The sequence below is a fragment of the Jiangella aurantiaca genome (assembly GCF_004349105.1).
GTDB lineage: Bacteria > Actinomycetota > Actinomycetes > Jiangellales > Jiangellaceae > Jiangella > Jiangella aurantiaca.
The window spans coordinates 57672-99474 of the sequence record NZ_SMLB01000020.1 but is presented as its reverse complement, the minus strand read 5'-3'; the positions used below and the strand labels follow the sequence as shown (position 1 = coordinate 99474).

Annotated in this window: 46 protein-coding genes (1 of these 46 running past the window's edge); 25 read left to right on the top strand and 21 right to left on the bottom strand. The window is 73.0% G+C overall.

Annotated elements, in window-relative coordinates:
- A partial coding sequence (locus E1262_RS15970) for a winged helix DNA-binding domain-containing protein (protein ID WP_132104131.1) occupies positions 1-1007 on the bottom strand: 1007 nt, incomplete at its 3' end.
- Between the two features lie 193 nt (positions 1008-1200).
- Between E1262_RS15970 and E1262_RS31715 the strand changes: the two genes are divergently transcribed.
- Positions 1201-1335, top strand: a complete 135-nt coding sequence (locus tag E1262_RS31715) for a hypothetical protein (protein WP_275261766.1) — start codon at positions 1201-1203, stop codon at positions 1333-1335.
- A 3-nt stretch (positions 1336-1338) separates the two neighbouring features.
- Here the strand turns inward: E1262_RS31715 and E1262_RS15965 are convergent, their stop codons facing one another.
- The 5 genes from E1262_RS15965 to E1262_RS15945 form a co-directional block, all read right to left on the bottom strand.
- Positions 1339-2106: a maleylpyruvate isomerase N-terminal domain-containing protein gene (locus E1262_RS15965; RefSeq protein WP_132104130.1), complete on the bottom strand. Its 768-nt coding sequence runs from the start codon at positions 2104-2106 to the stop codon at positions 1339-1341.
- 31 nt (positions 2107-2137) lie between these two features.
- Complete coding sequence (dgoD, locus tag E1262_RS15960) at positions 2138-3283, bottom strand: galactonate dehydratase (RefSeq protein WP_132104129.1); 1146 nt, start codon at positions 3281-3283, stop codon at positions 2138-2140.
- Entirely contained in the window at positions 3280-3990 is a 711-nt protein-coding gene (locus tag E1262_RS15955) for a FadR/GntR family transcriptional regulator (RefSeq protein ID WP_132104128.1), read from the bottom strand. The genes dgoD and E1262_RS15955 overlap by 4 nt, the downstream gene beginning before the upstream one ends.
- Entirely contained in the window at positions 3987-4781 is a 795-nt protein-coding gene (locus E1262_RS15950; protein ID WP_132104127.1) for an SDR family NAD(P)-dependent oxidoreductase, read from the bottom strand. The genes E1262_RS15955 and E1262_RS15950 overlap by 4 nt, the downstream gene beginning before the upstream one ends.
- A gap of 164 nt (positions 4782-4945) precedes the next feature.
- Entirely contained in the window at positions 4946-5923 is a 978-nt protein-coding gene (locus E1262_RS15945) for a helix-turn-helix transcriptional regulator (RefSeq protein WP_132104126.1), read from the bottom strand.
- A gap of 63 nt (positions 5924-5986) precedes the next feature.
- Between E1262_RS15945 and E1262_RS15940 the strand changes: the two genes are divergently transcribed.
- The 3 genes from E1262_RS15940 to E1262_RS31340 all read left to right on the top strand — a co-directional run bounded on the left by E1262_RS15940 (position 5987) and on the right by E1262_RS31340 (position 8489).
- The gene (locus tag E1262_RS15940; RefSeq protein ID WP_132104125.1) at positions 5987-7129 is read left to right on the top strand and encodes an epoxide hydrolase family protein; all 1143 of its coding nucleotides are present in this window, start codon (positions 5987-5989) and stop codon (positions 7127-7129) included.
- Positions 7130-7183: 54 nt separating this feature from the next.
- The gene (locus E1262_RS15935; protein ID WP_132104124.1) at positions 7184-8125 is read left to right on the top strand and encodes a phosphatase PAP2 family protein; all 942 of its coding nucleotides are present in this window, start codon (positions 7184-7186) and stop codon (positions 8123-8125) included.
- 226 nt (positions 8126-8351) lie between these two features.
- Complete coding sequence (locus tag E1262_RS31340) at positions 8352-8489, top strand: hypothetical protein (RefSeq protein ID WP_238992952.1); 138 nt, start codon at positions 8352-8354, stop codon at positions 8487-8489.
- A 75-nt stretch (positions 8490-8564) separates the two neighbouring features.
- Here E1262_RS31340 and E1262_RS15925 read toward each other — a convergent pair whose 3' ends face one another.
- Positions 8565-9467, bottom strand: coding sequence for an RNA polymerase sigma-70 factor (locus E1262_RS15925; RefSeq protein ID WP_132104122.1), 903 nt, complete (start codon positions 9465-9467; stop codon positions 8565-8567).
- Entirely contained in the window at positions 9464-9898 is a 435-nt protein-coding gene (locus E1262_RS15920; protein WP_132104121.1) for a carboxymuconolactone decarboxylase family protein, read from the bottom strand. Before E1262_RS15920 ends, E1262_RS15925 begins: the two co-directional genes overlap by 4 nt.
- A 118-nt stretch (positions 9899-10016) precedes the next feature.
- Here E1262_RS15920 and E1262_RS15915 point away from each other — a divergent pair, with 118 nt between their 5' ends.
- The 7 genes from E1262_RS15915 (at position 10017) to E1262_RS15885 (ending at position 15817) form a co-directional block, all read left to right on the top strand.
- Entirely contained in the window at positions 10017-10535 is a 519-nt protein-coding gene (locus tag E1262_RS15915; RefSeq protein WP_162605935.1) for a DUF1990 family protein, read from the top strand.
- Between the two features lie 522 nt (positions 10536-11057).
- Entirely contained in the window at positions 11058-11714 is a 657-nt protein-coding gene (locus tag E1262_RS15910; RefSeq protein ID WP_132104119.1) for an acVLRF1 family peptidyl-tRNA hydrolase, read from the top strand.
- 114 nt (positions 11715-11828) lie between these two features.
- On the top strand, positions 11829-12452 hold the full coding sequence (locus E1262_RS15905; RefSeq protein WP_132104118.1) for a superoxide dismutase: 624 nt from the start codon (positions 11829-11831) through the stop codon (positions 12450-12452).
- Between the two features lie 278 nt (positions 12453-12730).
- Positions 12731-13177: a carboxymuconolactone decarboxylase family protein gene (locus tag E1262_RS15900; protein WP_132104117.1), complete on the top strand. Its 447-nt coding sequence runs from the start codon at positions 12731-12733 to the stop codon at positions 13175-13177.
- A complete protein-coding gene (gene sigJ, locus E1262_RS15895) occupies positions 13174-14043 on the top strand; it encodes an RNA polymerase sigma factor SigJ (RefSeq protein ID WP_203453918.1) in 870 nt (289 codons plus the stop codon). The genes E1262_RS15900 and sigJ overlap by 4 nt, the downstream gene beginning before the upstream one ends.
- The gene (locus E1262_RS15890) at positions 14040-14918 is read left to right on the top strand and encodes a proline dehydrogenase family protein (RefSeq protein ID WP_132104116.1); all 879 of its coding nucleotides are present in this window, start codon (positions 14040-14042) and stop codon (positions 14916-14918) included. The genes sigJ and E1262_RS15890 overlap by 4 nt, the downstream gene beginning before the upstream one ends.
- 116 nt (positions 14919-15034) lie before the next feature.
- Positions 15035-15817: a DUF899 family protein gene (locus tag E1262_RS15885; RefSeq protein ID WP_132104115.1), complete on the top strand. Its 783-nt coding sequence runs from the start codon at positions 15035-15037 to the stop codon at positions 15815-15817.
- A gap of 5 nt (positions 15818-15822) precedes the next feature.
- Here E1262_RS15885 and E1262_RS15880 read toward each other — a convergent pair whose 3' ends face one another.
- A complete protein-coding gene (locus E1262_RS15880; RefSeq protein ID WP_132104114.1) occupies positions 15823-16152 on the bottom strand; it encodes a hypothetical protein in 330 nt (109 codons plus the stop codon).
- 131 nt (positions 16153-16283) lie between these two features.
- Here E1262_RS15880 and E1262_RS15875 point away from each other — a divergent pair, with 131 nt between their 5' ends.
- The 3 genes from E1262_RS15875 to E1262_RS15865 all read left to right on the top strand — a co-directional run bounded on the left by E1262_RS15875 (position 16284) and on the right by E1262_RS15865 (position 20738).
- Positions 16284-18764: a phosphoketolase family protein gene (locus E1262_RS15875; RefSeq protein ID WP_132104113.1), complete on the top strand. Its 2481-nt coding sequence runs from the start codon at positions 16284-16286 to the stop codon at positions 18762-18764.
- A gap of 49 nt (positions 18765-18813) precedes the next feature.
- Positions 18814-19953, top strand: coding sequence for a winged helix DNA-binding domain-containing protein (locus E1262_RS15870; RefSeq protein ID WP_132104112.1), 1140 nt, complete (start codon positions 18814-18816; stop codon positions 19951-19953).
- 98 nt (positions 19954-20051) lie between these two features.
- Positions 20052-20738 (top strand): YceI family protein, encoded by a 687-nt coding sequence (locus E1262_RS15865; protein ID WP_132104111.1) that lies wholly within the window; start codon positions 20052-20054, stop codon positions 20736-20738.
- 66 nt (positions 20739-20804) lie between these two features.
- Here E1262_RS15865 and E1262_RS15860 read toward each other — a convergent pair whose 3' ends face one another.
- Positions 20805-21731 carry an LppM family (lipo)protein gene (locus tag E1262_RS15860; RefSeq protein ID WP_132104110.1) on the bottom strand — a complete coding sequence of 309 codons (927 nt, stop codon included), beginning with the start codon at positions 21729-21731 and terminating at the stop codon, positions 20805-20807.
- Between the two features lie 76 nt (positions 21732-21807).
- Between E1262_RS15860 and E1262_RS15855 the strand changes: the two genes are divergently transcribed.
- On the top strand, positions 21808-22695 hold the full coding sequence (locus tag E1262_RS15855; RefSeq protein WP_132104109.1) for an ABC transporter substrate-binding protein: 888 nt from the start codon (positions 21808-21810) through the stop codon (positions 22693-22695).
- 5 nt (positions 22696-22700) lie between these two features.
- On the opposite strand, the gene E1262_RS15850 is transcribed toward E1262_RS15855, so the two are convergent.
- Together E1262_RS15850 and E1262_RS15845 are read right to left on the bottom strand one after the other, a co-directional pair.
- Positions 22701-23153 (bottom strand): peroxiredoxin, encoded by a 453-nt coding sequence (locus tag E1262_RS15850; RefSeq protein WP_132104108.1) that lies wholly within the window; start codon positions 23151-23153, stop codon positions 22701-22703.
- Positions 23154-23177: 24 nt separating this feature from the next.
- Positions 23178-23726, bottom strand: coding sequence for a PH domain-containing protein (locus E1262_RS15845; protein WP_162605934.1), 549 nt, complete (start codon positions 23724-23726; stop codon positions 23178-23180).
- A gap of 93 nt (positions 23727-23819) precedes the next feature.
- Between E1262_RS15845 and E1262_RS15840 the strand changes: the two genes are divergently transcribed.
- The gene (locus E1262_RS15840) at positions 23820-24806 is read left to right on the top strand and encodes a hypothetical protein (RefSeq protein ID WP_132104106.1); all 987 of its coding nucleotides are present in this window, start codon (positions 23820-23822) and stop codon (positions 24804-24806) included.
- Positions 24807-24826: 20 nt separating this feature from the next.
- On the opposite strand, the gene E1262_RS15835 is transcribed toward E1262_RS15840, so the two are convergent.
- Positions 24827-25813 carry an aldo/keto reductase gene (locus tag E1262_RS15835; protein WP_132104105.1) on the bottom strand — a complete coding sequence of 329 codons (987 nt, stop codon included), beginning with the start codon at positions 25811-25813 and terminating at the stop codon, positions 24827-24829.
- Between the two features lie 83 nt (positions 25814-25896).
- Between E1262_RS15835 and E1262_RS15830 the strand changes: the two genes are divergently transcribed.
- Positions 25897-26385 carry a GNAT family N-acetyltransferase gene (locus tag E1262_RS15830; protein ID WP_132104104.1) on the top strand — a complete coding sequence of 163 codons (489 nt, stop codon included), beginning with the start codon at positions 25897-25899 and terminating at the stop codon, positions 26383-26385.
- Between the two features lie 16 nt (positions 26386-26401).
- Here E1262_RS15830 and E1262_RS30915 read toward each other — a convergent pair whose 3' ends face one another.
- Complete coding sequence (locus tag E1262_RS30915) at positions 26402-26557, bottom strand: DUF6131 family protein (protein ID WP_203453917.1); 156 nt, start codon at positions 26555-26557, stop codon at positions 26402-26404.
- An 85-nt stretch (positions 26558-26642) separates the two neighbouring features.
- Positions 26643-27554: a DNA polymerase beta superfamily protein gene (locus E1262_RS15825; RefSeq protein ID WP_162605933.1), complete on the bottom strand. Its 912-nt coding sequence runs from the start codon at positions 27552-27554 to the stop codon at positions 26643-26645.
- A gap of 114 nt (positions 27555-27668) precedes the next feature.
- On the opposite strand from E1262_RS15825, the gene E1262_RS15820 reads away from it, so the two are divergent.
- Positions 27669-28343 carry an O-methyltransferase gene (locus tag E1262_RS15820; RefSeq protein WP_132104102.1) on the top strand — a complete coding sequence of 225 codons (675 nt, stop codon included), beginning with the start codon at positions 27669-27671 and terminating at the stop codon, positions 28341-28343.
- A 146-nt stretch (positions 28344-28489) separates the two neighbouring features.
- Here E1262_RS15820 and E1262_RS15815 read toward each other — a convergent pair whose 3' ends face one another.
- On the bottom strand, positions 28490-29440 hold the full coding sequence (locus E1262_RS15815; RefSeq protein WP_203453916.1) for a helix-turn-helix transcriptional regulator: 951 nt from the start codon (positions 29438-29440) through the stop codon (positions 28490-28492).
- Positions 29441-29514: 74 nt separating this feature from the next.
- Between E1262_RS15815 and E1262_RS15810 the strand changes: the two genes are divergently transcribed.
- Genes E1262_RS15810 through E1262_RS15800 form a run of 3 tightly spaced genes read left to right on the top strand, consistent with a single transcriptional unit; the run spans position 29515 to position 31685 of the window.
- Positions 29515-30513, top strand: a complete 999-nt coding sequence (locus tag E1262_RS15810) for an ABC transporter ATP-binding protein (protein ID WP_132104139.1) — start codon at positions 29515-29517, stop codon at positions 30511-30513.
- Entirely contained in the window at positions 30510-31262 is a 753-nt protein-coding gene (locus E1262_RS15805; RefSeq protein ID WP_132104101.1) for an ABC transporter permease, read from the top strand. The genes E1262_RS15810 and E1262_RS15805 overlap by 4 nt, the downstream gene beginning before the upstream one ends.
- 9 nt (positions 31263-31271) lie before the next feature.
- Complete coding sequence (locus E1262_RS15800) at positions 31272-31685, top strand: DUF488 domain-containing protein (RefSeq protein WP_132104100.1); 414 nt, start codon at positions 31272-31274, stop codon at positions 31683-31685.
- Positions 31686-31802: 117 nt separating this feature from the next.
- Here E1262_RS15800 and E1262_RS15795 read toward each other — a convergent pair whose 3' ends face one another.
- Positions 31803-33173 carry an FAD-binding oxidoreductase gene (locus E1262_RS15795; RefSeq protein WP_132104099.1) on the bottom strand — a complete coding sequence of 457 codons (1371 nt, stop codon included), beginning with the start codon at positions 33171-33173 and terminating at the stop codon, positions 31803-31805.
- A 98-nt stretch (positions 33174-33271) separates the two neighbouring features.
- Here E1262_RS15795 and E1262_RS15790 point away from each other — a divergent pair, with 98 nt between their 5' ends.
- Both E1262_RS15790 and E1262_RS15785 read left to right on the top strand, forming a co-directional pair.
- Positions 33272-34156, top strand: a complete 885-nt coding sequence (locus E1262_RS15790; protein WP_132104098.1) for a LysR family transcriptional regulator — start codon at positions 33272-33274, stop codon at positions 34154-34156.
- Positions 34157-34414: 258 nt separating this feature from the next.
- Positions 34415-35851, top strand: coding sequence for a DUF222 domain-containing protein (locus E1262_RS15785; RefSeq protein WP_162605932.1), 1437 nt, complete (start codon positions 34415-34417; stop codon positions 35849-35851).
- Between the two features lie 111 nt (positions 35852-35962).
- Here the strand turns inward: E1262_RS15785 and E1262_RS15780 are convergent, their stop codons facing one another.
- Positions 35963-36625, bottom strand: a complete 663-nt coding sequence (locus E1262_RS15780; protein WP_162605931.1) for a DNA methyltransferase — start codon at positions 36623-36625, stop codon at positions 35963-35965.
- A 64-nt stretch (positions 36626-36689) separates the two neighbouring features.
- Between E1262_RS15780 and E1262_RS15775 the strand changes: the two genes are divergently transcribed.
- Together E1262_RS15775 and E1262_RS15770 are read left to right on the top strand one after the other, a co-directional pair.
- Complete coding sequence (locus E1262_RS15775) at positions 36690-37940, top strand: D-arabinono-1,4-lactone oxidase (RefSeq protein WP_238992950.1); 1251 nt, start codon at positions 36690-36692, stop codon at positions 37938-37940.
- Between the two features lie 138 nt (positions 37941-38078).
- Complete coding sequence (locus tag E1262_RS15770; RefSeq protein ID WP_162605930.1) at positions 38079-39914, top strand: beta-propeller domain-containing protein; 1836 nt, start codon at positions 38079-38081, stop codon at positions 39912-39914.
- Positions 39915-39978: 64 nt separating this feature from the next.
- Here E1262_RS15770 and E1262_RS15765 read toward each other — a convergent pair whose 3' ends face one another.
- The 3 genes from E1262_RS15765 to E1262_RS15755 form a co-directional block, all read right to left on the bottom strand.
- Positions 39979-40611: a DUF6624 domain-containing protein gene (locus E1262_RS15765; protein ID WP_132104093.1), complete on the bottom strand. Its 633-nt coding sequence runs from the start codon at positions 40609-40611 to the stop codon at positions 39979-39981.
- A gap of 81 nt (positions 40612-40692) precedes the next feature.
- On the bottom strand, positions 40693-41070 hold the full coding sequence (locus tag E1262_RS15760; protein ID WP_132104092.1) for an MFS transporter: 378 nt from the start codon (positions 41068-41070) through the stop codon (positions 40693-40695).
- 224 nt (positions 41071-41294) lie between these two features.
- Positions 41295-41803: the 3' portion of an HAD family hydrolase gene (locus tag E1262_RS15755; protein WP_203453915.1), read on the bottom strand. The gene runs 181 nt beyond the window's last position; only the last 509 of its 690 coding nucleotides appear in the window; its start codon lies off the right edge, out of view; the stop codon is at positions 41295-41297.

Below are 41803 nucleotides of genomic sequence, written 5' to 3'. Positions count from 1 at the left end.
CGCCCGCCCCACCACACCGTCGGCCCGATGTTGCCGTTGCGATCGAACAGCGCGTCGCGGTGCGGACCGAGGAACCAGTCGCGCCGCTGCCAGCCCATGGGCGTCGGGTCGAGGGCGGGCAGCAGCGTGGCCACCGGCGCGACGTCGCCCTCGGGCTCGGTGTCGTCGGCCAGGACGATGCCGGGCTCGCCGTCGAGGTCGACGTCAGCGGTGTCCAGCCCCGCCAGCACCGTGCGCGTGACGCCGAGCGTCCACCCCGTCCACCACTGCAGGTCGGCGACCGTGGCCGGGCCGAACACCCGCAGCCAGCGCCGGGCCAGCTCGGCCCTCGCCTCGGCCACGGGCACGTCGGGCAGGCCGTCGGGCCACAGTCCGCGCACGGACGCCCACCGGTGCTGCCGCGACAGCCACGTCCCCGCCGGCCGGCCGCGCACGATGCGGCCGTCGGCGCCCATGAGGGTGAGCACGCGGCTGGTGATGTTCTGCTTGACGTCCCACTTCTTGTCCGTGGTCGGGAGGACGGCGGTGCGCAGCCGCGGCTCGGCCTTGGCCAGCTCGTTCGCCAGCGCCTCGCCGCGTTCGTCCAACGCCTTCTCGGTGCTCGCCTCGACGTCGGCCAGCCAGGCCGCGACATCGCCCTCGAGCGGCGGGTCGGTGGGCAGCGTGCTGAGGTGCTGGACCAGCTGGCGGCGCAGGCGGTCGGCGATGGCCAGCCCGGCGGCGCTGTGCACGACCGGCACGAAGTCGGTGGGCGTGACGAACATGGTGCGCCGCATGGCGATCAGCTTGACGACCGAGCGGTCGTCGTACAGCGCGGCCGACACGTCGCCGAGCGTCGCCCCGGGCACCCTGACCAGCGCCGACACGTACACCGTCGCGGGATCGGTGGCGTGCAGGACGATCATGCCGCCGACCGCCGCGGCGACCGACCCGGCCGGGGTCTCGCGAGCGAGGTGGTGGCGGCGCAGCAGCCGGAGGCGGCGCTGTTCGGGGCTGATGCTGAGCACGGTCCGATCCTGGCACGGCGGTCCGACAACGTCGGAATTTCCAGGATTCGCTGGACCACGGATCGGGAACGATCTACGCGAATCGGTTGACAGTGCCTCTAGGGTATGAATCTGGAACGATTCTTCTCAGTCCGTGGACTTCTCGGGGGGCTCCGTGAGCCAGCACAAGGCAACGGAAGAACGGCGTTACCGCATGGAACTCGCGGTCGTCATTCTCATCGGCCTCGCCGTCGCCGTCGGCGCCGTTGTCGCGATCCTGAGTCTGGGCGGGTCGTCCGGCGACGACGTGCGACAGGAGTTCGGCGGTCTGCCCGCCGCCGTGGAGTAGGCGTCAGCTCCAGCGCACCCGCACCTGGTCGCGCCAGTCGCGCAGCACGCTCGGCCGGCCGGTCGCGGTGAGCTCGTCGCCGCGGTTCCACAGGCCGAGGTAGAGCTGCGCCGCGGTGCCGGACAGCTCCGCGTCGGCGGGTGTGCCGGCACCCGCCGTGGTCGTCAGCGACTCCGGTTCGACCCGCAGCAGCCAGGCGTCGCCGGTGTCCGTGGCCCGGACGGCGATGGTGTACGGCTCGCCGGTGCGCAGCTTCCCGCGGCCGCGGGTGATGAAGCCGGTGAGCAGCTCGTCGACGCCGTCGGCGGCCAACTCCGGCGCGACGGCGATCTCGGCCGCCGACGGGGCCCGGCCGAGGGCGGCAGCCAGCGCGTCGGCGCCGTGGATGGTCGTCTCGTGCGCCTGCCGCCTGGCCCAGAACCGCCGGGGTGGCGGCGCATCCTTCAGGAACACCATCGCCTCGGCGTCGTCGGGTGTGGCCGCGATGGTCGCCAGCAGCGCGTCGAGACCGTCGCCGAACCAGGCCAGCAGGTCCGGGGCCACTCGCGCCGCCGCCACCGAGGCGTCGGTGTCGTGGTCGCGCTCACCGCGCAAGTGCGCCGCGGCCCAGCGGTGCACCATGCCCTGGTGCGTGACCAGCGCGCGCACGTCCCACCCGGGACAGGTGGGCACCTGCGCGTCGAGCCCGGCCCGCGCGGCGGCGTCGAGCAGCGCCGCGCCGCTGTGCCGCAGCAGCGTCACATGGTCGTCGAGCCCCAGGCGGGTCGCCACGAGCGCATCGTAGACGCCGACACCGGCGACCTCACCACTCCGCGAAGCTGCCGTCGGCGTGCCGCCAGACCGGGGCGCGCCAGCGGTGCCCGACCTCGTCGGCGCGGCGGACCGCGGCCTCGTCGACCGCGATGCCCAGCCCGGGCGCCACCGGCCGCTCCACGTAGCCGTCGACGAACCGGAAGACCGTGGGATCGACCAGGTAGTCGAGCAGGTCGTTGCCCACGTTGTAGTGGATGCCCAGGCTCTGCTCCTGGATGAGGAAGTTCGGCGTCGCGAGCGCCACCTGCAGGCTCGCGGCCAGCGCGATCGGGCCGAGCGGGCAGTGCGGCGCCAGCGTCGCGCCGGTCACCTCGGCCTGGGCGGCGATGCGGCGGACCTCGGAGATGCCGCCGGCGTGGGAGATGTCCGGCTGCACGACGCTGACACCGGCGGCCAGCGGCTCGGCGAACTCGCGCCGGCCGAACAGCCGCTCGCCGGTCGCGATGGGGACCGAGCTGCACGCGACCACCGACGCCAGCTGAGCGCCGAGTTCCGGCAGCACCGGCTCCTCGACGAACAGCGGGTGCAGCGGCGCCATCAGCGGCAGCAGCCGGCGCGCGTTGGCCGGCGAGACGCGGCCGTGGAAGTCGACCGCGACGTCGCGGTCCGGGCCGAGCACCTCGCGCGCCGCGGCCAGCCGCCGCAGCACGTCGTCGGTCTCGGCGACGGTGGCGATCGGCCCGAGCGCCGCCGACCCGTTCATCTTCACCGCGGTGAACCCGTCGGCCACCTTCGCGGCGATGCCGTCGGCGACCTCGGCCGGCTCGTCGCCGCCCACCCACGTGTACATGCGGACGCGGTCGCGCACCGGGCCGCCGAGCAACGCGTGCACCGGCGCGCCGTACACCTGGCCGGCGATGTCCCACAGCGCCTGGTCCAGTCCGGCGACGGCGCTGGAGAGCACCGGCCCGCCGCGGTAGAACGTCGACTTCGTCATGACCTGCCAGTGGTCCTCGATCCGCAGCGGGTCCTGGCCGACCAGGTAATCTGCCAGCTCGTTGACCGCGGTGCGGACGGTGTCGGCGCGCCCCTCGACGACCGGCTCGCCCCAGCCGACGATCCCCTCGTCGGTGGCGACGCGGCAGAACAGCCAGCGCGGTGCGACGAGGAACGTCTCGATCGCGGTGATCTTCACTCGGACTCCTTCCCGGACGTGATCGCCCGGACGTCGCGGTCGGCCTGCGCCAGCAGGTCGCGGACGGCGCGCTCGGCGCCGCCGGCGTCCCCGGCGGCGACGGCGTCGAGAACGGCGCGGTGGGCGGGGACGCTCTCCGTCCACGGACCGCGGCCGTACACCAGCAGGTCGCGGGCGCGCAGGCCGGTCGCGATGACCTGCTCCATCTGCCACAGCAGCTCATTGTGCGCGGCGGCCAGCAGCGCCCGGTGGAACACCAGGTCCGCCTCGATGACGGCGTCGACGGAGGCGTCCGGATCGGCCATGATCGCGAGCGCGTCGCGCAACGTCGCGAGGTCGCCATCCGTCCGCCGGGCCGCCGCCAGCCGCGCGCCGGCCGGCTCGACGATGTCGCGCACCTCGGCGAGGTCGGACAGGAACGCGTCGTCAGCGCGGTTCTGCGCCTGCCACCGCAGCACATCGGCGTCGAGCAGGGCCCACTCCTCGCGCGGGCGGACGATGGTGCCGCGCTTCGGCCGGGCGTCGACCATGCCCTTGGCGGCCAGGACACGCAGCGCCTCGCGGACCACGGTGCGGCTGACGCCCAGTTCCCCCTCCAGCCGGACAGGGTCCAGCGGCTCGCCGGGCGAGACGTCGCCGCGGACGATCAGCTCGCCGAGGTGCGCGACCACGGCGCCGTGGATACCGCGGAAGGGCGAGCCGCTCACGCGGAGTCCGCCGTGATGCTCCAGCCGCCGTCGACGACAAGGTTGGCGCCGGTGATGTAGGACGCGTCGGCAGAGCCGAGGAACGCCACCGCGGCCGCCACCTCGTCGGGCCGGCCGAACCGGGCCAGGGTGGTGGCGCGGATGCTCCGCTCGCGGTCCGGCTCGCTGACGTCGTCCCAGGCCGCCGACATGATCGGGCCAGGCACGACGGCGTTGACGCGCACCTGCGGGCCGTAGTCGGCGGCCAGCTGCCGGCCCAGCGAGAGCAGCGCGCCCTTCGTGGCCGCGTATGCCGGCCGGCCGTGCAACCCGCGCATCGCGTGCACCGACGACGTGATGACGATCGACCCGCGGGTCTCGCGCACCAACCCGACGAGCGCGCGTACGGCGAGGAACGTGGCGGTGAGGTTGACGTCGAGCTGCCGGTGCCAGTCGGCGACGGCCAGCCGGTCGGCCGGCTCGATCACCGCGATGGCGGCGTTGGAGTGCAGCAGGTCCAGTCGGCCGGGCCCGTCGTCCAGCCACCCGGCGACGCGCGCCCAGCCGTCCTCGTCGGCGACGTCCAGCACGACGCTCTCGGCGCCGCCGCCGAATCCCGTCGACCGCGCCGCCTCGGCGGCCGCTCCGGCGGCCGCGGCGAGCTGCCCTTCGTTGACGTCGCCCAGCACGACGTGCGCCCCTTCGGCGGCCAGGCGCCGCGCCGTCGCCGCGCCGATGCCGGAACCGGCCCCGGTGACCAGCGCGACGCGGCCGCGGTAACGGGGCGCGAGGACGGTGTCGCTCTCACTCACGAGCGACACCCTAACCTCAAATCATCTTGTATGACTATTGGGCGCCGGGCGCCGCCCGCCTGGCGATCTCGGTCCCCCCGCTGATAGCCCCTCCCGAGTTGATCTTGGAGTAAAGCGGCCATCTATCGGACATTGCACCCAGTATTGGCCGCTCTACTCCAAGATCAACTTCTGGGTCGGCCGGCGACGGCGGCGGCCGCACGCTCGGCGAGCGCACGGACGGCGGCGGCCAGTGCGGCCGGGCGTTCGACGGTGAACGCACAGCCCAGCGCCACCAGGCGGTTCGCCAGCCACTCCATCGAGTCGTCGCGGCGCGCGTCCAGCCGGCACCGCGCGTCGTCCACCGCCACGACCTGCCCGGGCGCGTCGCCGAGGCGGCCGGCTACCGCGGTCACCGGGGCGTCGAACGACACCACCACGCGCAGCTCCGGCGTCCCCCAGTCGGTGCGCCGCCCGGCGACGTAGGCCGCGGCGTCGGCGGCCGGCAGCGCCCGCTCCTCGCGCACCCGCACCCCGGTCGGCTGCACCCGGGTGATCCGGTCCACCCGGTACGTCCGCCAGTCGGCGCGGTCGACGTCCCAGCCGACGAGATACCAGCGGCGGCCGGACGGGACCAGCCGCAGCGGCTCGGCCAGCCGCCCGGACTCCGCGGTGTCGCCGGCGGTGTAGCGGAACCGCACCCGCTCGCGCGTCGCGGCGGCGCCGGCGAGCGCCGTCAGCACCTCCGGGTCGACCGCCGGGCCGTCGCCGCCGATCGGCAACGTCGCCGCGCCGAGCGTCCGCACCCGGTGCCGCAGCCGGCTCGGCAGCACCTGCTCGAGCTTGCCCAGTGCCCGCACCGACGCCTCCTCGATGCCTGCGACCGCGGACCCGGCGGCCGCCCGCAGCCCCACCGCGATCGCTACTGCCTCCTCGTCGTCGAGCAGCAACGGCGGCAGTGCGGTGCCCGCGACCAGCCGGTAGCCACCGGCCGCCCCCAGCGTCGCCTCGACCGGATAGCCCAGGTCGCGCAGCCGGTCGACGTCGCGGCGGACGGTGCGCGGGCTGACGCCCAGCCGCCGCGCCAGCTCGCTGCCGGGCCACTCGCGCGGCGTCTGCAACAGGGACAGCAGGGCGAGGAGGCGGGCCGGCGTGTCGGTCATGAATCCCAGAATGCCGCAGAACTAGGACAAGAACAGACCTAGATGCCTCCTATCGTCAAGGACATGTTTCCTTTCCAGATCTCCATCCCCCAGTCCGACCTCGACGACCTGCACGATCGGCTGGCCCGTACGCGGTGGACGCCGCAACTGCCCGGCGACGGGTGGGACCGCGGCGTGCCCACCGACTGGCTGCGCGACCTCGCCGAGTACTGGCGCACCGGCTACGACTGGCGCGCCCGCGAGGCCCGGCTCAACACGTTCCCGCAGTTCATCGACGAGATCGATGGGCTGGGCCTGCACTATCTGCACGTGCGCTCGCCGGAACCGGACGCGCTGCCGCTGGTCCTGGCGCACGGCTGGCCGAACTCGTTCGTCGAGTTCGTCCGCACGATCCCGCTGCTCACCGACCCGCGGGCGCACGGCGGCGACCCGGCGCAGGCGTTCCACGTCGTCGTGCCGTCCATGCCCGGGTTCGGGTTCTCCGGTGCGCCGCATACGACGGGGTTCGGTGTCGGCTCCGTGGCCGGGCTGTTCTCCGAGCTGATGGCGCGCCTCGGCTACGACCGGTACGGGGCGCAGGGCGGCGACCTCGGCGCGTACGTCGCGCCGGAGCTGGCCCGGCGGCACCCGGACCGCGTCGTCGGCGTGCACATCGACGGCGGCTTCGGCTTCCCGACCGAAGACGACGTGCCCGGCATGACCGAGGCGGAGCGGGCCGAGTGGGATCTGATGCAGCAGTGGATGTCCGGCGGCGTAGACCACCACGCGCTGCTGCGGGTCGCGCCGCAGACGTTCGGGCACGGCTGGCACGACTCGCCGGTGGCGCTGCTGGCCTGGCACGCGCACAAGTTCCAGGAGTTCTCCATGTCCGGCCAGCCGCTCTTCGACGTCATCGACCGCGACCTGTTCCTCGACAACGTCAGCGTCTACTGGTTCACGAAGACCGCCGCGACGTCGTCGTGGCCGATGTATGAAGGACTGGCCGGCGGCGACGGCGGCGCCCGCTTCGAGTGGCCGAAGGGGCAGCGGGCGGTGCCCTCAGGCGTCTACGGCGGCGGGTCGGCGCTGATGCGGCGGCTGGCCGAGCGCGACAACACGATCGCGCATTGGCCCGAAGGCAACCCGGGCCGGCATCACTTCATCGCGATGGAGGAGCCGGCCGGGCACGCCGCGGACATCAGGGCGTTCTTCGCGAAGGTGCGGTGAGCCCTGGCGGGTCGGTCCGGCGGGATTCACAGGAAGTCTGACTACCCTCGGAGCATGCGCCCCTACCCGCCCCGGCCCGGAGGTGTCGTCCTCGGCCTGCTGATGTTCGTGGCCGGCACCCTGGGCACCTGGGCGATCTGGCGGTGGTTCGTCGACACCGCCGTGGGGCAGCGGATCGATCAGGTCGCGTTCCGCGGCTCCGGGATCGGCCGGTCCACGTTGTGGTCCGGCGCGGAGCGAGTGCTCGACGTCGTGTCGGTGCCGTTCGTCGTGGTGGTGCTCGGCGCCGTGGCGCTGATCGCGCTGCTGCGGCAACGGTGGCTGCTGGCGTTGCAGGTCATCGTGCTGGTCGGCGGCGCCAACCTCACCACCCAAGTGCTCAAGCGCGTCGTCCTCGACCGGCCGCGTCTGGCCGATGACACCGGGCCGCTGGGCAACTCGCTGCCCAGCGGGCACACCACGGTCGCGGCCAGCGTCGCGGCCGCACTGGTTCTGGTGGTGCCCCGGCGGGCCCGGCCGGCGGTCGCGATCGTCGGCGCCGGGCACACCGCCGTCACCGGCGTCTCGACCATGGTCGGCGGCTGGCACCGGCCGTCCGACGTCGTCGCCGCGGTCACGGTCGTGCTGGCCTGGGCCGGGCTGGCGACCGTGCTCACCTCGTTGAGCAGCCCCGAGCGGATGCCGTCGCCGCCGGTCGGCAACGCCCCGACGGCGGTCGTGACGGGTCTGTTCGTCGCGGCGGCCGGCGTCGCCGGCGCCATGGCCGCGTCGGCGCTGCTGCGCACCCGCGACATGCTGAACACCGCCGGCGCGGTCACCGAGCGGTCGGACCTGGCGACGGCGTACGTGGGCGCGGCGCTCGGCGTCGTGGCCGCGACGGCGCTCGCGTTCGCCGCGGTCCTGGTCGCGCATCAGATCGCCAGCCGCCCGCCGCAGGCTGCTCGTCCGGCCTCCGCCCGAGCCGTCTCGACGCGGGTCTCCGACACCGTGTCCTAGCCGTTCGGTGCTGTCACGGCAGCGTGCCGGACGACGGGGAACAGGTGTTCAACGCTGCCCGCCGAACTGATGGTCAAGAGTTGACATAGTCTTCCAAAGAGGGCTACACAACGGCTCTCCCGAGCGGCAGACTGACGGAATGACCTCTCGTACACCGGCCGCGAGGCCTGTTTTTCCTTCGAGTCCGTTCCGCCCCATCGCACCGCCCCCCGTCGAGAAGTTCTCCGTGAATGACCTGCTCACTCATGACCGTCACGGTCTTGGCCGCGTTGTCAGCGTGCCCGGCGACCACGAGGTACACGTCGATTTCGGCACCGCGGTACGCCGCATCGCTCTGCCGAACCCGAAGGTGACCCGGCTCTGAGCCGTCGCCATTCTGAAATAGCCGTAAAACACCACCTAAACGTCCCGGCATCCGGCCGCCCGGCATCGGGTTGTGTCAATATCCGCCATGCCGGTCGGCCGGGGCGGGACGTTCATCCCACGCGCGCCGCACACCGGTCAGCCGATCCGGGTTCCGGAACGCCAGCAGCCGCACGACCTGGCCGTCCTCGGTCTCGATGAGGCCCGCCACGTCGAGGCGCCCGTTCCGCCAGCCGACGACGCCCGGCTCGCCGTTGAGCTCCGCGTACTCCCACTGGTAGAGGGCCAGCTCGGCGCGGACCACCGCGCCCGTGAGCAGCCGTGCCACCTTGTCCCTGCCGACGATCGGGCGGCGGGCCGCACGCGTCTTCCCGTCGGTGTCGTTCACCATGACGACGTCGGGCGCCAGCACTTCCAGCAGCTCGGCCAGGTTCCCCTCGGCGGTGGCGCGCAGGAACCGCTCGGTGACGGCGCGCCGCTGCTCCGGGTCGGCGTCGAAGCGCGGCCGCCGCGCCTGGACGTGCTCGCGGGCCCGGTGCGCGACCTGCCGCACCGACGCCTCGCTGCGGTCCAGCGCCGTCGCGATCTCCGCGTGCGCGAACCCGAACACCTCACGCAGCACGAACACCGCCCGCTCGATCGGCGTGAGCGTCTCCAGGACCACCAGCATCGCCATCGAGACGTCCTCGGTCAGCTCGACGCGCCCGGCCGCGTCCGGACCGGTCGCCAGCGGCTCGGGCAGCCACGGCCCGACGTACGTCTCGCGCCGGGACCGCAGCGTGCGCAGCCGGTTCAGCGCCAGCCGGGTCGCGATGCGCACGAGGTACGCCTTCGGCTCGACGACGTCGGAGCGGTCGGCGGCGGACCAGCGCAGCCAGGTGTCCTGCACGACGTCCTCGGCGTCGGCGACGCTGCCGAGCAGCTCGTAGGCGACGGTGAACAGCAGCCCGCGATGCCGCTGGAACGGATCGTCGGTCATGGTGCCGGCACCTCGCAGCGGTCCTTGAACCCCTGGCCGGTCAGCCCGAGCGCGGCGTTGTTGCGGTTGCGCAGGTCCTCCAGCGCGACTGTCGCCGTCAGCTCGACCGGCTCGGCGTCGCGGAGGTCGACCCGCAGCTCGGCCACCATCTGGTCGGTCACCTCCGGCGGCGTGGCGGTCATGGCCCCGGGGTAGGCCATCACCCGGCGCTCCAGTGCAGAGTAGAGGTCGCTGTCGCGCCAGTGGGTCACCGCGCGCAGCTCGGCCGGGTCGACGCCGGCGTGGTGGCTCGCCCAGTAGCCGAAGTCGCCCCAGGGCTGGTGGGCGGCCGCGGCGACCGGATCCAGCATGACGCCATAGCGGCGGCGCAGGACGAACCGGACCAGGCGGTAGCCCAGGGTGGGCTTCGGTGCGAGCGAGATACGTGCCATGCCCACCAGACACGCACCGGCGCGCGATTGTGACATGCCTGGATCCCCTTCCCTCGTGGAACTCACCGCCCGCCTGGGACCTCGCGGTCGGCCTTGGCCTGTGGCAGAGTCGCCGGTGATGTCCTTCACCTATCCCGAGGTCGGCGCCACCGCCGACGGCGGGCCGCTGCCGCCCGGCTACCACCACGCCCGGGTCCGTGAGCGCGTCGGCCACGGCCGGGCCGCCTTCGCCGCCGTGGTCGAGGGCGTCGTCACGTTCGACCTGCATCGCAGCATCGGCCTGCGCGTCACGACGTCACAGCCGCGGGCAGCGGCGGGCGTCCGGGTGACCAGCACGCTGGGGCTCGGCCCCGTGCGGCTCCTGCGGATCCCGTGCAAGGTGGTCTGGGTGCTCGACGAGGACCGCCGGGGCGGATATGCCTACGGGACGCTGCCCGGTCACCCGGAGCGCGGCGAGGAGTCCTTCGTCGTCGAGCTCGACGACCACGACGACGTCTGGTTCACGGTGACGGCGTTCAGCCGCGCGGCCGCCTGGTACGCCCGCCTCGGCGGGCCGCTCACCCGCGCCGCGCAGGCGATCGCCACCCGCCGCTACGTCGCCGCGGCCCGTCGCATCGCCGAACGCGCACCTCGCTGACCTGCGACGTCGTGCGGTGGCGTGAACGCCTGCGGCCGTGATCGGCCCCGCCCCCGTTGATCTTGGAGTTGTTCGGCCATCTATCGGACATATCGCCCCGCAATGGCCGAACAACTCCAAGATCAACGGGGAAGGCTGTCGGTGGTTGGCGCTGCTCCGCTGAGCGTCCGGCGAGATGATCAGTCGGTGAACGTGACCTGGACCTCGACGATCGGTCCGCTATGGTGTAGGTATCGAAGTGAGATCGTGCCGGTCACCGGTGCTGTCTCGCCCTTCCGGCGGTCGACAACCGGACCGAAGGGTCCAGCGATGACGCCGGGCTGACGCCCGGGGTCCCAGACCAGTTCACATCACGGTCCATTCGACGAATGCCGTGGCATCCTGAACAGAGGCCGGGGCGAGCAAGCGCCGCCGAGCCTTCGGGCCCATGGCAGTGCTCGGGTACCGGTTGCGGCCCCGGCTCGCTGCGGAGGCCGGGGTCGCAACCTCCGCTCCCCTGGTCGGCAGGGCATCCTCGTGGGCATGCCCGATCGCGTGCTCACCATCCCTCCGGAACGGCTGGAATCCTGGCTGGCCGGCTTCGCCCGGCGGCACGGCGCCGCCACACACCGCGCCGGTCCCGACGCCGTCGTCGTCCAGGCCGCGGACGGAGCGGTCGCGAGCTGCGCTGTCCCGTTCCCGCCGCTGCGGCCCGACGGCGCCGAGCCGTACAGCGGCCTGCTCGCGCACGCGGCCCGCGACCGCCGGGTCGGCGTGCTCCTGGTCCGCCGCGGCGGCTACGCGGCCGGCGTCTTCCACGGCTCCGCGCTGGTGACGTCGAAGGTGGGCTCACGGCACGTGCAGGGCCGGACGGCCGCCGGCGGGCAGTCGCAGCAGCGGTTCGCCCGGCGGCGTGAGAAGCAGGCCCGCGAGGCGTTCGAGGCCGCCGCCGACGTCGCCGCGCGGGTGCTGCTGCCGCACGCGGCCGAGTTGGACGCCGTCGTCACCGGTGGCGACCGCGCCGCCGTCGACCACGTGCTCGCCGACCGCCGGCTGATGGCGCTGGCCGCGCTCCGCGACCGCTCCGCCGGCCTGCCACACCTGGCCGTGCCGGACCCGAAACGGGCCGTCCTCGAGGCGACGCCGGCCACATTCCGGGCGATCCGGATCACCGTCTCCGAGCCGGACATCGCACCGTGATCAGGGCGACACCGCCGAGTCCGGGCCGTCGCTGGTCGCGTCCGATGGGCAGGCGTAGGTTAGCCAGTGACAGGTCCCGGGCCTGACGATGTCGTCGAGAGGAAGCTCACAAGCATGGCTGTCTATTCTCTGCCGGATCTCCCCTACGACTACGGTGCGCTCGAGCCGCACATCGCCGGTCAGATCATGGAGCTCCACCACTCCAAGCATCACCAGACGTATGTCGCCGGCACGAACACCGCTCTCGAGCAGCTGGAGGAGGCGCGTGCCACCAACAAGCTCGACACGGTGAACCAGCTGCAGAAGAACCTGGCCTTCAACCTCGCCGGTCACGTCAACCACACCGTCTTCTGGAACAACATGTCGCCCGAGGGCGGCGACCGCCCCGACGGTGAGCTGGGCACCGCGGTCGACGAGTTCTTCGGCTCGTTCGACGGCTTCCGCGCGCACTACACCGCGGCGGCGCTCGGCATCCAGGGCTCGGGCTGGTCCATCCTGGCGTGGGAGAGCATCGGCCAGCGGCTGGTCATCGAACAGCTCTACGACCACCAGGGCAACCTCGCCGCCGGCACCGTCCCGCTGCTCATGCTCGACATGTGGGAGCACGCGTTCTACCTGCAGTACAAGAACGTGAAGCCCGACTACGTGGCGGCGTTCTGGAACATCGTCAACTGGCCGGACGTCGCCGCGCGGTTCGAGGCGGCCCGGACGAAGACTTCGGGGCTCATCACGCCCTGACCCGTTCTGCGAGAGGGCGCCGGCAGCCGGCCGGCGCCCTCGACCGACCGGAGGCCCGCGTGTTCAAACCGCCGCCGCTGCCCAGCCGGCGCGGCACCAGCGTGAGGATCGCCGTCGTCGCGCTGTGCCTCGGCTATGCGTCGGTGCTCGCGGGTCTCCTGCTCGGATTCTGAGCGCAGGCGCCGGTGTGCACGGCCTCACACCCGTTTCCGTCACGTCGCGCCCGTCCTTCTCCGTCGTCTCGGTGACGCGAACCACCGGCACCGAGAGGAACGACCATGACGCGACGCCTGAATGTCCCTGCCACGACGCCCGAGGGCTACCGGGCGGTGTACGGGCTGTCGGAGTACATCAAGGCCAACGTCGACCACACCCTCATGCGGCTGATCGAGCTGCGCGCCTCGATCATCAACGGCTGCTCCTTCTGCGTCGACATGCACAGCCGTGACGCCCTGGCCGACGGCGAGGACTCCCGCCGGCTGTTCGCCGTCGGCGCCTGGGAGGACGCGCCGTTCTTCGACGAGCGGGAGCGGGCGGCGCTGGCTCTCACCGACGCCGTCACGCGGCTGGCCGACGACGGCGGGGTGCCCGACGACGTCTGGGACGCCGCGGAGAAGCACTTCACCGAGCGGGAGCTGGCCGACGTGCTGCTGACGATCGCCACCATCAACGTCTGGAACCGGATCAACGTCCCGACGAGGACCCCGGCGCCGGCGACGGTGTGACCGACACGACCGCCGCCGAGGTCCAGCGGCACCGGCCGATGCTGCTCGGGCTGGCGTACCGCATGCTCGGCTCCACCGGCGACGCCGAGGACGTCGTGCAGGACGCCTACCTGCGCTGGCGCGAGGTCGATCGGTCCGCCGTCCGCGAGCCGCGCCGCTACCTGTCCCGGACGGTGACGCGGCTCGCGCTGGACCGGCTGCGCGAGCGAAGGGCGCGCGAACGATACGTGGGGCCGTGGCTGCCGGAACCGGTGGCCACGGCCGCCTGGCCGCTCGACCCGCTGGAGACGGTCGAGCAGCGCGACTCGGTGTCCACGGCCACGCTGTACCTGATGGAGCGGCTGGACCCGGTGGAGCGGGCGGTGTTCGTGCTGCGCAGCGCGTTCGACCTGCCGTACAGGGAGATCGCGGACATCCTCGGGCGTACGCCGGAGCACTGCCGCCAGCTGCACCGGCGCGCCGCCGCCCGGCTGGCCGGCGACCGCCGGTTCGCGCCGAGCCGCCGCGAACACGCCGTCCTGCTGGAACGGTTCCTCGTCGCCGCGCGCGAGGGCGACCTCGCCACGCTGCGCTCGCTACTGCACGACGACGTCGTCGCCTGGTCCGACGGCGGTGGCCGGGCCAGGGCGGCCCGCAACCCGGTACGCGGCGGCGACCGCGTGGCCCGGTTCTTCGCCGGCATCCACACCCGGCACCGCCCGGGCTACGAGCTGGTGGAGCTCAACGGCGCACCGGGTGCCGTCATCGCGCTGAACGGCCCGCAGGCGCTGACGTTCAGCGTCGCCGGCGACCACATCAGCGCCGTCTTCCTCGTCGTCAACCCGGAGAAGCTGGCCGGGCTGGGCCTGTTACCGTCGGCCACGTGATCGCATCGCTGACCCGGCGAGCGCTCTACGCGCTGGCCACCAGTACCGAGGTCGAGTCGCTGGTCCGAGCGATCGCGCCGGCCCAGGACCTCGCCTACTCCGCCGCCCGGCGCTACGTCGCCGGCGTCACGCTCGACGAGGCGCTCGAGACGGTCCGGCGGCTCACCGGCGCCGGCCTGGCGGTCAGCCTCGACCTGTTCGGCGAGGGCGCCGCCGACGAGGACGCGCTGGCCGAGACCGTGCGCGGCTACCACGCGGCGGCCGCGGCACTGGCCGGTGTCGACGGCGACGTGTACCTCGAGATCGTGCCGTCGCACCTGGGCCTGGACCTCGGCCTGGAGGCCTGCCGCCGGCACGTGGAACAGCTGGTCGAGATCCTGCCGGCCGGATCGCGACTGGAGATCAGCGCCGAGGAGAGCCACCGCACGCCGCACATCATGGACCTCACCGTGGCGCTGGCCGCGGCGGGCGCGCCTTTGCTGGCGACGGTGCAGGCGAATCTGCGCCGAAGCCCCGGCGACGTCGACCGGCTGCTCGCCGCCGGGGTGCCGATCCGGCTGGTCAAGGGTGCGTACCTGGAATCCGCCGACGTCGCCTACCCGTGGGGTGAGCAGACCGGCGTCGCATTCGTGCGGCTGGCCCACCAGGTGCACGCGGCCGGCAGCGCGCCGGTCCTGGCGACGCACGACCGCGTGCTGCGCGAGGCGTTGCTCGAGGCGCTGCCCGGCGCCGGCGTCGAGATGCTCCTCGGCGTCCGCGAGGACGACGCCCACGAGCTGGCCGCGCGCGGCGTCCCCGTCCGGATCTACGCGCCCTACGGCGACAACTGGTTCCGGTACTGGATGCGCCGGGTCGCCGAGTCCCAAGGCGCCTGACGCGCACTGGCTCAGCGCCCTCCCGCGATGAGTTCCGGCCCGGCCGCGAGTCTGTTCCCGTGACCGTCGTCGGACGGCGTACGACGCTGCCCGGCACGAGACACCACGGAGGACACATGACGACCACGCCGCACGACCCGGCCACCCAGCCGCCCGGCCGCCGGCCCATCGCCGACCTCACCACCTGGCAGGCCGCCCGTGACGAGTTGCTGGTCCGCGAGAAGGCCCACACCCGCGCGGGCGACGCCATCGCCGCGGCCCGCCGCCGGCTGCCGATGGTGGAGTTCGACGGGACGGTCGAGGTCGTCGGAGCCGACGGCGCGGTCCCGTTCCTCGACCTGTTCCAAAGCGGCGACGAGCTCGTGGTCTACAAGCACATGTGGCACGACGGCGCACCGCACCAGGGGCAGTGCGAGGGCTGCACCTACGCGGCCTGGCACCTCAAGGACGCCGTCTACCTCAACGCCCGCGGCGTCTCGTTCGCCGTCCTGACCACGGGCAGGTGGGACGAGGTGGCCTCCTACGTCGAGTTCATGGGCTACACCCAGCCCTGGTACTCCGTGCGCGACGTCGAGCCGCCCGTCGGCGGCAGCATGGGTTCCTTCACCTGCTTCCTGCGCGACGGCGACCGCGCGTTCCTCACCTACTCCACGACGGGCCGTGGCACCGAGCCGGCCAACGGGTCCTTCGGCCTGCTCGACATGACGCCCTTCGGCCGCGGCGAGGCGTGGGAGGACAACCCCGAGGGCCGGCCCGAAGGCCGGCACGCATGCTGGTACTGGCGCTCGGACGCCGACGGAACCGCTACTTGGGGTCCGACCAGCCGACCCGTACCGCAGTGGACCCGCCCCGGCGCGACCCCCGTGGAGACGCTCGGCCGGCACGGTCACCACCACTGACGCGGTCAGACCGGCTGCAGGGTGCGGGTCTCGAACAGCCGGTCGGCCACGTGCTGGCCGTCACTCACGAACGCCACCAGGTAGGCACGCAGCTCGCGGGCGAACTCGGCGATCGCATCGGGCCCGAACCCGGCGATGTCGGCCAGCGCGACGACGTCGGCGGTCTCCGCGTCGACGATCGCCTCGGTCATCAGGTCCGGGTCGTGACCGCAGGCGATCGTCAGGCTGCGGATGGTCTCGCCGTGCTCGAGGGCGGCCTCCAGGGCCGCCGGGGTGACGCCGAGGATCTGTGCCGCCGTGGGGATCGCGTACATGGCCGCCTCCTGTGAGGTCATCGTCCGATGCTGCGATCCTCTCCGTCCTTCCTGAGAACATCCGGAGACGGACCTGAGAAACGTGTATGACTCCAGGGCTCCCGGGTACATGCTGGTGCTTGACGAGCAGACCGACCGAAGGAGCGGCGCCGATGCTCGACGAGGCCAGCACCGAGACCATCGACGACGCCCTGCTCACCCGCATCGACGCGTGGTGGCGGGCCGCCAATTACCTCTCCGTCGGGCAGATCTACCTGCTGGACAACCCGCTGCTGCGCGAGCCGCTGCGGGCCGAGCACGTCAAGCCACGCCTGCTCGGGCACTGGGGCACCTCGCCCGGCCAGAACTTCCTGTACGCGCACCTGAACCGCGCGATCGTCGAGCGCGATCTCGACATGATCTACCTCTCCGGGCCCGGCCACGGCGGCCCGTCGCTGGTGTCGGCGGCCTGGCTCGACGGCACCTACAGCGAGGTCTACTCCAACGTCGGCGAGGACGAGGCCGGGCTGCGCGAGCTGTTCCGGCAGTTCTCGTTCCCGGGCGGCGTCCCGAGCCACGTCGCGCCGGAGACGCCAGGCTCGATCCACGAGGGCGGTGAGCTCGGCTACGTGCTGTCGCACGCCTACGGCGCCGCGTTCGACAACCCCGGGCTGACGGTGGCAGCCTGCATCGGCGACGGCGAGGCCGAGACCGGGCCGCTGGCGACGGCCTGGCACAGCAACAAGTTCCTCAACCCCGCGACGGACGGCGCCGTGCTGCCGATCCTGCACCTCAACGGATACAAGATCGCCAACCCGACGGTGCTGGCCCGCATCCCGCGCGGCGAGCTCGAGGCACTGCTGACGGGTTACGGCCACACGCCGTACTGGTTCGAGGGCGGCTTCGACGACGAGGACCACCTGTCCGTGCACCGCCGGTTCGCCACGCTGCTGGACCAGGTGCTGGACCACATCGCCACGATCCAGCGCGACGCGCGCGACGGCACCCTGCGCGAGCGGCCGGCCTGGCCCGTCGTCGTGTTCAAGACGCCGAAGGGCTGGACCGGGCCGCACGAGGTCGACGGCCACCTCGTCGAGAACACCTACCGGGCGCACCAGGTGCCGATGAGCGCGGTCCGCGGCAACAAGGAGTACACCCGGCTCCTGGAGCAGTGGATGCGCTCCTACCGGCCCGAGGAGCTGTTCGACGACGACGGCCGGCTCCGCCCCGACCTGCGCGAGCTGTCGCCGTCGGGGCCGCGGCGGATGAGCGCGAACCCGCACGCGAACGGCGGGGTGCTCACCGATGACCTGCGGCTGCCGGACTTCCGCGCGTACGCCGTGGACGTCCCGGTGCCGGGCGGCGTGGTGGCCGAGCCCACCAGGGTGCTGGGCGAGTGGCTGGCCGGCGTCGTCACGGCGAACCCGGCGAACTTCCTCATCATGGGGCCGGACGAGACGGCGTCGAACCGGCTCTCCGCCGCGGTCGACGCGGGCGGCAAGCGCTGGCTGGGCGAGACGCTGAGCACCGACGACTCGCTCTCGCCCACCGGCCGGGTGCTGGAGATGCTGTCCGAGCACCAGTGCCAGGGCTGGCTGGAGGGTTACCTGCTGACCGGGCGGCACGGGCTGTTCAGCTGCTACGAGGCGTTCATCCACATCATCGACGCGATGTTCAACCAGCATGCCAAGTGGCTGAAGGTGACCCGCGAGATCCCGTGGCGGGCCCCGATCCCGTCGCTGAACTATCTGCTGTCGTCGCACGTGTGGCGGCAGGACCACAACGGCTTCTCGCACCAGGACCCGGGCTTCATCGACCACGTCGTGAACAAGAAGGCCGACGTCATCCGGGTCTACCTGCCGCCGGACGCGAACACGCTGCTGTCGACGTACGACCACTGCCTGCGCAGCCGCGACTACGTCAACGTCGTCGTCGCCGGCAAGCAGCCCGGGCCGCAGTGGCTGACCATGGACGAGGCGATCGCGCACTGTACCCGCGGCATCGGCATCTGGGAGTGGGCCAGCACCGACGGCGGCGAGGGCGAGCCGGACGTCGTCATGGCCTGCGCCGGAGACGTGCCGACGATCGAGACGCTGGCCGCCGTCGACCTCATGCGCCAGCACCTGCCGGAGCTGCGGGTCCGCGTCGTCAACGTCGTCGACCTCATGCGGCTGCAGGACGAGCGCGAGCACCCGCACGGGCTGAGCAGCACCGAGTTCGACGCGTTGTTCACCCGCGACAAGCAGGTCGTGTTCGCCTACCACGGCTACCCGTGGCTGATCCACCGGCTGACGTACCGGCGCACCAACCACGACAACATCCACGTCCGCGGCTACAAGGAGGAGGGCACCACCACGACGCCGTTCGACATGGTGATGCTCAACGACCTCGACCGGTACCACCTGGTCATGGACGTCATCGACCGCGTGCCGGGGCTGGGCAGCGAGTACGCCGTGCTGCGGCAGCGGATGGCCGACGCGCGGCTGCGGGCGCGGCTGTACACCCGCGAGCACGGCACCGACATCCCGGAGGTGGCCGGGTGGGCCTGGCCCGACGCGCGCGCCCGCGGGCTGCCGGGCGCGGCGGGCGACGACACCGCGGCCGACTTCGAGGCGACGCCGGGGCCGGTGCAGGGCGAACGCACCGAGGGCTGACACGGCTCACGGCGCCCTGGCTGTCGGTGTCACGCGGCACAATGCCGCCATGGCGTTGACCGCCCGGGCGCTCAACCGCGCCACCCTGGCCCGGCAGCTGCTGCTGGACCGCGCGTCCCTCGACGTCACTGACGCGGTCCGGCGGCTGGTCGCGCTGCAGGCGCAGCATCCCGCGTCGCCGTACATCGCGCTGTGGAATCGGCTCGAGGGGTTCGACCCCGCCGAGCTCGACGCCGCGTTCGCCGGCCGCACGCTGGTCAAGGCGACGCTGATGCGCATCACCCTGCACGCGTTGCCCGCCGGCGACTACCCGTCCACCCAGCAGGCCATGCAGCCGACGCTGCGGGCGGCGCGCCTCAACGACCCCCGGTTCCGGGTGACCGGGCTGAACCACGCCGACGCCGAGGCCGCCATCCCCGGTCTGCTGGAGTTCCTCGCCACGCCGCGCAGCGGGCCCGAGTGCGAGGCGTGGCTCACCGAGCGGCACGGCGCGCCGATGAAGGGGCTGTGGTGGGCTCTGCGGCAGTTCGGGCCGGTGCAGCACGCGCCCACCGGCCCGCCGTGGTCGTTCGGCACCCGCCCGTCATACGTGGCGGCCGCCGACCCGCCAGCCATCGCCGACACCGAGAGCGCCGCGGCCGCGCTGGCGGACCTGTTCCGCCGCTACGTGGCCGCGTTCGGGCCGGTCTCGATGGCCGACTTCGCCCAGTTCGGAATGCTGAACCGCCCGCCGGCCCGGGCCGCCGTCGAGGCCGTCGCCGGCGAACTGACCCGCTTCGAGGGCCCAGACGGCACGGTGGTCTACGACCTGCCCGGCGCGGCGAGGCCGGACGAGGACGTCCCGGCGCCGCCGCGGCTGCTGCCGATGTGGGACAGCGTCCTGCTCGTCCACGCCGACCGCGGCCGCGTCATCCCGCCCGAATACCGCAAGCTGGTCACCCGCAGCAACGGCGACACCCTGCCCACGTTGCTGGTCGACGGCTTCGTCGCGGGTGTGTGGCGGCCGGTCGACGCCGGCATCGAGGCCACCGCGTTCCGGCCGCTGCGCGCCGCCGACTGGGAGGGGCTGGCGACGGAGGCAGCGGCGCTGTCCGCGCTGCTCGCCGACCGCGACCCGGCGGTGTACCGCCGTTACGACCGCTGGTGGGCCGGTCTGCCCTCGGCAGAGATCCGGTTTCTCCCCCGCTGACCGATGTGTGACCGGGCGCGACTTCCGGAACCACCATCCAGGCCGCCGAGTTTCTCGTACAACTAGCAGGTACACCCACTTGCCTGGAGGTCGACCGGATGTCCGTGCTCACCCGCCGCCGCGTGGTCATCGGCGTCGGCGCCCTGGCCGCGCTCGTGCTGGTCGTGATCGGCGGCACGTATCTCTACATCAACGTGATCAGCGACGACGCGCCCGCGCCGCTGACGCTGGAGACGTCGGCACCGCCCGCGTCCGGTGGCGACACCGACCTCAGCGGTACCTGGACGGTGGCCGAGGGGTCCGAGGCCGGCTACCGGGTCGACGAGGTGCTCAACGGCCAGGACAACACCGTCGTCGGCCGCACCAGCGACGTCACCGGCCAGATCACGGTGGCCGATGGCGAGGCGACCGAGGGCGAGATCACCGTCGACATGACCACCATCACCACGGACAGCGGCAGCCGCGACGGCCAGTTCCGCGGCCCGATCATGCAGACCGACCAGTTCCCGACGTCGACGTTCACGCTGACGTCGCCGGTGCCGCTGGACGGCCTGGACGCCGGCGGCCCGATCAGCGTGACGGCGACCGGCGACCTCACCGTTCGCGACGTCACGCAGTCGATCGAGGTGCAGCTGGACGTCCAGCGCTCCGGCGACGGTGTCCAGGTGGCCGGCTCCGGCGAGATCCAGTTCGCCGACTTTGAGGTCGATCCGCCGAACCTCGGCTTCGTGCGTGTCGAGGACCACGGGACGGTGGAGTTCCTGCTGACCCTCAGCCGGAGCTGACGAGACGGCGCCGGCCGCACCGCGCGAAGCGGTCCGACCGGCGCCGTCGTCGATGTGCGCGCCGGATCAGCGCGGCGCGGCCGGCGGGGCCGGTGGCTCCGGCTGATCGCCCTCGGCCGGCGGCCGCGGCTGCTCCTCGGTGGCCGGCTCGGCCGGCGGGGCGGGCGGCTGTGCGTCGGGCTGGGCCGGGAGCGGGGTGGTCGGCTGCGCCGGCGCCTCACCGCCGCTCGGCGGTGCGAACGGGGCGGCACCGGGCGGCGGCGGGGCCGCGCCGGCCGCCGCAGCGTCGACGGGCGGAGCCTGGTCACGGTTGCGCGACAGGAAGAACAGCAGCGCCGCGAGGCCCAGCACCACGACAACGATGAGGATCCAGATCCACACCGGGATGCCGTCGCCGCCCCCGCCGCCGGAGTCGGCGGACCGGGCGCTGATCTCGTTGACCTCGCCGGGGACCGGTGCCCAGGTGACGGTGGTGCCGTCGAGCTCGCCGTTGTGCTCGGTGACCTCGCCCGGGAAGGTGATACTGACGCTCATCTCGAGCGACTCCATCAGCTGGTCCATGTCGCCGAGCTCACCGGCGTCGCCGCCGAGTTCGCCGGCCAGCGCCTCCGGATCCATCTCGGTCATGTCGAGGCTGCCGTCGACGACGATCTCGTCGCCCTCGTGGGCGATGCTGAACTCCTGCACCTCGGAGAACTCCGACAGCGGGAGGTCCTCGAAGACGTAGCGCTGGCCGACGAACCGGTCATCCTCGTAGTCCTCGACCTCCGTGCCCTCGGGCAGGTCCTGACCGAGCTCGCCGAAGGCCGCACTCGGGTCCTCGCCCATCGCCTCGGCCATCGCGGACACGTCGCGGCTGAGGGCGAGGACGATGTCGCCGGCGACGGTGTCGTTCTCGCTCACGTCCAGCTGCATATCCATCTTGATGCACCCGGTCAGCAGCAGCGCCGTCGCGGCCACCGTCAGAGCGCGCACAGGTCTCGTTCGAGTCATGGCCCGCAGCCTGGCACAACGATCATCGTTTCGGCACCTCCGGACGGGACCTGGGATCTCCGAATACCGTGGAGGGATGCGGATCGTGTCGCTGCTCCCGTCGACGACGGAGATCCTGTTCGCGCTCGGCGCGGGCGACGACGTCGTCGGCGTGACGTTCGAGTGCGACTACCCGCCGGTGGCACGGACCAAGCGCATCGTCTCGACCAGCACGCTGCCGGATAGCCTCGGCCCGGCGGAGATCGACCGGCTGGTGGCGGAGCGCGTGGCTGCCGGCGAGGACCTCTACCACCTCGACGAGGGCGCGCTGGCCGGGCTGGACGCCGACCTCGTCGTCACCCAGGACCTCTGCGCGGTGTGCGCCGTCGACGTCACCGAGGTCCGCGACGCGCTGGCGCACCTGCACTGCACCGCCGACGTGCTCACCATCGACCCGCAGGACCTCGGCCAGGTGCTCGAGTCGGTCCGGCGCATCGGCGCCGCGGTCGGCGCGGATGCTCGGGCCGACGAGCTGGTGCGCGAGCTGACGAGTCGCCTCGACGTCGTCCGGTCGAAGGTCGCGCACCGGCCGCCGGTGCCCACCATGGTGCTGGAGTGGACCGACCCTCCATTCGCGCCGGGACACTGGGTCCCGGACATGGTCACGGCGGCGGGCGGCACATCGGTGCTGGGCCGCTCCGGCGAGCGCTCCTACCGCATCACGCCGGACGCGCTGGCGACCTGCGGCGCCGACGTCGTCGTCTGCGCGCCGTGCGGCTACGGTCTGGACGAGTCCGCGCGGCTGGCGGCCGAGCTGGTCGGCGACGGCCGGCTGCCCGCCGTGCCCATCTGGGCGGTGGACGCCAACGCGTCGTTCGCCCGGCCCGGCCCGCGGCTGGTCGACGGCGTGGAGGCGCTGGCGGCGGTCCTGCACCCGGACGCCGCGGGCGAGCCGGACCCGGCCGTGGCGCGGCGGATCGCCTGACGAGCTCAGGCGGCGGCGCGAAGGATGTCCAGCGCCTGGTCGGCGTGCTTCTCCATGGCCAGCTCGCTGCGGACCACCCCGAGCACGCGCGCGTCGGTGCCGATGACGAACGTCTGCCGCTTCACCGGTACCACGCCGAGCCGCCGCTTGACGCCGAACTGCGCCGCCACGGTGCGGCTAGGGTCGCTGAGCAGCGGGAACCCGAGGTCGTGACCGGCGTCGAACGCCTGCTGCTTCTCGACGGCATCGGCGCTGATGCCGACCGGCTGCGCGCCCGCGGCCGCGAACTCCGCGGCGAGGTCGCGGAAGTGGCAGGCCTCGGCCGTGCAGCCGCGGCTCATGGCGGCGGGATAGAAGAACAGCACCACCGGGCCGGTGGCCAGCAACTCGCTGAGCCGGCGCGGGGTGCCGGACTGGTCGGGCAGGACGAAGTCGTCGACGGCGTCACCCACATCCATCCCACCATCCTGCCATCGCCGTGGTCAGGCCAGGACGGCCGCCGTGACCAGCAGGACCAGCGACGCCGCCAGCACGGCCATGTTCGCGACGGCCGGCACCACCACCCCGCCCGACGGCTGGGACCGGCGCGCCTCCCAGCGCTGCCGCACCGCCAGCAGGGCCGGTGCCGGTCGCTGCCCGGCCCGCATGACGGCGTCGCGCTCCAGCACTCCGCCCGGGGTGACGTGCCGGTCGTAGAGGGCGGACATCGAGGCCGGGCCGGGTGCCGCGACCGCTCGGCAGCTGAGCTCGCCGGCGCGCAGCTGCAGCGACCAGCCGAAGCCGGCCTCGTCCAGGGCGGACCACCCGATGCGTACGTCGCGCAGCGGGTTGCGGACGGTGACGGCGGCGTCGTCGATGACCACCGCCGGCCGCCAGCACACCACCCACAACAGGCCACTCGCGGCGGCGGCGAACAGCAGGCCGCGGCCGTCCGGCGGCCACGACGCCACCAGCCAGCCCAGCGCGGCGAGCCAGCCGGCGACGGCGACCGCCCGGCCGAGCGAGTGCCGCAGGACCACCGCATTCGTCACGGGACGATCCTGGCACATTTGCTGATGCAACCGTTCTGACCCACCGATGCGTCATCCTCTATATGCGTCGGCGATACAGGGGCGGTGATGCGGATGCGGCTGCGGCCGAGTGCGGCTCTCGTTCTCGTGCTGCTCACCTGCTGCGGCGCCGAGGCCGAGACCGCCGGTGGACTGTCCGGCGCGAAGGCCGGTGCGGCGCCGGCCGCCACCCGCGTGTGCGACCTGATCAGCGAGGACGAGGTCCGCTCCATCTACGCGGGCATGCGGATCGAGCTGACGGACTATGCGGGCCCGGTCGGTCCCACCTCCTTCGACAGCTGCCAGATCACCGTCGACCACGGCACCACCACCAGTCCGCTGGTCCCGTTCCTGCTCCAGGTCTCCATCGACCCGGTGACGCCCGGTGAGCACCGGGAGATGCTGGCCAGGTTCGTCATCGACGGCCTCGGCCCGAGCACCGAACTGACCGGCCTGGGCGATGCTGCGCATTTCGTCGGGGCGGGCTTCCTGCAGGTCTACGACGACGAACGAGTGCTGCGCGTCCAGGGCGGCGGCGACGAGAACGCCATCCAGCTGGCCGAGCTGGTGCTGCCGCGGCTGCCCGACCTGGCCCCGGCGCCCGAGCTGGGCACGGAGCCCGCCTGCGACGCCGTCACCTCGCAGGCCGAAGCGGTGCTGGGCGCGCCGGCCGAGACACGCCGCGACCGGCAGACCGTCGACGAGCTGCGGTGCGAGTGGTCCGCCGGCCGCGAGATCCTGTCGGCGACGATCCGCGGCTACGGCGACGAGGTGGGCCGCATGTGGTCGGCGGAGCGGCCGGGCGCCGAGACGATCGACGTCGGCGGACTGCGCGACAACGGCGTGTACATGCGGGCCGGCGGCATCTACCTCTGGATGGGCGACCAGCAGGTCGGCCTGTACCTCCGGCACCGTCCGCACGTGCCCGCCGACGACCGCGCCGCCCTGGCGCGGCTGGCCGACGCGTTCGCGCCGTCGCTGCTCGACGTCGCTCCCCGGGTCGGACCCGCCCGAGGCGGCGTACCAAGCGGCGGTGAAGCGGGCCCGGGCTCGCTGTCGTGACCCGCCGAGCCGCGGCGGCCTCACCAGCGGTCGTGCACCAGCGGCCGGATCCGCTCGTCGTAGACGCGCCGGATGGCCGCCATCGTCGACGCGTCGAGCGGCGCGAGTCCGGCCGCGGTGGCGTTCGCGGCGGCCTGCTCCGGGTTGCGGGCGCCGGGGATGACGACGGAGACGCCAGGCTGGTCGAGGATCCAGCGCAGCGCGAGCTGCGCCGTGGTGGCGCCCGGCGGGGTCAATGCGGCAATCTCGCGGGCGGCTCCGACGCCGATCTCGAACGGGACGCCCGAGAACGTCTCGCCCACGTCGAACGCCTCGCCCGCGCGGTTGAACGTGCGATGGTCGTTCTGGCCGAACGTCGTCGACGCGTCGTAGCGGCCGGACAGCAGCCCGCTGGCCAGCGGCACCCGGGCGACGATGCCGACACCGGCCGCTGCCGCCGCCGGGAGCACCTCGTCCAGCGGCTTCTGCCGGAAGCAGTTGAGGATGATCTGGATGCTGGCCACACCCGGCCGGGCCAGCGCGGCCAGCGCCTCGCCGCAGGTCTCGACGCTGACCCCGTAGGCCGCGACGCGCTTCTCCTCGACCAGCGTGTCCAGCGCCTCGAAGACGGCGTCACGCGAGTACACCTCGGGCGGCGGGCAGTGCAGCTGCACGAGATCGAGCGTGTCGACGCCGAGGTTCTCGCGGCTGCGGTCGGTCCAGGCCCGGAACGCGTCGAGCGTGTATGCGTCGGCCACGTGCGGCTTCGCGCGCCGGCCCAGCTTGGTCGCGACGGTGAGCCCGGCGTCGGGCCGGTGGCGCAACAGCTCGCCGACGAACCGCTCGCTGCGACCGTCGCCGTACACGTCGGCGGTGTCGACGAACGTCACCCCGGCGTCGACCGCCGCCTCCAGCGCGGCCAGGGCGGCGTCGTCGTCGACGGTGCCCCAGTCGGCACCGATCTGCCACGCCCCGAACCCGACTACCCCGACCTGCCGGCCGGTCCGTCCCAGCTGCCTCGTCTCCATGAAACGGGACCCTAGCCGTGGAGCGGACGGCATCAGCGGGGCAGGTGTGCCTCGATGGACGCGACGCCGCATAGGCTCGCCGCATGGAGATCAGGGATGCCCGGGCCGACGACTGGCCGGCCATCTGGCCGATCCTGCGCCAGATCGTCGCGGCGGGCGAGACGTACACGCTGCCGCGCGACCTCCACGCCGAGACCGGCCGGCGGATCTGGCTGCTGGAGCCGCCCGACCGCACGGTCGTCGCGGTCGATGACGACGGGACGGTGCTCGGCTCGGCGAAGATGAACCGGAACCACATGGGGCCGGCGTCGCACATCGCCAGCGCCAGCTTCATCGTCGCGCCGGAGCACTCCGGTCAGGGCGTCGGCCGCGCCCTCGGCGAGCACGTCCTCGACTGGGCGCGCGCCGCCGGATACCGCGCGATGCAGTTCAACGCGGTGGTCGAGACCAACACCCGGGCGGTCGCGCTGTGGCGATCGCTCGGGTTCGAGGTCATCGGGACGCTACCGGAGGGCTTCCAGCACCCGGTCCACGGCTACGTCGGGCTGCACATCATGCACCGCCGCCTGTAGCCCCCGGCCGGCGGTGCTACCAGTAGTGCCTGCGCCCGGCCAGCGGGCGCCCGACGGCGCCCAGAACGTACAGCAGCGCACCGACGATCAGCAGGATGATGCCGATCGTCGTCAGGATGCCCACGCCTGTGAGCAATCCGATCAGCAGCAGAACGACACCCAGGATGATCATCCCAGCTCCATTCGTCCCCATCATCGAACTTTCGTGACGTACCGGCACTTACCCGGCACATCGGCGTCCAATCGGGGCGACGGCCCTACGACGTCGCGTCGAGGTCGCGGCGGCGCAGGTCGCTGAGCCAGGCGTCCACCCGCGCGGTGTCGGGACCGGGCGGCAGGAACGACACCGCGGCCGCCTCGTCGAGCTGCTGCTGCAGCTCCAGCCGGTAGGCGTCCACCTGCTCCCAGGGCAGCGCACCGGCCCGGACGGCGGCCAGCCGCTCGCGGTGTTCGCCAGACGGGACGCCGGCGTCGCCCGTGCGCAGCAGGGCCTGGCCGTCGAGGAAGAGGCGGAGCAGGTCAGCCGCGGCGGCCGCCTGCTCGTCGTCCGGCTCGTCGTCACCGGCCAGCCGGGTGAACCCGGCCAGCACGTGGTCGGCGTAGGCGGCGGAGATGGTCTGCGACAGGAACGCCGGGCGCAGGTCCAGCAGCTCGCGGCCGATGTCGCTGACCCACACGCGCCGAGGCGACCACAGCAGCTCCAGGCAGACCGGGTCGGCGTCGAGGGCCAGCCGGCAGAACTGCTCGACCTCCCACGACAGCCAGGACACACCCGGCCCGGCCACCTGCTCCGGCGGCTTGCGCAGCGACCAGAACGCGGCCGTGGGCGCCTGGAAGACGGCGCGCACCGTCGGCTCGGCGCCGGGGTCGGCGGGCTGGTGGCCGACGGCGGCGGCGTACAGCATGCGCGTGACCACCAGGTCGTCGGGCACACCGGAGCCGACCGGCTCGGGCAACTCGGTGGGCGGGTCGGCGAGCGTGCTCAGCTGGTCGGGTGCGGCGTCGACCAGCCGGCCGTCGGTCAGTGCGACGGTGTACGTGCCGTCGGCCTCGCGGACGACGCGGCCGACGAGACCGCGGCCGGTCCCCGGGCCGGCGTCGGCCGCGGTGCCGTGCACGACGACCTGCGTGCCGGCGGGGACTCGCGTAGGGGCGCTCAGGCGAGACATGACGACCATTTTCGCCCGGCAGATGATCGCCCGTCCGACGATCCACCGGGTTTCAACCGTTTGGACCGGATCATTGGTATCGGCAGGTACTGGCGCCGCCGGTAGGTTGATGTCGTGAGCGAGCAGCAGTGGACGGCGGTCGACCGGTATCTCGGCGAGCATCTGCTCCCACCCGATCCGGTCCTCGACGAGGCGCTGCGCACCAGCGACGCGGCGGGCCTGCCGGCCATCAACGTGGCACCCAACCAGGGCAAGTTCCTGCACCTGCTGACGCTGATCGCGGGCGCCCGGCGGGTCCTCGAGATCGGCACGCTTGGCGGCTACAGCACCATCTGGCTGGCGCGGGCGCTGCCCGACGACGGCCGGCTGGTGACGCTGGAGGCCGACCCCGCGCACGCCGAGGTGGCGGCCGTCAACCTCGCCCGGGCCGGGCTGGCCGGCCGCGTCGACCTGCGGGTCGGCAAGGCGCTGGACACCCTCCCCCAGCTGCGGGCCGAGGGCGCCGGCCCGTTCGACCTCGTGTTCATCGACGCCGACAAGCCGAGCAACGTCGACTACGTCGGCTGGGCACTGCGGCTGGCCCGGCGTGGCACGGTCATCGTCGTCGACAACGTCGTCCGTGCTGGCCGGGTCATCGACGCCACCACCGGCGACGCGTCCGTCGACGGCACTCGGCGGCTCTTCGAGTACCTCTCCACCGAGCCGCGGCTCACCGCCACCGCCGTCCAGACCGTCGGCGCCAAGGGCTACGACGGCTTCCTACTTGCGGTGGTGACCACCTCCCTCTGACGGCGAACGTTCCGCGACCGCCGCTCGACGGGTCGATGAATCCTCGATACGTCCCTTCTGCCGCCTCCTGGCCGATCCCTACGGTGAGCTCCGACCATCCACCGTCGTCGAGGAGGGCGGCCCGGGCTGGAGCCTGGCCTGAGCGGTCAGGCCGACCGGACGAACCGCTCGCCCACCTCCTGGAGGTAGTCGCGCAGTTCGGCCGGCTCGACGACGTCGAACTCGGCGCCGGCGGAGGCCAGGAGGAAGGCCGGCCAGTCGAGCGTGTCGACGTTCATCGTGAGCCGGCAGGAGGCGGGGCCGGTCGGCTCGACCGTCCCCCACGTCCACACCTGTTTCTCCAGCTCGGCGGCCGGTGCATCGACATCGACGACGACGCGGTAGCGGGTCGGCACGGCGGCCAGCCGCTCGTGCACGAACGTGGCGGCGTCCTCGGCCGGCAACTCGCGCGGGCGGAACCGCTGGCCCGTCGCCACCGGGTCGGTGAGCCGGTCGACCCGGAACGTGCGCCAGTCGTGCCGCTCGACGTCCCACGCGACGAGGTACCAGCGGCGTCCGCGCGACACCAGCCGGTACGGCTCGACCAGCCGGCCGGTGGCCGTGCCGTCGCGGGACGTGTACCGGAACCGCAGCCGCTCGTCGTCGCGGCAGGCCTGCGCGATGACGGTGAGCGCGTCGGAGTCGACGCGCGGCCCGTCGCCCGGGACCGACGGGACGGTGTACGTGTGCAGCGCGTCGACCCGGCGGCGCAGCCGCGGCGGCAGCACCTGGATCACCTTGGTCAGCGCCCGCACCGACGTCTCCTCGATGCCGCTGACGGCGCCGCCCGCGGCCGTGCGCAGGCTGACCGCGATGGCCACCGCTTCCTCGTCATCGAGCAGCAGCGGGGGCAGCGCGGCGCCGGCCTGCAGCTGGTAGCCGCCGGCGACGCCACGGGTCGCGTCGACCGGGTAGCCGAGCTCGCGCAGCCGGTCGACGTCGCGGCGCAGCGTGCGCGGGCTGACGCCCAGCCGCCCGGACAGCTCCTCCCCCGGCCAGTACCGGTGCGTCTGCAGCAGTGACAGCAGCCGGAGCATCCGGGCACTCGTGTTCGCCATGTCTCCAGAGTCCTCGCTATTGAGGTCAGAAAGTGGCCTGAATGGACTCTAGCGTGGTTTCCATGAACGCCACCATGATTCAGACCAGCGGTCTGACCAGGCACTTCACCGTGAAGAAGCAAACGGTCAAGGCCGTTCGCGGACTAGACCTGCAGGTCGAGGAGGGCGAACTGGTCGCCCTCCTCGGGCCGAACGGCGCCGGGAAATCGACGACGCTGCGCATGCTGACGACGCTGATCCCGCCGACCTCCGGCACCGCGGCCGTCGCCGGTTACGACGTCGTCGTACAGCAGCGCGAAGTGCGCCGGGTCATCGGGTACATCGGCCAGGGCAACGGCGCCGCGCACAGCCAGCGCGGCCGGGACGAGCTGGTCAGCCAGGGCCGGGCGTACGGCATGAGCGTGCGCGAGTCGCGGGCACGGGCGGCCGAGCTGATCGCGTCACTGGACCTGGCCGCCGTGGCGGACCGGCCGGTGTCGTCGCTCTCGGGCGGTCAGAAGCGGCGGCTGGACATCGCGATGGGCCTCATCCACGCGCCGCGGCTGCTGTTCCTCGACGAGCCGTCCACCGGGCTGGACCCGCAGAACCGGGCCAACCTGCAGGAGCACATCCTGAAGCTGCGCGCCGAGCACGGCACGACGATCGTGCTGACGACGCACTACCTCGACGAGGCCGACGCGATGGCCGAGCGGGTCATCGTCATCGACCACGGCACCGTCATCGCCGACGACACCCCGGCCCGACTCAAGGCCGAGCACGCGGGCGACCTCATCACGCTCGGTTTCGCGTCCGCTTCCGACGCGGCGCGCGCGGCCGCCCGCCTGGACGCGCTCGCGGGCGCGGCCGTCACCGCCGCCGGCGCCACGGTCGAGGTGCGGGTGGCGGGCGGGTCACGGCTCGTCCCGGGCATCATCCGCGACCTCGACGCCGCCGGTATCGCCGTCGAGTCCACCGCCGTCAACCGGCCCACCCTCGACGACGTGTTCCTCAACCTGACCGGCCGCAGCCTGCGCGAGGGCGCCGTCGGCAACTCCGGCACCGACACCGTTACCGCCGAGGAGGTCGCGGCATGAGCGGCACGACCATGATCACCGACACGGTCACCGTCTTCAGCCGCGAGCTGCGGCCCGTCCTGCGCGACCCGTTCTCCGTCGTGTTCAGCATGATCCAGCCGCTGGTGTTCCTCGGGCTGTTCGCGCCGCTGCTGCCCGACGTGGAGGGCGGCTCCGCGCTGCAGTGGTTCGTGCCCGGCATCGTGGTGATGTCATGCCTGTTCAGCACGTCGTTCACCGGGTCGAACCTGCTGTTCGAGATCCAGACCGGCGCGCACGAGCGGACGCTGGTGACGCCGCTGCGGCGGCCGGCGCTGATCGTCGGCCGGGCGCTGAAGGAGATCGTCCCGATGATCGTGCAGACGGCGATCATCGTCGCCGTCTGCACGCCGTTCGGCTTCGATCTGCACGTCGGCGGCGTGGCGGCCGGCGTGGCGATCCTGGCCGTCATGGCGGTCGGGCTCGGTGCGCTGTCGTACACGCTGGCGCTGGCGTCGAAGAACACCGAGTGGCTGTTCTGGACGGTGCAGCAGACGGTGCTGTTTCCACTGTTGCTGCTGGCCGGCATCTTGCTCCCGGTCGACGACGGGCCTGGCTGGCTGCGGGCGCTGTCCAGTGCGAACCCGCTGACCTACGTCGTCGACGCCGAGCGGGCACTGTTCAACGGCGAGTTCCCGGCGTCCACCGTGCTGGCCGCCGTCGTCGCCTCGGTCGCCGTCGCGGTCCTCGGCCTGGCCGTGGGCACCCGGGCGATGCGCCGCTCGTCCTAGCCTGGCTTCATGGGCGTCATCGGGGTCGGCTACGAAGGGCACACCATCGAGTCCTTCGTGGCCGATCTCGCCGCGTCCGGAGTCGGGCTGGTCGCCGACGTGCGGCTGACACCGATGTCGCGCAAGGCCGGCTTCTCCAAGCGCGGCCTGGCCGCGGCGCTGGCGGCGGCCGGCATCGACTACGTGCACCTGCCGGCGCTGGGCAACCCGAGGGACAACCGGGTGCCGTTCGCCGCGGGCGACCACGCTGCACGGCAGCGCTACGCCGACCGGCTGGCCGAGCCTGAGGGCCAGGCGGCACTGGACCTGCTGGCCGAGGAGTCGGCGGCCCGGCTGGTGGCGCTGCTGTGCCTCGAGGCGGATCAATCGCGCTGCCACCGCCAGGCGGTCCTCGACCGGCTCAGCGCGGCGGGACGTGCCTGATCAGAGACCGGGCGTCCTGATCGTGCCGATCGCGTCGCGGTACTCCGGCTGTACCCACGTCCAGCCGAAGGCGCGCACGTGCTGCTCGCCCTCCCCCTCGACCACTGGCCGGGCCGCCTAGTGCTGACGCCGGTCAGCTCGCGCCAGGTGCGGGGCGGGGAAGACGCCGCCGGGGTCGCGGTCCCGCTTGATCGCGGCCAGCCGCGCCCGGGTCTCCGGCGGGAACGACTCGTGAGCAAGCGCGGCCGCGGCCGGGCCGCCGACGAAGTTGAGGAACCGCAGGCCGGTGCTCCAGGGCCGCAGCCGGGCCAGCACGGCCTCCCCGGCCGCCGGATCGAACCCAACCGCGACCAGGCTGAACGCGGCCTCTCGATGGTCGAGGGCGCGCGCGTGCTCCGGCGGCCGCGCCAGCGCCCCGCCCAGCTGCCGCACGTCCACCATGATCAGGCCATCGGCGGGCGCATCCGGTCCGGCCGCCGCCACCAGGGCGTCCGCGGCTGTGTCGTCGAACGAGCCGAGCATGAGCGAGCGCTCGTCGTAGCCGATCGGCTCGGTCGGGTCGTTGTAGACGGCGGCGATGCCGTTCGGCGGCAGCGGCGCGACGGCGTCGACCAGCCGCGGACCGACGTCCCGCAGCGGCCGGACCAGTGTCTCGCCCGCGTCCGCGTCGCCGGCGTAGGCGATGCGGACGTGCACCGTGAGCCGGCCGCGCAACGGCTCCGGCACACCGGGCGCGTCCGGGAGCCGCACCAGCGCGACCGACGAGTTCATCGCGTCCGGCAGCCGGCCAGTCCAGTCCCGCCAGGCGTGCATCACCGCGGCCGCCTGCTCGCCGGCGAAGATCAGTCCGCCGCCATACAGCTGCGGGAGCGGCACCAGCTCGACCTCGACAGCCGTGACGATGCCGAAGCCGCCCTTGCCGCCGCGCAGCGCCCAGAACAGGTCGGCGTTCCGATCGGGGTCGACGGTGACAACGTCGCCGTCTGCGGTGACCACCTCCAGCCGCCGGACCCGGTCGGCGGCCCAGCCGAACGTCCGGCCGAGCACTGGCAGGCCGCCACCGAGCATGTACGAGACCGCGCCGACCAGCGGCGACGATCCGTTGAGCGGCGCCAGTCCGGCGGCCGCGGCCGGCTCGATCACCTGTTGCCACCGCACGCCGGCCTCGATGCGGGCGAGCCGGGCGCCGGCGTCGACGTGCACGGCGGACAGCCGCCGCGTGTTGATCAGCACGCCGTCGTCCAGCGGGAGGCCGGCGCCATGGCCGGTGGCCTGCGCCGTGACCTGGAGTCCGCGCTCGGCGGCGAAGCGCACCGCTGCCGAGACGTCGGCGGCCGACGCCACACCCACGACGACGTCGGGCCGCTGGTCGACGGTGAGGTTGAAGCCGGACCGCTCGCGGTCGTACTCGTCGTCCCCCGGCAGCAGGACGGGGCCGTCGATCCGGCGCGCCAGCTCGGCGACCGCCAATTGCAATGTCGTGTCCATGCCGTCGATCCCACCGGACGCGCCGCTCCGGTACCAGGCCGAAAGGACACGTACAGTTATCACTGACAGTGATGAATCCGCCCGACTCGGGGAGGTCCGTGGAGCTGCGGCAGCTCGCGTACTTCGTCGCGGTCGCCGACGAGGGCGGGTTCGCGCGCGCAGCCGAGGCCCTGCACGTCGGCCAGCCCGCTGTCAGTCAGCAGCTCCGCCGCCTGGAGCGGGAGCTCGGCGTGGTGCTCTTCGAGCGGACCACCCGGCGGGTCCGGCTCACCGCGGAGGGCGACCGGCTGCTACCCGAGGCGCGGGCCGTGCTCGCCGCGGCGGAGCGCACGCGGCGCCTGGCGGCCGACCTCGCCGACGCCGGCTCACTCCGGCTCGGCACCAGCCCGGCGCCCGGCCAGCGGCTGCCGGCCTTCCTCGCCGCTGTCGCCTCGCGGGCGCCGGAGCTGCGCGTGCAGCTGAGCACGGTGAAGCTGGCCGACCGGCTGGAGTCCGTGCGGTCCGGCGTGCTGGACGCCGCCCTGGTCCGCGACGTCACCAACGCGCCGGGACTGGAGCTGCTCGCGCTCTGGTCCGACCCCTTCGTGGTGGCGCTGCCGGCCGGGCACCCGCTCGCCGCCCATGAGACGCTGGAGCTGCACGAGCTGGGCGGCCTGCCGGTCCGGCTGGCCGATCCGCGCGCCAACCCGCCGTTCCACCGGCTGGTGACGGCCGCGTTCCGCACCGCCGGCATCGACCCACCCACCGGCCCGCCGTTCACGTCGCTGCGCGAGACCCTCGCCGACCTCGCCCACGCCGCGCCGTCGTGGACGTTGTTCTACGAGGTCGGACCGCCGCCGCCGATGCCCGGCGTCGCCTATCGCCGCCTCAGGTCACTGGTCTCGACGACGTACCTGGCCGTGCGCACTGATCCGCCGCCGCCCGCGATCCGGCAGCTGCTGGCCGCGGCCCGCGACCTCGAGCGACCGCCCGACCCGGCCTAGGGGTGTTCCCTATGCAGCTCACGAATTGCGACTCGTGCGCGTGTTCGATAAGATCATCGGCAGATGGTCACGCCGTCACCGGGAGCGGAAGCAAGGGGTTCCCGGGCATCGAAGCAGGGCATCACGCCAGGTGTTCTCACCTCGTCCACGGTCGCAGTCGCTGCGGTCGTCCGCCCCAGCCCCCTCGGGGGGCCAATGCGGGTGGCATGCGCTCGAACCTAGGGGCGCCTTTCATCGTGGACGAGAAGGGTGCGTGTGGTGTCCGATCCGATCGACCGGCTGGCCGCGGCGCCGCCGGGGGCCGAGCTGGCCGCCCTGCTGGTGGGCGTCGACCTCACTGGGCTGTCCTCGCACGACCTCATCGTGGTGGCGCTGGCGCGGCAGCGTCAGCTCGCCCACGACGAGGCCGCGCTGCTGCGGGTGTTCGCCGAGCTGGCGGCCCGCCCGCAGTACCAGCGCTGCGCCGCCCCGGACGAGCTGGCCGCCGGGCACGCCCATCGCGCGGTCGAGGCGGCCGGCGACGAGATCTCGCTGGCGCTGCGCTGGACCCCGGGCCGCGCGACCGGGCGGGTCGCGCTGGCGGTCGAGCTGCTCGAGGACCTCCCGGACACCTTCGCCGCGCTCGAGGCGGGCCGCATCGACGCGGACAAAGCGCGGCTGATCGCCGACCGCACCCGCTGCCTGCCCGACCCCGACCTGCGCCGCCGGGTCGAGACCGCCGTGCTGCCCGACGCCCAGACGCGCACCCGGTCGGCGCTGGACCAGCGACTGCGCCACGAGGTGATCGCCGCCGACCCCGCCGGCGCCGACCAGCGCCGCCGCCTTGCCGCCGACCGCCGCTACCTCGGCCGGCCCGAGCCCGCCTCGCCGGGCGGTGAGGACGGCATGGCCACCCTGACCGTCTGCGGACCGGCCGAAGACGTCACCGCGCTGTGGGTGGCCACCGACGCCGCCGCCCGCCACGCCCACGCCAGCGGCGACGACCGCACCCTGGACCAGCTGCGCTTCGACCTGCTCACCGGCCTGGCCTGGACCGCGCTGGAGTCGGGCCACCTCGGCTGCTGCCACCCGAACTGCGCCAACGCAGCCTCAACACTCGCCAGCACCAGCAAGCCCGGCGAGCCGATCCGCGACGGCGCGCCTCCGCACGCCGGTCCGGGCGACACCGCCCGACCCGCCGACACCGCGGGGCCGGTGGTTCTCGGCCGACGCCGCGGCAGGCCCGCCACCGTGCACGTCACCGTCCCGATCGACGCTCTCGCCGGCACCGGCGACGCGCCTGGCGACCTCGACGGCTACGGCCCCATCCCCGCCGGCGCGGTGCGCCGCATCACCGCCGACGCCACCCTGCGCCGGCTGCTCACCGACCCGCCGACGGGCGGCTACTCGAGTACGGGCGCACCACCTACACCCCGCCCGCCGACCTCGCCGCCCACGTCGTCACCCGGGACCGGACCTGCCGCTTCCCCACCTGCCACCGCCCGGCCACCGAGGCCGAGATCGACCACCGGGTGCCCTACGCCCACGGCGGCAGCACCGGCCCCGCCAACACCTGGGCGCTGCACGCCGGTCACCACCGCGCCAAGACCTGGCACGGGTTCACCATCACCACCGACCCGCACGGCACCCCCTGGTGGACCATCCCCGCCGGCCACCACTACCGCGTCGAACCCGAGGCCATCGGGCCGGTCCTGAGCGCATCGGCACGGGTCGCTGCCGGGGTCGGCGCGTCGGGCCCGCCCGATCCTGAGCCGCCGCCGTTCTGACCGGCAGGCTCCTCGAATGACACCACAACCAGGGCATGCTCTAGCGGTTCTCGTCCTCCGTTCGCTGGAAGATCAGGCAGTAGTCGCCGGTGAGCCACTCCGGCTGCTCGTCCCAGCACAGGAACGTCTCCTGCCGAAAGGTCAGGTGCCGCCGGGCGATCCGGCCGACGTCCCAGGCGAGGGTGGTGGCGACGCCGTCGTCGATCATGTTGCCGACGTTGAGGACGAGATGGCCCCACGGCCGCAGCAGCCCGGCGACCTGCGCGAAGATCTGATCCAGTTCGCCGAGGTAGGTCTGGTAGTCGCCGTCGAGGGTCTCGTAGGCGTTGAGCGGGTTCTCCGGGTGGTTGCGCAGCGTCATGTACGGCGGCGACGTCAGGCACAGGTCGACCGGCCGGTCCACGAGCACCCCGACCTTGCGAGCGTCGCCGGTGATGACCTCGCCGGCGCCACCGAGCCGGCGGCGGATCATGTCCGCGCGGTCCGGCAGCAGCTCGAGGCCGAGGCCGGACCGGCCCATGCGCTCCGCGACGACCAGAGTGGTGCCGAACCCGGCGAACGGGTCGAGCACCAGCTGACCGGGGAGGGAGTACTCCGCGATGACCGTCTCGGCCAGGTTCTCGGTGAAGTGGACGTTCTCGTCGGCCTCGACGTAGCGCTCGTTCACGAGGTCGTCCATCCACTGCTGCAGCCAGGGCCTCATGCGGTCCATCTTGCTCGACCGGCCGCCGCCGCGCCGCCGCGACCCGGGCCGTACGCTGCTCGCTGTGAGCGCGGAACGGACGAACTGGGCAGGCAACCTCACCTATGGGGCGACGCGGGTCCACACGCCGTCGTCCGTCGAGGAGCTACAGGACCTCGTCGCACGCACCCGGCGAATCCGGGCTCTGGGCAGCCGGCACTCGTTCAGCGACGTCGCCGACACCACCGGCGAGCTGGTGTCGGTCGCCGAGCTGCCGCCACGGGTCGAGGTCGACGCCGCGGCCCGCACGGTGACCGTCGCGGCCGGGCTGCGCTACGGCGACCTCGCCGAGGAGCTGCACCGGCAGGGCTGGGCGCTGCACAACCTCGGCTCGCTGCCGCACATCTCGGTGGCCGGGGCGGTCGCGACGGCCACGCACGGGTCCGGCGACGGCAACGGCAACCTCGCGACGGCGGTGGCCGGGCTGCAGCTGGTGCGGGCCGACGGCGAACTGGTCACGCTGCGCCGCGATGAGCCGGACTTCGCCGGCGCGGTCGTGGCGCTGGGCGGGCTCGGCGTCGTCGTGGCGGTGACGCTCGACGTCGTGCCCGCGTTCGACGTGCGGCAGGTGGTCTACGACGACCTCCCGCTCGACACCGTCGCAGAGCGGTTCGACGAGATCTTCGCGGCCGCATACAGCGTCAGCGTCTTCACCGACTGGGCCGGCACCACGCGAAGCTGGGTCAAGCACCGGGTGGAGGACGGCGACGGCTGGACGCCGGACCCGGCCTGGATGGGCGCCCGGCTGGCCGACGGACCCCGCAACCCGGTCCCCGGCATGCCGGCCCTCAACTGCACCGAGCAGCTCGGCGTGGCCGGCCCGTGGTACGACCGGCTGCCGCACTTCAGGCTCGGGTTCACTCCGAGCAGCGGCGAGGAGCTGCAGTCGGAGTTCCTGGTCGCGCGCGACCACGCGGTCGAGGCGTTCGGCGCGGTCGCGAAGCTGGCCGACCGGATCGCGCCGGTGCTGCAGGTCTGCGAGGTGCGCACGGTCGCCGGCGACGACCTCTGGCTCAGCTCGTCGTACGGACGCGGCGTCGCCGGTCTCCATTTCACCTGGACGAAGGACCCAGAGGGCGTCCGGCCGGTGCTGGCGGAGATCGAGCGCGCGCTGGCCCCGTACGACGCCCGGCCGCACTGGGGCAAGCTGTTCACCGTCGATCCCGCGCAGGTGCGCGAGCGGTATCCGCGGCTGGCGGACTTCCGCCGCCTGCGCGGCGAGTACGACCCGGACGGCCGGTTCGGCAATGCCTTCCTCCACCGTTACCTAGGTTGACCTGGACGGTCACGGAACCGGCGACTGACCGGCGCCGTCGAATCGGACATGAGGCGGTGGTTTGCCGGCCTTGTCTCTTTGGGCATGCTCGCCGGTTGCTCGTTCGGTGCTGACGACGAAGACGGTGCGATCGCCGTCATGGGGCTGACGTCCTTCGACGCTTGCGAAGACGTCCTGGATCACCTGAAGACGGAGGCACGCGACCGGGTCGGGCCGTGGGGGCTGAGTGGCAACGACATGATGTTTTACGCGACGGACGGAGCGGCGCGTGCCGATGGCGCGGAGTCGTTCGCGGCCGAGGACAGCGGCGCGGCCGGACCGCAGGCCCCGGCGCACTCCACCACGAACGTGCAGGAGGCCGGCGTCGACGAGCCCGACGTGGCCAAGACCGACGGGCGGCTGCTGGTCACCGCCGCCAGCGGCGACCTGCGCATCATCGACGTCACCGGCACCGCGCCGCGCGAGCTCGGCCGGCTCGAGCTGGTCGAGGGCACCGAGCAGCAGTACGCCGACGCCACGGTGTTCCTGGCCGGCGACCGCGTGGTCGTGCTGGTCAGGCAGAACACGATGATCGCCTACGACACCGCGGCCAGCGACTACCCCGGCGGGCCACCGTCGACCACCGCGGTGCTCCTGGTCGACATCTCCGACCCCGCGGCACCGGTGGTCGAGTCGCGGCTCGAGGTCGACGGCAACTACCTCGACGCCCGCATGGTCGACGAGACCGTCCGGCTGGTCGTCAGCTCCTACCCCACCCTCGCGTTCCCGATGACGGAGGAGGACTGGAACCGGCCGGAGGAGGAGCTCACCGAGCGCAACCGCGCCATCGTCGAGGAGTCCACCATCGGCGACTGGCTCCCGTCGTACACGTTCACCAGTGGTGACGCCGAGCCGGTGACCGGCCAGTTGGTCGGCTGCGAGCAGCTGAGCCGGCCCGACGAGTTCGCCGGCTACTCCACGCTCAGCGTGCTGACGTTCGACCCGGCGGACGGACTCAGCGCCGACGGCACGGTCGGCGTGCTGACCGACGGCGACACCGTCTACGCCAGCCAGGACCGCCTCTACGTCGCGACGACCCGGTGGGGCGACCCGTTCGCCCCGGACGACCGCTCGATCCGGCCGATGCCCGCGCCCGGTGAAGTGACGACCGGCATCCACGCGTTCGACATCACCGGCAACGTCCCGGCGCGGTACCTGGCCTCCGGCGAGGTCGAGGGCCGCATCATCGGCCGGTACGCGATGTCCGAGCACGAGGGCGTGCTGCGGGTCGCGACGACCATCGACTCGTGGACCGGCACCACCGACACCAGCGAGAGCCGGCTCTACACGCTCGAGGAGGGCGACGACGAGCTCGTCCAGCTGGGGCAGGTCGGCGGCCTGGGCAAGGGCGAGCAGATCTACGCCGTTCGCTACTTCGGCGACACCGGTTACGTCGTCACGTTCCGGCAGGTCGACCCGCTCTACGTCCTCGACCTCTCCGACCCGGCGCACCCGGCGGTCACCGGCGAGCTGAAGATCACCGGGTACTCGTCCTACCTGCATGACGGCGGCGACGACCGGCTCATCGGGGTTGGCCAGGAGGCCTCGGCCCAAGGGCAGACCGTCGGTGCCCAGGTCTCGCTGTTCGACGTCGCCGACCCCAGCGCGCCGGCCAAGCTGGACGGGCACGTCGTCCCGAACGCGTGGTCGCAGACGGAGTGGGACCCGCAGGCGTTCCTGTTCTGGCCCGACACCGGCCAGGTGTTCGTGCCGCTCGAGACGATGACGGGGCCGAGCGCGCTCGTCGTCCGGCTCGGCGACGACACCGTGACCGAGCAGGGGCAGGTCACCCGCACCGAGGCGCCGCGCGAGGGCTGGACGCAGCTGCGCCGCACGATCGTCGTGGGCGACACGCTCTACACCGTCTGGCAGGACGGCGTACAGGCCAATGGGCTGGACGACCTACAGCCGCGCGGCTGGCTGGCCTTCGGCTGACTGGTTTCCTTTCCCTTGTGGGACTCGCCGCTGCTTGGGACCTCGCGGTCGGCTCTGGGGCTAGTCAGCCGAAGGGGGTCGGACTGGCGCTGGCACTCGCCGCGGCCTCGGCGGCGCAGGCCTCCTCGAGCGTGGCCAGGTAGTCGGCCAGCGGCTCCAGTCCGGCCTCGGCCCGCCGCTCGTCGACCGTCTCCGGGTCGGAGAGCGGCGCGGGCTGTGGCACGCCGTCCACGCAGCCGATCTGGGTGCCGTAGACCTGTTCGCCGCCGGAATTCAGCGCGACACGGTCCTCCAGGTAGGCCAGCTCGCCGGGGTCGGCCAGGCCGGCTTCGGCGGCGGGCCGCATCAGCTCCAGCGCCTGCCGCTGGAACTCCGGGTCGAGGTCGGAGTGCTGGGCGATCACCCAGGCCGCGCTGGCGCCGTCGGTGCCGACGAGGTCCGATCCGGGCCAGCCGTGCTCCTCGATGATCTCGGCCAGCCGGTCCGTGCGCTCCTGGTCGTTCCACTCCCCGGCGACCTCGCCGGACCGTTCGGCCTGATCCTGCTCCATCATCTCCAGCAGCTCGGCCCGCAGCTGCTCGTTCCGCTCCCGCGTGGTCGCCGACGGCGTTCCCGACGGCGTCGCGGCGTGGCCGCCGTGGTCACCCGTGCACGCGACGAGCAGCAGGGCGACAAGCACCGCGGCGGCCCGGATCATCGCGCCAGTATGGCTGCGCGGCGGCGCCACGTGAACCCGTCCGGCACCATATGAGAGTAGGCGCCGCGGCCGTCGACGTCGTCACCGTTCCGCCTTGTGCCCTTCCGGCTCGGATCGCCACGTCAGCGTGCGGATGTCGCGGACGGCGAATAGCGCGGCCGTGCAGCCGACCAGGCCGGCGACGCAGCCCCGCAGCACGGGAGCCGAGCCGAGCCGGTCGGCCATCGAGCCGCCGAGCAGGTAGCCGACCGGCACGAGCACAAGCTCGCCGAGCAACCCGATCGACGACACCCGGCCGATCAAGTGCTCCGGCACGTGCTGCTGCCGCGCGGTCTCGTAGAACACGATGGACAGGTCGAGGGCCAGCCCGCTGACCGCCATCGGCACCAGCACCCAGGCCAGGTGCACGTCCAGCGCCAGCACCGCCAGTGGCAGCGGCCAGGCCAGCAGGACGCTCACCGTCGCGAGCATGAGCCGGCGCGGCCGCCAGCGCAGCGCGAAGAGTGTGGGTCAGCACCGACGTCGTCAGCACCAGGCCGACGGCGAACGCGTCGCCGCCCGCGTCGAGCACGGCGAACGCCAGCACGACCGTCGCCAGGGTGCTGCCGGCCAGCGACAGGCCGCGGCCGGTGAAGTAGCGGAGGAACTGGCCGCGCCAGGACGCCGTTCCGGCGGCCACGGCCCTAGGCGACGTGCGCAGCCAGGCCGTGCAGCGACGCGATGCGGTCGCGTTCGCCGGCCGGTCCGGTGCCGTGCCGGTCGAGGTGGACGGCGCGCAGCCCGGCCGCGCGGGCGCCGACGACGTCCAGCTCGTAGTCGTCGCCGACGTAGAGGATGGTCGCGGGGTCGAGGCCGAGCGCGGCGCACAGGCCAGCGTAGGCGCGGGAGTCGGGCTTGGCGCGGCCCAGCGACTCGGCGGTGAGGACCGGACCGACCCGGCCGGTCAGGCCGATGACGGCGAGCTTGTCGTGCTGCAGTTCGTCGGGGCCGTTGGTGAGGATGCCGGTGCGCAGCCCGGCCGCGGCCACCAGATCCAGCGCCACCTCGGCGTCGTCGAAGCGCTGCCAGCCGGAACGGTAGGCGGTGAAGTAGTCGCCCCACAGCGCGTCCAGCCCCGGCGGGTCCGGCGGCGGCCGGTCAAGCAGTTCCAACAGTCCGCCGATGCGGCGGCGGCGCTGCTCGGCCATGCTGA

Coding starts and splice junctions, on each gene's coding strand:
- E1262_RS31715 (WP_275261766.1), top strand. CDS start 1,201: ATGGAACTCGCGGTCGTCATTCTCATCGGCCTCGCCGTCGCCGTCGGC.
- E1262_RS15945 (WP_132104126.1), bottom strand. CDS start 5,923: ATGACCGACACGCCGGCCCGCCTCCTCGCCCTGCTGTCCCTGTTGCAG.
- E1262_RS15940 (WP_132104125.1), top strand. CDS start 5,987: ATGTTTCCTTTCCAGATCTCCATCCCCCAGTCCGACCTCGACGACCTG.
- E1262_RS15935 (WP_132104124.1), top strand. CDS start 7,184: ATGCGCCCCTACCCGCCCCGGCCCGGAGGTGTCGTCCTCGGCCTGCTG.
- E1262_RS15925 (WP_132104122.1), bottom strand. CDS start 9,467: ATGACCGACGATCCGTTCCAGCGGCATCGCGGGCTGCTGTTCACCGTC.
- E1262_RS15920 (WP_132104121.1), bottom strand. CDS start 9,898: ATGGCACGTATCTCGCTCGCACCGAAGCCCACCCTGGGCTACCGCCTG.
- E1262_RS15915 (WP_162605935.1), top strand. CDS start 10,017: ATGTCCTTCACCTATCCCGAGGTCGGCGCCACCGCCGACGGCGGGCCG.
- E1262_RS15910 (WP_132104119.1), top strand. CDS start 11,058: ATGCCCGATCGCGTGCTCACCATCCCTCCGGAACGGCTGGAATCCTGG.
- E1262_RS15905 (WP_132104118.1), top strand. CDS start 11,829: ATGGCTGTCTATTCTCTGCCGGATCTCCCCTACGACTACGGTGCGCTC.
- E1262_RS15900 (WP_132104117.1), top strand. CDS start 12,731: ATGACGCGACGCCTGAATGTCCCTGCCACGACGCCCGAGGGCTACCGG.
- E1262_RS15885 (WP_132104115.1), top strand. CDS start 15,035: ATGACGACCACGCCGCACGACCCGGCCACCCAGCCGCCCGGCCGCCGG.
- E1262_RS15880 (WP_132104114.1), bottom strand. CDS start 16,152: ATGACCTCACAGGAGGCGGCCATGTACGCGATCCCCACGGCGGCACAG.
- E1262_RS15875 (WP_132104113.1), top strand. CDS start 16,284: ATGCTCGACGAGGCCAGCACCGAGACCATCGACGACGCCCTGCTCACC.
- E1262_RS15870 (WP_132104112.1), top strand. CDS start 18,814: ATGGCGTTGACCGCCCGGGCGCTCAACCGCGCCACCCTGGCCCGGCAG.
- E1262_RS15865 (WP_132104111.1), top strand. CDS start 20,052: ATGTCCGTGCTCACCCGCCGCCGCGTGGTCATCGGCGTCGGCGCCCTG.
- E1262_RS15860 (WP_132104110.1), bottom strand. CDS start 21,731: ATGACTCGAACGAGACCTGTGCGCGCTCTGACGGTGGCCGCGACGGCG.
- E1262_RS15855 (WP_132104109.1), top strand. CDS start 21,808: ATGCGGATCGTGTCGCTGCTCCCGTCGACGACGGAGATCCTGTTCGCG.
- E1262_RS15850 (WP_132104108.1), bottom strand. CDS start 23,153: ATGGATGTGGGTGACGCCGTCGACGACTTCGTCCTGCCCGACCAGTCC.
- E1262_RS15840 (WP_132104106.1), top strand. CDS start 23,820: ATGCGGCTGCGGCCGAGTGCGGCTCTCGTTCTCGTGCTGCTCACCTGC.
- E1262_RS15835 (WP_132104105.1), bottom strand. CDS start 25,813: ATGGAGACGAGGCAGCTGGGACGGACCGGCCGGCAGGTCGGGGTAGTC.
- E1262_RS15830 (WP_132104104.1), top strand. CDS start 25,897: ATGGAGATCAGGGATGCCCGGGCCGACGACTGGCCGGCCATCTGGCCG.
- E1262_RS30915 (WP_203453917.1), bottom strand. CDS start 26,557: ATGATCATCCTGGGTGTCGTTCTGCTGCTGATCGGATTGCTCACAGGC.
- E1262_RS15825 (WP_162605933.1), bottom strand. CDS start 27,554: ATGTCTCGCCTGAGCGCCCCTACGCGAGTCCCCGCCGGCACGCAGGTC.
- E1262_RS15815 (WP_203453916.1), bottom strand. CDS start 29,440: ATGGCGAACACGAGTGCCCGGATGCTCCGGCTGCTGTCACTGCTGCAG.
- E1262_RS15810 (WP_132104139.1), top strand. CDS start 29,515: ATGATTCAGACCAGCGGTCTGACCAGGCACTTCACCGTGAAGAAGCAA.
- E1262_RS15805 (WP_132104101.1), top strand. CDS start 30,510: ATGAGCGGCACGACCATGATCACCGACACGGTCACCGTCTTCAGCCGC.
- E1262_RS15800 (WP_132104100.1), top strand. CDS start 31,272: ATGGGCGTCATCGGGGTCGGCTACGAAGGGCACACCATCGAGTCCTTC.
- E1262_RS15795 (WP_132104099.1), bottom strand. CDS start 33,173: ATGGACACGACATTGCAATTGGCGGTCGCCGAGCTGGCGCGCCGGATC.
- E1262_RS15780 (WP_162605931.1), bottom strand. CDS start 36,625: ATGAGGCCCTGGCTGCAGCAGTGGATGGACGACCTCGTGAACGAGCGC.
- E1262_RS15770 (WP_162605930.1), top strand. CDS start 38,079: ATGGGGCTGACGTCCTTCGACGCTTGCGAAGACGTCCTGGATCACCTG.
- E1262_RS15765 (WP_132104093.1), bottom strand. CDS start 40,611: ATGATCCGGGCCGCCGCGGTGCTTGTCGCCCTGCTGCTCGTCGCGTGC.